Annotated in this window: 53 protein-coding genes and 1 riboswitch (1 of these 54 cut by a window edge); of the genes, 9 read left to right on the top strand and 44 right to left on the bottom strand. The window is 39.6% G+C overall.

Features of this window, described 5'->3' with window-relative positions; all coding sequences use genetic code 11:
• The 8 genes from KH286_RS03510 to KH286_RS03475 all read right to left on the bottom strand — a co-directional run.
• Positions 1-1463: the 5' portion of a catalase gene (locus tag KH286_RS03510; protein WP_278617615.1), read on the bottom strand. 1 nt of this gene lie to the left of the window's left edge; only the first 1463 of its 1464 coding nucleotides appear in the window; it begins with the start codon at positions 1461-1463; its stop codon straddles the left edge of the window (only 2 of its three bases are visible, at positions 1-2).
• A 317-nt stretch (positions 1464-1780) separates the two neighbouring features.
• Positions 1781-2065, bottom strand: coding sequence for a hypothetical protein (locus KH286_RS03505; RefSeq protein ID WP_004694573.1), 285 nt, complete (start codon positions 2063-2065; stop codon positions 1781-1783).
• An 88-nt stretch (positions 2066-2153) separates the two neighbouring features.
• Positions 2154-3626: a DNA polymerase IV gene (dinB, locus tag KH286_RS03500; protein ID WP_278617614.1), complete on the bottom strand. Its 1473-nt coding sequence runs from the start codon at positions 3624-3626 to the stop codon at positions 2154-2156.
• Positions 3627-3628: 2 nt separating this feature from the next.
• Complete coding sequence (locus KH286_RS03495) at positions 3629-3973, bottom strand: ArsR/SmtB family transcription factor (RefSeq protein ID WP_004694570.1); 345 nt, start codon at positions 3971-3973, stop codon at positions 3629-3631.
• 539 nt (positions 3974-4512) lie between these two features.
• A complete protein-coding gene (locus tag KH286_RS03490; RefSeq protein WP_278617613.1) occupies positions 4513-5796 on the bottom strand; it encodes an adenylosuccinate synthase in 1284 nt (427 codons plus the stop codon).
• A gap of 114 nt (positions 5797-5910) precedes the next feature.
• Positions 5911-7089, bottom strand: a complete 1179-nt coding sequence (locus KH286_RS03485; RefSeq protein ID WP_278617612.1) for an MFS transporter — start codon at positions 7087-7089, stop codon at positions 5911-5913.
• Between the two features lie 227 nt (positions 7090-7316).
• Positions 7317-8612: an adenylosuccinate lyase gene (purB, locus tag KH286_RS03480; protein WP_278617611.1), complete on the bottom strand. Its 1296-nt coding sequence runs from the start codon at positions 8610-8612 to the stop codon at positions 7317-7319.
• A gap of 146 nt (positions 8613-8758) precedes the next feature.
• A complete protein-coding gene (locus tag KH286_RS03475; protein WP_004698199.1) occupies positions 8759-9706 on the bottom strand; it encodes a zinc metalloprotease HtpX in 948 nt (315 codons plus the stop codon).
• A 180-nt stretch (positions 9707-9886) separates the two neighbouring features.
• Between KH286_RS03475 and KH286_RS03470 the strand changes: the two genes are divergently transcribed.
• The gene (locus KH286_RS03470) at positions 9887-10297 is read left to right on the top strand and encodes a hypothetical protein (RefSeq protein ID WP_004698294.1); all 411 of its coding nucleotides are present in this window, start codon (positions 9887-9889) and stop codon (positions 10295-10297) included.
• Between the two features lie 154 nt (positions 10298-10451).
• On the opposite strand, the gene KH286_RS03465 is transcribed toward KH286_RS03470, so the two are convergent.
• From KH286_RS03465 to KH286_RS03435, 7 genes are all read right to left on the bottom strand, one after another.
• Complete coding sequence (locus tag KH286_RS03465) at positions 10452-11282, bottom strand: hypothetical protein (RefSeq protein WP_058948289.1); 831 nt, start codon at positions 11280-11282, stop codon at positions 10452-10454.
• Between the two features lie 4 nt (positions 11283-11286).
• Positions 11287-11691 (bottom strand): ExbD/TolR family protein, encoded by a 405-nt coding sequence (locus KH286_RS03460; protein ID WP_004694558.1) that lies wholly within the window; start codon positions 11689-11691, stop codon positions 11287-11289.
• Positions 11688-12293, bottom strand: a complete 606-nt coding sequence (locus KH286_RS03455; RefSeq protein ID WP_038125655.1) for a MotA/TolQ/ExbB proton channel family protein — start codon at positions 12291-12293, stop codon at positions 11688-11690. The genes KH286_RS03460 and KH286_RS03455 overlap by 4 nt, the downstream gene beginning before the upstream one ends.
• Before the next feature lie 301 nt (positions 12294-12594).
• Positions 12595-12852: a hypothetical protein gene (locus tag KH286_RS03450; RefSeq protein WP_004698152.1), complete on the bottom strand. Its 258-nt coding sequence runs from the start codon at positions 12850-12852 to the stop codon at positions 12595-12597.
• Between the two features lie 360 nt (positions 12853-13212).
• Positions 13213-14466: a methylmalonyl Co-A mutase-associated GTPase MeaB gene (gene meaB, locus KH286_RS03445; protein WP_004694551.1), complete on the bottom strand. Its 1254-nt coding sequence runs from the start codon at positions 14464-14466 to the stop codon at positions 13213-13215.
• On the bottom strand, positions 14459-16648 hold the full coding sequence (gene scpA, locus KH286_RS03440; RefSeq protein ID WP_060919469.1) for a methylmalonyl-CoA mutase: 2190 nt from the start codon (positions 16646-16648) through the stop codon (positions 14459-14461). Before scpA ends, meaB begins: the two co-directional genes overlap by 8 nt.
• A gap of 4 nt (positions 16649-16652) precedes the next feature.
• Entirely contained in the window at positions 16653-18815 is a 2163-nt protein-coding gene (locus tag KH286_RS03435) for a methylmalonyl-CoA mutase family protein (protein ID WP_270279062.1), read from the bottom strand.
• 290 nt (positions 18816-19105) lie between these two features.
• A riboswitch (cobalamin riboswitch) is annotated at positions 19106-19281 on the bottom strand.
• 160 nt (positions 19282-19441) lie between these two features.
• Here KH286_RS03435 and rarD point away from each other — a divergent pair.
• Positions 19442-20338, top strand: coding sequence for an EamA family transporter RarD (gene rarD, locus KH286_RS03430; protein WP_270279063.1), 897 nt, complete (start codon positions 19442-19444; stop codon positions 20336-20338).
• 108 nt (positions 20339-20446) lie between these two features.
• Here the strand turns inward: rarD and KH286_RS03425 are convergent, their stop codons facing one another.
• On the bottom strand, positions 20447-21346 hold the full coding sequence (locus KH286_RS03425; protein WP_118091207.1) for a DUF3829 domain-containing protein: 900 nt from the start codon (positions 21344-21346) through the stop codon (positions 20447-20449).
• 247 nt (positions 21347-21593) lie between these two features.
• Here KH286_RS03425 and KH286_RS03420 point away from each other — a divergent pair, with 247 nt between their 5' ends.
• Together KH286_RS03420 and KH286_RS03415 are read left to right on the top strand one after the other, a co-directional pair.
• Positions 21594-21770, top strand: coding sequence for a type II toxin-antitoxin system HicA family toxin (locus KH286_RS03420; RefSeq protein WP_021148751.1), 177 nt, complete (start codon positions 21594-21596; stop codon positions 21768-21770).
• Positions 21771-21779: 9 nt separating this feature from the next.
• Complete coding sequence (locus KH286_RS03415) at positions 21780-22157, top strand: type II toxin-antitoxin system HicB family antitoxin (protein ID WP_008714666.1); 378 nt, start codon at positions 21780-21782, stop codon at positions 22155-22157.
• Between the two features lie 424 nt (positions 22158-22581).
• Here KH286_RS03415 and KH286_RS03410 read toward each other — a convergent pair whose 3' ends face one another.
• Entirely contained in the window at positions 22582-23223 is a 642-nt protein-coding gene (locus KH286_RS03410; RefSeq protein ID WP_278617610.1) for a tetratricopeptide repeat protein, read from the bottom strand.
• Positions 23224-23308: 85 nt separating this feature from the next.
• Between KH286_RS03410 and KH286_RS03405 the strand changes: the two genes are divergently transcribed.
• A complete protein-coding gene (locus tag KH286_RS03405) occupies positions 23309-23416 on the top strand; it encodes a type I toxin-antitoxin system Fst family toxin (RefSeq protein ID WP_227037232.1) in 108 nt (35 codons plus the stop codon).
• A gap of 261 nt (positions 23417-23677) precedes the next feature.
• Here the strand turns inward: KH286_RS03405 and KH286_RS03400 are convergent, their stop codons facing one another.
• From KH286_RS03400 to KH286_RS03350, 11 genes are all read right to left on the bottom strand, one after another.
• The gene (locus KH286_RS03400) at positions 23678-26500 is read right to left on the bottom strand and encodes an FAD-binding and (Fe-S)-binding domain-containing protein (RefSeq protein WP_278617609.1); all 2823 of its coding nucleotides are present in this window, start codon (positions 26498-26500) and stop codon (positions 23678-23680) included.
• A 498-nt stretch (positions 26501-26998) separates the two neighbouring features.
• Positions 26999-27793: a sulfite exporter TauE/SafE family protein gene (locus KH286_RS03395; RefSeq protein WP_042466843.1), complete on the bottom strand. Its 795-nt coding sequence runs from the start codon at positions 27791-27793 to the stop codon at positions 26999-27001.
• A 25-nt stretch (positions 27794-27818) separates the two neighbouring features.
• Entirely contained in the window at positions 27819-28268 is a 450-nt protein-coding gene (locus KH286_RS03390; RefSeq protein WP_012864970.1) for a GNAT family N-acetyltransferase, read from the bottom strand.
• Positions 28269-28320: 52 nt separating this feature from the next.
• Positions 28321-29865 carry a ClC family H(+)/Cl(-) exchange transporter gene (locus KH286_RS03385; RefSeq protein ID WP_278617608.1) on the bottom strand — a complete coding sequence of 515 codons (1545 nt, stop codon included), beginning with the start codon at positions 29863-29865 and terminating at the stop codon, positions 28321-28323.
• Positions 29866-30234: 369 nt separating this feature from the next.
• Entirely contained in the window at positions 30235-31386 is a 1152-nt protein-coding gene (gene fucO, locus KH286_RS03380) for a lactaldehyde reductase (protein ID WP_278617607.1), read from the bottom strand.
• A 142-nt stretch (positions 31387-31528) separates the two neighbouring features.
• On the bottom strand, positions 31529-32674 hold the full coding sequence (locus tag KH286_RS03375; protein ID WP_123138209.1) for a glycoside hydrolase family 3 N-terminal domain-containing protein: 1146 nt from the start codon (positions 32672-32674) through the stop codon (positions 31529-31531).
• 284 nt (positions 32675-32958) lie between these two features.
• Positions 32959-33192, bottom strand: coding sequence for a (2Fe-2S)-binding protein (locus KH286_RS03370; RefSeq protein WP_004694527.1), 234 nt, complete (start codon positions 33190-33192; stop codon positions 32959-32961).
• Between the two features lie 392 nt (positions 33193-33584).
• Positions 33585-34211, bottom strand: coding sequence for a site-2 protease family protein (locus KH286_RS03365; RefSeq protein ID WP_004698228.1), 627 nt, complete (start codon positions 34209-34211; stop codon positions 33585-33587).
• 9 nt (positions 34212-34220) lie between these two features.
• Positions 34221-34991, bottom strand: a complete 771-nt coding sequence (locus KH286_RS03360; protein ID WP_174892416.1) for a carboxymuconolactone decarboxylase family protein — start codon at positions 34989-34991, stop codon at positions 34221-34223.
• A gap of 89 nt (positions 34992-35080) precedes the next feature.
• A complete protein-coding gene (locus KH286_RS03355; RefSeq protein WP_278617606.1) occupies positions 35081-35479 on the bottom strand; it encodes a hypothetical protein in 399 nt (132 codons plus the stop codon).
• Positions 35480-35633: 154 nt separating this feature from the next.
• Positions 35634-36152, bottom strand: coding sequence for a MarR family winged helix-turn-helix transcriptional regulator (locus tag KH286_RS03350; RefSeq protein WP_004694519.1), 519 nt, complete (start codon positions 36150-36152; stop codon positions 35634-35636).
• Between the two features lie 380 nt (positions 36153-36532).
• Between KH286_RS03350 and KH286_RS03345 the strand changes: the two genes are divergently transcribed.
• The gene (locus KH286_RS03345) at positions 36533-37123 is read left to right on the top strand and encodes a nitroreductase (protein WP_024061572.1); all 591 of its coding nucleotides are present in this window, start codon (positions 36533-36535) and stop codon (positions 37121-37123) included.
• Positions 37124-37290: 167 nt separating this feature from the next.
• Here KH286_RS03345 and KH286_RS03340 read toward each other — a convergent pair whose 3' ends face one another.
• Positions 37291-37605: a hypothetical protein gene (locus tag KH286_RS03340; RefSeq protein ID WP_118091197.1), complete on the bottom strand. Its 315-nt coding sequence runs from the start codon at positions 37603-37605 to the stop codon at positions 37291-37293.
• Positions 37606-38119: 514 nt separating this feature from the next.
• Between KH286_RS03340 and pgtP the strand changes: the two genes are divergently transcribed.
• Entirely contained in the window at positions 38120-39442 is a 1323-nt protein-coding gene (gene pgtP, locus KH286_RS03335) for a phosphoglycerate transporter protein PgtP (RefSeq protein ID WP_118091196.1), read from the top strand.
• Between the two features lie 120 nt (positions 39443-39562).
• Here the strand turns inward: pgtP and KH286_RS03330 are convergent, their stop codons facing one another.
• From KH286_RS03330 to KH286_RS03300, 7 genes are all read right to left on the bottom strand, one after another.
• On the bottom strand, positions 39563-40336 hold the full coding sequence (locus tag KH286_RS03330; protein WP_118091195.1) for a hypothetical protein: 774 nt from the start codon (positions 40334-40336) through the stop codon (positions 39563-39565).
• Positions 40337-40760: 424 nt separating this feature from the next.
• Positions 40761-41114: a Spx/MgsR family RNA polymerase-binding regulatory protein gene (locus KH286_RS03325; protein WP_005384960.1), complete on the bottom strand. Its 354-nt coding sequence runs from the start codon at positions 41112-41114 to the stop codon at positions 40761-40763.
• A gap of 86 nt (positions 41115-41200) precedes the next feature.
• Positions 41201-41521 (bottom strand): HigA family addiction module antitoxin, encoded by a 321-nt coding sequence (locus KH286_RS03320; RefSeq protein ID WP_058948305.1) that lies wholly within the window; start codon positions 41519-41521, stop codon positions 41201-41203.
• A 402-nt stretch (positions 41522-41923) separates the two neighbouring features.
• Positions 41924-42640, bottom strand: coding sequence for a DUF554 domain-containing protein (locus tag KH286_RS03315; RefSeq protein ID WP_118091194.1), 717 nt, complete (start codon positions 42638-42640; stop codon positions 41924-41926).
• Between the two features lie 450 nt (positions 42641-43090).
• The gene (locus KH286_RS03310) at positions 43091-43690 is read right to left on the bottom strand and encodes a DNA-3-methyladenine glycosylase I (protein ID WP_118091193.1); all 600 of its coding nucleotides are present in this window, start codon (positions 43688-43690) and stop codon (positions 43091-43093) included.
• Positions 43690-44133, bottom strand: a complete 444-nt coding sequence (locus KH286_RS03305) for a hypothetical protein (RefSeq protein WP_278617605.1) — start codon at positions 44131-44133, stop codon at positions 43690-43692. Before KH286_RS03305 ends, KH286_RS03310 begins: the two co-directional genes overlap by 1 nt.
• A gap of 376 nt (positions 44134-44509) precedes the next feature.
• Positions 44510-45088: a TonB-dependent receptor gene (locus KH286_RS03300; protein WP_118091191.1), complete on the bottom strand. Its 579-nt coding sequence runs from the start codon at positions 45086-45088 to the stop codon at positions 44510-44512.
• Between the two features lie 257 nt (positions 45089-45345).
• Here KH286_RS03300 and KH286_RS03295 point away from each other — a divergent pair, with 257 nt between their 5' ends.
• A complete protein-coding gene (locus KH286_RS03295; RefSeq protein WP_118091190.1) occupies positions 45346-46677 on the top strand; it encodes a hypothetical protein in 1332 nt (443 codons plus the stop codon).
• 159 nt (positions 46678-46836) lie between these two features.
• Here KH286_RS03295 and KH286_RS03290 read toward each other — a convergent pair whose 3' ends face one another.
• The 7 genes from KH286_RS03290 to KH286_RS03260 form a co-directional block, all read right to left on the bottom strand.
• On the bottom strand, positions 46837-48078 hold the full coding sequence (locus KH286_RS03290) for a hypothetical protein (protein ID WP_180773332.1): 1242 nt from the start codon (positions 48076-48078) through the stop codon (positions 46837-46839).
• 35 nt (positions 48079-48113) lie between these two features.
• Positions 48114-48650 (bottom strand): flavin reductase, encoded by a 537-nt coding sequence (locus KH286_RS03285; RefSeq protein WP_118091189.1) that lies wholly within the window; start codon positions 48648-48650, stop codon positions 48114-48116.
• Between the two features lie 449 nt (positions 48651-49099).
• A complete protein-coding gene (locus tag KH286_RS03280) occupies positions 49100-49675 on the bottom strand; it encodes a TonB-dependent receptor (RefSeq protein ID WP_118091188.1) in 576 nt (191 codons plus the stop codon).
• A gap of 35 nt (positions 49676-49710) precedes the next feature.
• Positions 49711-50931, bottom strand: coding sequence for a hypothetical protein (locus tag KH286_RS03275; RefSeq protein WP_038125637.1), 1221 nt, complete (start codon positions 50929-50931; stop codon positions 49711-49713).
• Between the two features lie 471 nt (positions 50932-51402).
• The gene (locus KH286_RS03270) at positions 51403-51843 is read right to left on the bottom strand and encodes a hypothetical protein (protein WP_118091187.1); all 441 of its coding nucleotides are present in this window, start codon (positions 51841-51843) and stop codon (positions 51403-51405) included.
• 5 nt (positions 51844-51848) lie between these two features.
• Positions 51849-52418 (bottom strand): hypothetical protein, encoded by a 570-nt coding sequence (locus KH286_RS03265; RefSeq protein WP_004698206.1) that lies wholly within the window; start codon positions 52416-52418, stop codon positions 51849-51851.
• Positions 52419-52426: 8 nt separating this feature from the next.
• The gene (locus tag KH286_RS03260; RefSeq protein WP_118091186.1) at positions 52427-53008 is read right to left on the bottom strand and encodes a hypothetical protein; all 582 of its coding nucleotides are present in this window, start codon (positions 53006-53008) and stop codon (positions 52427-52429) included.
• A gap of 273 nt (positions 53009-53281) precedes the next feature.
• Here KH286_RS03260 and KH286_RS03255 point away from each other — a divergent pair, with 273 nt between their 5' ends.
• A complete protein-coding gene (locus KH286_RS03255) occupies positions 53282-54700 on the top strand; it encodes a sodium:solute symporter family protein (protein WP_278467413.1) in 1419 nt (472 codons plus the stop codon).
• 335 nt (positions 54701-55035) lie between these two features.
• Here the strand turns inward: KH286_RS03255 and KH286_RS03250 are convergent, their stop codons facing one another.
• The gene (locus tag KH286_RS03250) at positions 55036-57348 is read right to left on the bottom strand and encodes a hypothetical protein (protein ID WP_278467411.1); all 2313 of its coding nucleotides are present in this window, start codon (positions 57346-57348) and stop codon (positions 55036-55038) included.
• Positions 57349-57671: the final 323 nt, after the last annotated feature.

Genomic DNA, 57671 nt, shown 5'->3' with positions numbered 1-57671 from the left:
TATTTTACATCACTAAAGTCAATGTCCATACCTAATGCTTTAGCAACGCCTTCACCATAAGCTGGATCGCATTGGTAGCAATGTTTTGCATGACGTTCTTTGATAAAATCAGGTACGCCATTCATAGCTGCTGCGGTGTTATCAAATAAGACTTGTTGTTGTTCAGGGCTCATGAGGCGGAACAGTTTACCTGGTTGTGTAAAGAAGTCAGAGTCGTCTTCATAGAAGTCATATTGGTAGGCTGGGCCAGATACGTCGAGAGGAGGATTTTTAAATTCTGGTTGTTCAGCCCATTCACCAAAGCTATTTGGTGCGTAGCCAATTGTAGACCCATGGTTTCCATCTATACGTCCTTGACCATCACGATGATAGATATTTACAGGACATTTAGCGGCATTAACAGGGATTTGATAATAATTTGCCCCTAAACGATAGCGTTGCGCATCCGCATAGGAGAACAAACGACCTTGTAGCATTCTGTCAGGAGAGAAAGAGATACCAGGAACGATAGTTGTTGGTGCAAATGCAGCTTGTTCTACATCTTGGAAATAATTTTCTGGGTTGCGATTAAGTTCCATCACACCAACTTCAATCAATGGGAATTCGTCATGATACCATACTTTTGTTAAATCGAATGGATTGTATGGCATATTGTTAGCTTGTTCTTCCGTCATCACTTGGATGCATAATTTCCATTTCGGGAAATCGCCTTTTTCAATAGCTTCAAAGAGGTCACGTTGGTGACTTTCACGGTCACTAGCTACCACATTAGCCGCCTCAGCATCGGAAAGATTTTCAATCGGCTGTTGGCAAACCCAATGGAATTTAACCCATACGCGCTCATCGTTTTCGTTGATAAGACTGTATGTATGACTGCCGAAACCATGCATTGTGCGGTAGGATTTAGGAATACCACGGTCACTCATGACGATTGTTACTTGGTGGATCGCCTCTGGCAAGCTAGTCCAGAAATCCCAATTTGCTGTCGCATCGCGAAGATTTGTTTTCGGATTCCGTTTTACAGCGCGGTTCAAATCAGGGAATTGCAATGGATCGCGGATAAAGAATACCGGTGTATTGTTACCTACAAGGTCCCAGTTTCCTTCTTCCGTATAAAATTTTACGGCAAAGCCACGAATGTCGCGTTCTGCATCGGCCGCACCGCGTTCGCCTGCAACCGTAGAGAACCGCACGAATAACGGCGTTTGCTTGCCTACTTCAGAGAAAATTTTTGCTTTCGTATATTTTGTAATATCGTTAGTTACTGTGAAAGTACCAAATGCACCGGATCCTTTAGCATGCATGCGGCGTTCAGGAATCACTTCACGCTCAAAATGAGCTAATTTCTCCATGAGCCAAACATCTTGCATCAATACAGGACCACGTTTACCTGCTGTAGCAGAGTTGCGATTATCTGGTACGGGAGCGCCAAAGGCGGTTGTTAGTTTCTTTTCATTATTCATGTTACAAACTCCTACTTAGAGATCAAAATGAAAGTAATTTACTTTACATAATTTTTAAATCATATATCTCAATTACGATAAAAGTTATTAATGGATAATTATTATCCATTAATATGTAATTAGAATAGCACAAATTTTTTAACAAAACAACCCTAAACCTTTATAAATTTTGTATACACGATATCATTTATAATTTTAAAATGAGAATTTCAATGTTATATATTTAAATGCTGTTAAGATGTACCTATAAAAATACGCAAAACAAAAAAACACCTTGTTTCTACTAACTTGTAGATCACAAGGTGTTTTCATTCAATTTATGCCGGACGACTCCAATCAACTTGTACGTCGATCGCTTCCCACATACGTGTTAAAGCTAACTTAAGATTATCCAAAGATTCTAATGGTTTTACGGTCAATCGTTCATACGTATCAAGACCTGTAGCATGCTCAATAGCATGTTCATTATTCAAGTAAGCGATTACCTTATCAACCCACTCTTGTTCAGGTAAATCTACGGACACTGTTTTTGTTTCTGTATCATAGGACAAGAAACCATTGCTGTTTACGCCATAATGGATGGCCACACGAAATAAACTCATATCTATACCTCTCTTGCGGTAATTTATTAACACTACACCCATATTGTAACATGAACAATTATATTAGCGAAAGTATTCAATATAAACTTTATAAGTCCTTTTTGACGGTCTTTTTAGGTTCTTCAATAGATGCGTGTGTATCTGCAACTGTAGACCGATTAGCCTCTTTAGTCGAGCCTACATTAACTTTAGTAGATGCCCCATCCTCTTGACCAAGCTGTGCATCCACGGCCGCTTTCAACTCTGACCGTTTCCTACGTATTCCATTGTCTCCGTGAAAGCGCTGCCATAATGCACCACTCATAACAGCAGTCTCACCAAATTTAGACTCTAACGAATCTAACACGCTAGCAAGCTTATCCTCTGTTTCATCCTGTGAGGATTCAAAGAGACTATCCTGCATAGGAACCTCCTCATCGAGACCACTCACAGTAAGACCTAATAGTCGTATAGGGCCAGGCGGATCCATACAGGTAAGCCCTTTAGAACTACTACATTTAAAATTCGTAAACTTTACCTTTGTAGTGGCCCCTAAGGGTTCCGTATCTTTCTTAGCCTCTTTAGGCCGCTTACTCGTCTTATCCTGCATCAATTTATTCCACAGGATCAATGCTGTTTCGAAAAATACATGCTCCTGGTCTGATGGTGTATCTAGCCGCTTCTGCCGTGATACAGTAGTAAAATCATCATACCGAACCTTGATAGATACAGTATGTCCATGAAGGTTACGCCTCCAAAGCCGTTTCGATAGACGGTTCGCAAAGTACCTAAACTCTAATTCAATAGCACGGCCCTCTGTGAGGTCTTCTTCATAGGTTTCCTCCGCTCCAATTGATTGTATCTTGCGATCTGTTTCAACAGGTCTATCATCGATACCATTCGCCAGTTCCCATATGCGTTTTGCCTGATTCCCCACGAGAGGAATTAAACTGCTTTCATCAGGCAAAGACTGAATATGACGCATCAGGTGAAAGCCACCGGCTTTCAAAATTTTCTCTGTCCGAGGACCAACACCCCAAATACGTTTAATAGGCAAAGGAGCCAACACCTCTTTTTCACGACCGTATGGGATGACCACAAGACCATCGGGTTTATCTAAATCAGAAGCCAATTTAGCAAGAAATTTATTGGGTGCTAAGCCTGCAGAGATAATAAGTCCTGTTTTCTCGAATACACGATCTTTAATGGCTCGCCCTAGCGCTTTAGGGCCGCTATACATGGTGGACATGCCGCTCACTTCAAGAAAAGCTTCATCAATAGATAGAGGCTCAATGTAAGGGGTGAATTCTTTCATAACGGAAAAAATTTGGTTCGACACCTCTTTATAGCGATCCATTCGAGGATATACATAGATCCCATCAGGACAGAGTTTCTTAGCCCTCGAGATTGGCATCGCAGAATGAACACCAAATTTTCGGGCCTCATAGGAACAGGTAGCTACCACACCACGTGAAGAAAGACCACCCACGATTACGGGGTGGCCTTTATACTCTGGATGATCCAGTTGTTCTATGGACGCGAAGAATGCATCCATATCAACATGCATAATCCAACGTCTCATTGTTACGCTTCTTTTTCGTGCTCAGAAATGCGGCAGTATTTAATTTGCGCGCAAATGCACTCATCTTTAGTTTTGTATAATTGAGGGAGAATATCTAAAATATCCGCAAATGTAGCTTCATTAATGGAGTAACGCGTCCATAAACCATTACGTTGAGAGTTAACTACACCTGCATCAATTAAGATTTTCATGTGGTAACTCAACGTAGATTGAGACAAATTGAAGCTCGCTAAAATATCGGCTGCACATAATTCATTGCAAGACAACATATCGATGATGTGTAATCTTGTTTCATCGCTTAATGCCTTAAAAATCGTCGCTAAACGTTCGTAAGAAACTTCAACCATATCTTTAACTCCTCAGATCCTTATCAAAAAATATCAATCTACTTCTTGGTACTATTATATACTATTTCTTAATGTAAATCTATTTTTTTCTTTATATTTGTATCTTAATAATTTATTATGAATACAAAAAAATTATAGATAAGTAAATTTCGCCTAATTATAAACTAATTTAAGCACGTAGCTATTTGTATAAAATGAATATTTTAAACAATTTTTTATTTGATAGGTTTATTTGAATATACATTTTTCTGTATATATAACAATTACACTCTATTATTTGTTATATATTTCTCGATATACTCACACTCTAATAACTATAAAGCATACTTCGATATACCGCACTACTGTAGCAACCTAAAGGATTAGATATAGAGGATCCACGTTTGTATTCTGCATCCATTCAATACAAAAGACCCCTCTGTGAGGGGTCTAATCTGTATAATTCTATAAATCGATTGCATAGCGAGAAATGTTAAAATATATAACACTCTATCAATGCTACCAAATGCAAATTTTCTATTATATCAAATTAGTATAGCTTAGAATACATTTACTAAATCGATAGTTTGGCTACGGTTAGGACCAACAGATACAATGCCTAAAGGCACACCTGTTACTTCTGCAATACGTTCTACATATCTACGAGCATTTTCAGGCAATTTATCATATTCGCGAATACCGGAGATATCAGTTTCCCAACCTGGCAATGTTTCGTAAACTGCTTCACAAGCTTCAAGATCTTTTAAATTAGCTGGGAACCCTTCTACGTCTTTACCATTCAATTTATAACCTACGCAGATCTTCAATTCTTTAAAAGTATCAAGAATATCCAAGCGTGTAATAGCTAAGTAATCAAGGCTATTAAGACCTGCTGCGTATTTTACAACCATGAGGTCTAACCAACCACAACGACGAGGACGACCCGTTACAGTGCCGAACTCATGACCAAGTTCACGAAGGTTATCGCCAGTTTCATTAAGAAGCTCTGTAGGGAATGGACCTGCACCAACACGTGTAGCATACGCTTTTACAACACCAAAGATGTTTTTCAAGTAGTTAGGACCCACACCAGCTCCGGTGGAAGCGCCACCTGCGATTGGATGAGAGGATGTTACAAATGGATAAGTACCATGATCAAGGTCGAGCATAGTAGCTTGAGCACCTTCGAACAATACCTTTTTATCCTCTTTTACAGCTTTAAGAACAGCCGCATTAGTATCTGTTACATAAGGTTTCAAGGCTTCAGCGTATTTGATGTAATCCGCTAAGATTTCATCGTAGCTAACAGGTTCAGCATCGTATACCTTAGTAAGCATTTTATTTTTGAACTCTACATTGTACGCTAATTTTTGTTTAAATGTTTCCATATCATACAAATCGCAGATACGGATGCCGATACGATTAATTTTATCAGCGTAGCAAGGACCAATACCATTTTTAGTAGTACCGATTTTAGCATCCCCTTTAGATGCTTCTTCTGCAGTATCTAGAGCGATATGGTATGGCATGATTACATGTGCACGATTGGAAACTTGAAGGGATTTAGCAGATCTGCCTTGCTTTTCAAGGCCTTCAATTTCTTGTAGCAGAACTTTAGGGTCGATAACAACACCAGTACCCACGATATTTTGTTTGTTATCGTATAAGATACCACTTGGTAAAAGGCGAAGTGCAAACGCTTTATCATCAACTACAACAGTATGACCCGCGTTATTACCACCTTGACTGCGCACCACAACATCCGCACGTTCTGCGATCCAGTCAACAATTTTACCTTTCCCCTCGTCACCCCATTGAGTGCCGATAACCATACTAGTTGCCATATCTATATCCTCCATATGAAAGTCTAAATAATTCAATATCATTATACAACAATGTTCGGATTCTGTGAAAGTATTTATACAAATTCAATCTTTAGTTTCTTCCAAACGCATGGGCTATTTTGGTTCTTTTAACCAAAAACTCATCAATAGGCCTATAACACCTACCGGTATCAAGGTCATCAATGCCGTTTGTACGTCATAGATGTCTGCTAGATGGCCTACATATGGTGCTACAAGGCCACCTAAGGTAATGCCAAGACCTAGGGTAATACCGGACGCAAAGCCTGCATTTTTAGCAAGATATTTTTGACCTAGTACCGTAATCGGTCCGTATTGTGAGAATACACCAAAGGCCATTGGAATCATGGCACCGAAAAAGCCACAGATGTTAGGCACAAAGATAAATACTAAAACAGAAGGCAAGAAAATCAGATTACCTAAGCGCACAGTTTTAAGAAATCCCAGACGGTCAGATAAGGCCCCTCCCATATAGGTAAGGACTGCACCCATCGCAAAGTACGCAGTAAGGGCCAAACTAGATGCACTAGCTTCACCATTAATAACAGTAATATACAAAATAGGAATAAAGATAGCCAATACAGAGAAGAGTATAGATCGAGAAGCAATCACAAAAAATAACTTACCGAAGCTCACCCAATCATTTGTACCGGTACTAAGAACCTTAGCACGGCTTTCACGGTTACCAGTATCAGCAGCATCAGCAATATCAGTATCATCGGTATCAGCTTCACCCTCACCCATAAAGGCATAAAGATATAACAATACACCAAGTAGAGCGATAAGCGTAAATACCCAAAGGAATTGTCCCCCAAAGACGTAAACACCACCAGCAATAAAGGGTCCCAACGCAAAGCCCGCACTGCCGCCGACTGCAAAGCGGCCCATGGCGTTACCGATTTCATGAGATTGCGTACGATTTACAAGAAGAGCCGCCTCGGGATGGAATAACGCAGCACCTACCCCGGCCAAGAGCGACAAAGCAAGAATCATTTCGTAACTCGTAGCCAATGCCATAGCGCTAATCGACACAAGAGTCACCGTAAACCCAACGGGAATAAACCAGGGTACGCGCCACCGATCTGCCACATAGCCCAATACGGGCTGTGCGATGGAGGCCACCACGGTGTTACAGAAGATAATGGTCGCCGATTGATAGTAATTAAGGTCAAAGTTAGCGATAAAAAACGGAATGAGCGCCGCTAAGGAACCTTGACCAAAATCATTGATGCAATGAAAAATAGGCGGTCCGTACTTTCGTATCATACGTTTCATATAACCTCCTAAAACAAATAGATAATTTCTAATGTAAGACGAGTATATAAAAGCCTGCTAGGAAACTAATTTATAATTACCTGTTAAAATTATATACTTCTATCTAAAATGGTATATTGCTTTTAAACAAAAAGGGTAGATATAGCCAACACCTAATGCATGTGCCATAGTCTTGTCGGTCTATACCTACCCTAGTCTTTCATATGTTATGTGGGAAGTCCCTACAATTATAGGCCAAAGCGAGCCATGATTGTATCTACATGTCTTAGCAATTTATATGGGTCGAAGCATGCATCGATTTCCTCATCAGTCATGTATTTCTTAATATTTTCATCAGCTTTTAAACCTGTTGCAAAGTCTTTGCCTTCAAGCCAGCGTTCCATAGCATGTTTTTGAACCCAACGGTATGCTTCGTCACGTACCGCACCTTTATCTACAAGGTTTGTCAAAATTGTTTGGCTAAATACGAGTCCCCCTGTGAGGTTAAGATTTTTAAGCATGGTTTCAGGGTATACCAACAATTTATCAATGGTGCGAATTGTTAGGTGCAACATATAATTTAATGCGATTGTCGCATCCGGCAAGATCACGCGTTCTACAGAGCTATGAGAAATATCGCGTTCATGCCACAATGCTTGATCTTCGTAAGCAGATTGTGCATAGCCGCGAAGTAAGCGCGCCATACCGCAGATTCTTTCACAAGTAATAGGATTCCGTTTATGAGGCATCGCAGAGGAACCCTTTTGTTTAGGGCTGAAATATTCTTCTGCTTCGCGTACCTCTGTACGTTGTAAGTGACGGATTTCCAATGCGATTTTGTCTAATGTACCGCCTACAACAGCGATGGTAGACAACAACTCAGCATGGCGGTCACGTTGCACCACTTGCGTAGCAATTTTAACAGGTTCAAGGCCTAATTTTTCACACACATATTGTTCTACGAATGGATCGATATTGGAGTATGTACCAACAGCGCCGGACAATTTACCAACGGCAACGCTTTTACGCGCATGCTCCATGCGTTCAATATCACGTTCTACCTCTGCCATCCACAACGCCAATTTCAAACCGAATGTAGTTGGTTCGCCGTGGATGCCGTGGGTACGTCCAATCATAGGAGTATATTTGAACTCAGCTGCACGACGACGCAATACTTCGTGCAAACGCTTTAAGTCATCAATTAAGATATCGCAGGCTTGTTTCATCATGTACCCAAGCGCCGTATCTTTCACATCTGTAGAGGTAAGGCCCAGATGGATATATTTTGCCGCTTCAGGACCTACGTATTCGCCCACTGCTGTTACGAAGGAAATAATATCGTGGTTCGTTTCCTTTTCGATTTCATGAATGCGCTCAACGTCGAAATTGCCCTTTTCACGAATTGTTTTTGCCGCTTCTTTAGGAATAACGCCCAACTCAGCTTGTGCCTCGGATGCGAGGGTCTCCACCAATAACATTGTGTCGAATTCGTTGCGTTCGCTCCAAATATGGCCCATTTCTTCTCGTGTATAACGTGGTATCATGATGTCTCCTTTGCATGATAAAAGCTAGATTTATAGGATTATTGTACCATATGTGAAAGCTCCATTCAACGAACGGAACTAAATTTTCCGAATGATAATTATATTAATTTTACTTATTGTTCGTATTTATTAAATTAATTATCACTTTAACGATTTTCTTTAAGACTTTGCTTGAGATTATATACCTCTATCCCTTCATTGATACGTTGTATTCGCTTAATCATTTTTGGATGAGTAATAAACAAGCGACTGAAAAATCCTGTACTTTCACAATCATATAATTCACCATTCTCTAGAATACCAATTTGTTCAGTAGCAAGTCCTAATGAAACTAGACCATCACGCAGCTCCCGCCCCAAACCAATCGAAACGGCATAGGCATCAGCAGCATACTCTCGACGACGGCTATCAAAATAATAGGTAATCCACTTCGGTAATAGAAGTACATATTTCACGATTGCAATCATAACGATAAGAATTAATTGAATAATACGTACTACGATATTAACAATTGGTATAATAGCCAGTATATTTAAAGCAAAATTTAGATATATTACAAGATTTAAAATTAATTGCCCTAGTCGATCCATAGCATAGGTAATGGTTAAATAGATAGTATCACGATGCCGTAAATGGCCTAATTCATGGGCAAGAACACCTAATAAATGCCGTTTATCTAACGAATACAAGGCTCCTGTATAAATCGTAATGTGATTTAATCCAGATGCAAAGGCATTAATTTCCTCATCTGTACGCATGCGCAATATCAGTGAGTTACGTGCTACACCGCTAAATGCACATAATTCCTCAAACAGCGGTTCAATATATTCAGATTCTTCTGCATTTGGTTTTCTTTCACCTTGCAATACATGGACAATCCAACTAAAAGGTGGCAAAAATAATCCGATGGCCACAATAATAGGCAACGCAAAGGATATAATAATATATACATCGAGCTTATCCACTAAATGTAGCGGTTTTATAAGCCAGTCCCATGAAAACGGATACACATATTGAACTACAGATTCTAAAATAGGAAAAAATACAAATACAATAATAACATTAACAATATAGGTAAGAATAACTTGAATCATAATCTCTCACTTTGATTTCTCATATAGTTATATAGTAATAAATTAATTTATAATATATCATAGCTATACATTGTGATATATAATAAACATACAGACTAAATGTACTGCGAATAATTGCTCAATCTATACACGAGCTTTATACTAATAGTAACAAACATTTCTACTATGGGGGAGGCTTTCATGGCAACTTTAAATCGTAAGGAACGCCGCGCACAGCGCAACGAATCTAATACTATAGGTATTCTATTACGTCTATTCTTTGGGCTCAGCTTTATCGGCTTGGCGGTAGTCCTTTTTGGCGAGTTTGATTATAACTTTATCTTCTCCATCTTTACGGCAGACATCGTAGTATCTTTAATTTACGTAATGACGAATAAATCGCGTATTACTACATCCTTAGCAGTAAACACAAATGTACGCGTTATCATCGCATTTCTCATCATGTTGATTACCATGTTCTTCTATGCTTTTGCATTGTGGCGAGCTGATCAATTCAGCACTCCTATGCAAGTCACATTATTCATCGGCGGCGCCATCGTATATCTAGCCGTCTTCAACTCCACGAAAACAATACTTACCAATCAAAATTAATACAATACATATAATTAATCCTTGAAATATAACTCAACATGACTCAGATAGAACAAGTATTTCATAGTAATACATAGTATCAATCAATACAATCATTTTTTACAACCATAACAAAGAGGCATATCCCATACTAATGTATGTAAGATATGCCTCTTTATTGTCCTAATACAACAGGAACTGCTAGATATACAGGTTCCCCTCTTCGATTGATAATAGAACCACTGCTTTTAACGATGCGCATTGCTTCCTCTTTGACTGGTTGCGGTACATCCTCTGCGATGAGCGGTGTATGTTCTCCTACGATGACATGTCCATTAACGTCAAAGTTAACGCGCACTACAACCTTACCTGTTACAATTGACCCCTTCCCCTGTTCTTGTACAGTTCGTAAATATTCTTGGGGGTTGATATCCGACTTTTGTAAAAGCGCTTGTTGCCCTGGTGTTAGGAGCCCCCACGCAAGATCAGATAGGAAGGATAAATCACTAGCTTCGGCAAAGCCGTTTCCATTCGCATTCGGATCAGATGTTATATCCTTACCTATAGGAGCATTGTCAGGCTTAGAGGATTTCCCGTCTTTGGAATCATTTCCACCCGTAACTACAGCTTGTTCATTATTAGTCGTTTCCGATTCTATGGCCTTGGGAACGGCCCATTCACGACGAGCATTAGATGTAGTCTTATTGGCATTTAAATTGTGAGCACTTTCATCACCTGTATTTTCCGTTACAAGAGGATCTGCCTTAGGCGCAGGCCCTTCTGGAGTCGGAGGTTCAACCGGTGGCTTATCCTTAGGTATAGGCTCAATAGCGGTAGTTTTCGCATCACTTTCACTATCCTCAGGCAGATGAAAGCTAACCTCTGCGGCATCATAAGCCACACCGGTTCCAACGATACCACGCAAGGAAAGCCCCATGCCAGAGATAAGCATGATGGTAATGCCTAAAGATATAATAAAAGGTTTCAGATAATGTGATTCAAACATGGAATCACTTCCGTTCCGTAGCGACGCTAATATATTTAGCACCGTTCACCTTGAGCATGTCCAAAAGCTCGATAACATCGTTATAATATACATCTTTTGAAGCACGAATCACAAAGGCTTGTTGAGGTGCTTGTGTAACGATAGATTTGACCTCTTGCGCCAAGCGATCCGAAGAGATTTCCTGATTATCGATATACAGCGTGTGCGTTGTGGTCAAGGTAATGGTGATAGGTTCGATAGATTTCGCTGTAGACGTCGATGCAGATGGTAAATTAAGCGGAATTTGTTGCTCTGTATTCATGTACAGCGTGCCTACCATGAAAAATACTAATAAAAAGAATACGATATCAATCATGGGAATAATCATGATGGTAGGCTCTTTTTTAACCCCTAACGTGCGTCGTCTCATATATCATGTTCCTCGTTGTACGCATCAAGAATGTTGCCGCACTCATGTTCTAATGTCGCCACAGAATCATTGACCTTTGCCGCACAGTAACTGTGAAAGCCAAGGGCAATAATGGCCACGGTCAAACCTGTAGCCGTTGCCACTAAGGCTTCAGAAACACCACCTGTAATAATGGTCGGAGCCCCAATGTCGCCACCTACCACAGCAAACGCACGAATCATACCGAGGACCGTCCCTAGCAACCCCAATAACGGAGCCATTGTTACAATCATGCTGAGCCAACTAAGGCCGCGTTTTAAACGTTCATCAGCGTACGACACTACATCTTGAAGGCGGTTTTCCAAGCCATTATAATTCTTTGCATTGCGGATAGCACGGGCAAATAAAGAACCAAGTTCCTCTGTATCCCGTTCCAAAACACTTGGTAACATAATCCAAGATTGATTCTTCTCTAAGACCTTATTAAAACGGCGCAAATCCTTTGTAAACTTGCGATATAGAAAGATACGTTCAATGCCAATCATCAAGGTAAACAGTAAAAAAATCACCAGCGGATACATAACAAATCCACCAGCTACAAATAAATGCGCTATACTACTCATACTAACCTCCAAAAGCCACATACTTTTAGGCTCTATCCGGGTTAATTATACCACGTTTTATCCCACCGAAAACAGATATAGAGCGTAAAACCACAACATAAATAGATATAGGATGACTTGCAAGATAAATATAGACTAATTCGCTAGATAGACATAAGCTAGCTAAAGTCCACAGGATAAAATTAGGGTTATAGGGCAAAACCAACACGTTTTGTCCTATAACCCTAAAATTAAAATACAAAAAGGCTGCACTAGAAATGATATACATTCTAGTACAGCCTTTGATACGTTCCTAAATAGATTAGTCTTTTTTAATAAAGCCTACAATGAAGCCACCTACTGACAGTGCAATGCCTAAACCGCTACAGAACATACCAATAGAATACCACAATGTGTAAGATTGGTTATTCTCAGAAATCGCCTTTGCTGCCGCTTGAGCATTTGTAGCATTTCTCGCAATTTCCAAATTAGCCGCCCCTGGATCTGGATTTAATAATAGAATCGCAATACCAATAATTAGAACGACTACACCTACAGGTAATAATAATTTTTTGTTCATTTGAATGCCCCTCTCGTAACATTAAACGATTAATAAATAATATAACTTAATTATACACTGATTTTTGCATTTTAAAAAGATGAACTTATATATTAATCATCTTTTATTAGACAATTAATAGCAAATAATTAGTCGCAATTAGTTATTATGACATAGAAAAAGGCATAGTATGCAACTACTATTGGTCCAAATCCAACAGTGAACATTGATACTATGCCTTTTACAAATACATCTGTAGTTATATCGAAATGCATACGATTGCTAGTGGAGTGCGTATTAAGATAAGTTATGCCGGCTTATCTAATATATATTTAGCAATACGATTATATTTAATAATACAATATGTATTTACCGATCTACTTATTGTAAAGACTTATCGAAAACGCCAATAAGTTCTTCAACGGCTTGAGATTCGCTCATTTCACCGTCTAAGACAGCGGCTTCGACTTCGCCCATGCGACCTTGAATGACTACATTGTTAAAGAATAGGTTGTGCAAGTGTTCGTCAATCATATCGCGTACCCAACGGAGGGATTGTTCTTGACGACGTTTTAAGAAGACCCCATTTTCTTTGCCTTGTTCAGTAAACTCTTGGATAACATCCCACAATTCATCGAGGCCATCCTTTGTAACAGCTGAACATGTATAGGCTTGAGTCTTCCATTTTTCCGTAGCTGGACGGATATAATGTAACATCCGATCGTAATCACTACGAGCAATGAGTGCTCGTTTGAGATTATCTCCATCAGCCTTGTTGACCACAATAGCATCAGCAAGTTCCATAACGCCTTTTTTGATGCCTTGCAATTCATCGCCTGCCCCCGTTAAAACGATGAGCATAAAGAAGTCTACCATGGAACGCACGGTAACTTCGCTTTGCCCAACCCCAACGGTTTCAACGAGAATAATATCGTACCCAGCAGCCTCACAAAGTAGCATAGTTTCTCTACTTTTACGAGCCACACCGCCTAGTGTACCACCAGCTGGCGATGGACGAATATAAGCCTCTGGGTGTTTCGTCAACGTTTCCATCCGCGTTTTATCACCCAAGATACTGCCTTTTGTGACTTGGCTCGTAGGGTCTACAGCCAGTACGGCAACCTTGTAACCCGCTTCAATGAGCATGTTACCGAAGGCTTCAATAAACGTACTTTTACCAGCCCCAGGCACACCAGTAATACCGATGCGCAATGCCTTGCCCGTGCGAGGCAATACGGCTTGCAACACCTGTTGAGCTAGTTTGAAATGGTCCTTATTATTACTTTCTACTAATGTGATAGCCCGTGAAAGTATAACGCGGTCCCCCTGCTCGATACCGCGTACATAATCAGCGACAGTCAATTTCTTTCGCCGCTGTACGGGACGTACCGCTGGAGCCAGATGAGCTGAACTAGATAAGAGGCCGTCATGCATTTCCTTGACGCCTTTCATTACGTGACACGCGTAAGTATCATCTTTCTTCGCTTCTTCTGGCACCCAGTCGGGACGATAGGTACTACCCTCGGTGCTTGCGTTTTTTACACCTAATTCAGGGGCTTTGCCTTCACCAGTGGTGAAAGTTGCGTCCTGTGTATTGCGCAATTCATCCGGAGTAGGCCGTTTGTTATCAGTCATGAGACTCGTCTTGAACGTGACTAGTCAATGTTTCTAGTAATTTTTTCGCCGCTACTGGCAAAACTGTACCAGGGCCAAAGATAGCCACTGCGCCATGTTCGCGTAGGAATTCATAGTCCTGAGCAGGGATTACGCCGCCGATGGCAACTAAAATATCTCCACGGCCCCGCTTGTTGAGTTCCTCTACAAGTTGAGGCAATAATGTCTTATGCCCCGCCGCAAGAGAACTAAATCCGACAATATGAACGTCATTATCCACCGCATCTTGTGCTGTTTCTTCTGGAGTTTGGAACAAAGGTCCGATATCCACGTCAAAGCCCATATCCGCGAAGGATGTAGCGATAACTTTGGCACCACGGTCATGACCGTCTTGGCCCATCTTCGCAATCATGATACGAGGGCGACGACCTTCGAGTTCTTCAAAGTTATCTGCCATTTGGCGTACTTCTTTGATTACATCGTCATCTTCAAATTCGCTGGAGTATACACCGGAAATAGAGCGAATAACCGCTTTATGACGACCGCATACCTTTTCAACAGCAAAGGAAATTTCCCCCAAGGATGCACGAGCACGAGCCGCTTCAAGTGCAAGGGCAAGCAAGTTACCTTCGCCCGATTCTGTAGCCTTTGTGATCGCTTCAAGACAGGATTGAACCTTTTCTTCATCCCGGTTAGCACGCAATTGTTCGAGACGACGAATTTGGGCTTCCCGTACAGCCGTGTTATCTACGTCGAGGATATCCAATGGATCTTCTTTATCTAGACGATATTTATTGATACCGATGATCGCTTCACGACCAGAGTCGATACGAGCTTGGCGACGTGCGGCAGCTTCTTCGATACGCATCTTAGGAAGCCCTGTATCGATAGCTTTCGCCATACCGCCAAGGGACTCGATTTCTTGAATATGACCCCAAGCGCGACGAATCAATTCATCTGTCAACGCTTCTACATAGTAGGAACCGCCCCATGGGTCGATAACTTTACATACCTTAGTTTCATCTTGGATGTAAAGCTGAGTATTACGCGCAATACGTGCAGAGAAGTCCGTAGGCAACGCAATGGCTTCGTCAAGCGCATTCGTATGTAGAGATTGCGTATGACCTAACGCGGCACCCATCGCTTCCATACATGTACGAGCCACGTTGTTGAACGGATCTTGTTCTGTAAGAGACCAACCAGATGTTTGGCTGTGAGTACGAAGTGCCATGGATTTAGGATTTTCAGAGCCGAAGCTATTGATAATCTTAGCCCATAACATACGAGCCGCACGCATTTTTGCCACTTCCATGAAGTAGTTTTTACCGATTGCCCAGAAGAAGGACAACCGTGGTGCGAACTGGTCAACGTGAAGGCCTGCATTAACACCGGTACGGATATATTCAAGACCATCGGCCAATGTATACCCTAGTTCGATGTCCGCAGTAGCGCCCGCTTCTTGCATATGGTAGCCAGAAATGGAGATACTGTTGAACTTAGGCATGTACTGGGATGTGTACGCGAAGATATCGCCGATAATACGCATGGACGTAGCTGGAGGGTAAATATAGGTATTACGTACCATGAACTCTTTCAAAATATCATTTTGGATTGTACCAGCCATAACCTTTTTATCTACGCCTTGTTCTTCACCAGCCAAGATGTAGAACGCCATTACTGGCAATACGGCGCCGTTCATTGTCATGGATACGGACATTTGATCAAGAGGGATACCGGAGAATAGAATTTCCATGTCGAGAATGGAGTCTACCGCAACGCCCGCTTTACCAACGTCACCTACTACACGAGGATGATCGGAGTCATAACCACGGTGAGTAGCAAGGTCAAAGGCGATAGACAAACCTTTTTGGCCCGCTGCCAAGTTACGACGATAGAACGCATTGGATTCTTCCGCTGTGGAGAAACCCGCGTACTGACGTACTGTCCAAGGACGAGTAACATACATTGTGGAATAAGGTCCACGCAAGAATGGAGGTACACCAGCCATATAGTCAAGGTGTGTCATCCCTTCATAATCCATCTCTGTATAGAGAGGCTTTAGTTGGATTTGCTCCATTGTTGTATTATATAAATCTTCAAAGCTTTTTCCTGTTTCTTTTTGAAGTTCAGCAAGCCATGCATCGCGAGATGTTGCTTTCTGAGATTCCAAGCCAAGAGAGGAGAAGTCTGGATTTTTAAACATGAGCTCACATCCCTTTCTTATCTTGTAACGTATTCAAGATTTCGTAACAATTTGCACGAACAGAAATGAAGTCGTCCACGCCAGCTTCACGGTATACAGGTTCTAAGTCCTTAGGAGGTGCCCCTGCTAAAATAACCGTTACATGCGGCATAGTTTCTTTCAATTCTTTAGCGAGTGGTGGTACCAATTCTGGATAGGTATCATCTGTAGAACAGATAACAACTACATCAGCACCACTTTCACGAGCAGCTTTCGCCGCATCAGCCGTTGTTTCATGTCCATCATTTTTGATAACTTCAAAAGCCCCTACTTCGAAGAAGCCTGTGGAGAAGTCCGCACGAGGTTTATGTTGAGGGATTGGCCCCATGTTAGCCAAGAATACCTTCACATTATCTTTCGTACGTTGTTTATAATTCTCAGTGCGCATGCGAAGTGCTTCAAACTGTTCAGTCCAGCGATGAGCTGCAATGGATTCAATCGTTTCGGAAGCAATATCGCCAGCATCTAAAGCCTTGCGGATTTGACGTATTGTTAATTTTTGTAATGCACCGAGTTCAATAAGGCCAATCAAAGCGCCTGGCTCTGTCGTACCTGCTTCTAGGGTAGCCTGTGCTTTCACAACCGCATCTGGCTCCGCACTCGCCAAGTACTCTTCGATCTGAGCAACCCGTTTTTGACGCAATGTTTCTTGATTTTCTGGTTTTGAATCAAGCAATTCCTCAGTCATGTTCGCATACATGTTGTTACCTACAGCCACATCTTTGCGGAATGCAAGGTTTTTGAAGCGTTCATCAAGAACTGCTTTAACTTGAGCTTGTGGATAGCCTTCTTTCAAAGCTGCTATGATGCCACCTTTAGACTCAATAGTTTGGAACTCAGCCCAGATTTTTTCGCATAATTCAGCTGCCAATGTTTCCACATACCAAGAACCGCCTACAGGGTCCACCGGTTGACGCAACTCGAACTCAGTTTGCAACATAACTTGGATGTTACGGGCAATACGACGAGAGAAATCGTCAGCCTTGCGAATTGGTTGGTCGAATGGGGACACTTCAAGGCTATTCAAACCGCCTACAACGCCAGAGAATGCTTGTGTTGTATTGCGCAACAAGTTTACATATGGGTCGTATACAGTTTTTGTGAAAGCCGATGTTCTGCCGTGTACATGAACGGCACGGTCAGCTTCTTCTGCACCGAAGGCCTCCATAATGCGCGCCCAAAGCACACGTAATGCACGTAATTTAGCAATTTCCATGAAGAAGTTTGCACCTAAGGAGAATGTAAACATCATGCTGTTAGCAATAGTGTGAATATCGATGTTACGTTGTGCTAATTGACGAACATAACAAACTGCTGTTGCCAATGCATACGCAACCTCTTGCACATCATTAGCGCCACCATTAGCGTATACATCGCCAGATACGAGTACAGTTTTAAGTTCTGGAGCTTGTTCTTTAGCCCATACAACAGTATGTGCCATTTCATCAAAGGCTGTATCTAAAGACATATGCAATGTACCATCTTTAGCCCAAACACCAATAGGATCTGCACCAACGAGACCTTTCAAGTCAGAGGTTTGTTTTTTAGAGCCTTTCACCGTAGCGGCTAACATACCGAGCAAGATAGCTGCAGAAGCACCTGTTTCAATGTATAAAGGGTTTTCCTTCAAATTAAAACGCTCAATCAATTGGCTACAATCATCCATAGTAGACAGAGATGTACCGCCGATACCAACAGCTGCGCCTACTTGCACATCTTGATCATGGCGTGTTGCTTCATCAAGGCGAATATTGTGAATGGTGCCACCTTTTACAATTTCGTATAAACTTGCATGATTAGCATCCTTAGGAAAGGATTCGTCTACATATTGGGATACGCCCCAAGAGTCTTTAATATAACCACTTGCCTTTGTGCCACGTAGGAACTCACCTGCTCCAGGATATACACCCTTTGGAATTTTTTCTCCATGCAATGCAGGTGTGTAAATTGGTTGTAACGTAATTCCCTCATAGGTTTTAGTGAACATCTTCTTATGGAAGTCGCCACCTTTTAACGCTTTTTCAACCTCGGCCTGCCATTGTTCATACGTAGGTTTCTTAAACTCATCAAAGGATACAGGTGCTAATAAATCGCGTTCAGCATCCTTTGAAGTCTTTTTGTCAGACATATATGTGCCTCCTTTTCAACTCGAAACCATACCGAGAAACAGCGCACCGTACCTGCGAATTGTTAGATATATGAATCACTCGAGCTTTATCTTATTGGACCACATCAACCTCAAAATGTGTCCATCTGTTTAATATCTATAAAACCTGATTCCTATACTCAACATCCACTCTAAGGGCAATAAAAAACGTGCCACCTAAAGTGACACGTAAGGTTTCTTATTGAAAGGTACACTAAAAAATACTGTAGCCAGCATACCCCAATCCCCTTCCTATCGCTCGTAGGTACATAACGGTGATTATCAAATAGGCAGTTCTCCTGGCTCGGGATCATCACCTCGCTTTCGCCTTCCCAGATTACTCCAGTGACATGTATGAAAGCAGGCTCATCCTTACAGTGGCGGGACCGCATCGGCTTATACCGATTTCTCTATTAAGTCTTGCGACACCTATTCTCTATATTCGTTGTTCTAAGTCCAATATAGTGTAACAATATGCACAAAGTCAATGAACATAACATTTAATCATAAGTGCCAAAATCAAAGTTATAATTGAAAATCATATACAATAACTAAAACGCATGACTTGAGTATTAGTGATATAATAAGTACTATCACGAGGAGGCATTATGGAACATACAAGTAGAAAAGGGTTAATCACAGCCCTTAGTTGTTATATAATTTGGGGCTTACTCCCTCTATATTGGGCATTATTAAACCATGTTTCACCGTATAATATACTGGCACAGCGCATTATCTGGTCAGGTGTTTGCATGGCTATCGTTGTATTTGGCCTACACTTTAAACAATTCAAAAAGGACTTTCAATTACTAAAAGAACAACGTTCACAACTATTTCTACTTTTAGTGGCGGCAGTCATCATCAGTGTAAACTGGTTCACCTACATTTGGGCCATCGCCAATAATCAAGTTATGAACACGAGCCTTGGCTATTACATCAATCCACTCTTCAATGTAGTATTAGGTGTCATCCTATTTAAAGAGGTTCTATCTATACCGAAAAAGCTAAGTGTCCTCATCGCTACCATCGGTATTGCCTTGCTCACCTATCAAGTGGGATCCTTACCATTAGTATCGATGATCCTCGCCGTTTCCTTCGGTCTCTATGGAGCCGTAAAAAAGAAACTGCTCATCTCGCCCTTTACGAGCATCGCCTTTGAGGCTTGGCTATTAACACCGCTAGCTTTACTATATACGACCATGATCGATAATACCGTGTGGTCCTATTTCAGCACAGACTGGTATACGACCATGTTGCTCATAGCCTGCGGCCTAACTACATCTGTCCCATTGGTGCTATTCTCCTATGGGGCGCAGCTATTGCCGCTCAACCTACTAGGCTTCTTGCAATATGTATCCCCTACCATTGCCTTGTTGCTAGCCATCTTCTACTTTGGTGAAAGCTTTGGCACACCGCAGATGATTGCCTTCGGTTGTATCTGGATAGCCTTAGTATTATTCTCCTTATCAAGCCAAATTACAACGCGCATTAGCCTAAAAAAGTAAGGTATATCCTATATATCAACTAAAAAGCTGTATCAAATGATATCCTCATTTGATACAGCTTTCTTTTTTATAAACGTATTAATCTAACTTATTTTAATCTAATTTATTTTAATCTAGCTCATTCATATTGGTCGTATTCAGATTAGAAATGTAATGGTTATAGGCCTCAATCATACGATTATAATCGTTATCTTGTTTTGAACCCATATAGGTACGGATTGCACCAATCGTAGAGTTTACAGAGGTCTTAACAGAATCATACTTAGGACTAGTAATACCATTTGATACATCACCAATAGATTGTAATTCTTGATTGATAGCATTTACATCTAGTTGTTTTTCACTATCGATCTTTTCTAGGACCGCAGTAAGTCGCAAATGAACCTCTTGTGCTGCAGCGGCATTTTTCTTGCCTGCATCACGCAATTGTTGTAACCGTTGTTGCAAGCGGTCTGTATTGATTTTATGCATAACATTATCAAAGTCAGCATAAATAGGAACAAATTGTTCATACAATTGAACATATTTAGGACCTAATTGTTGCTCCTTAGCATAGTTATCTGTGGTATATCCTTTAGATTTATAATATGCATCGAGCTCTTCCGCTACCGGTGTAATTTCGTTCAATTTTGAAAGTAGCTTATCTAAAGGCTCCTTCATTTCATCATACGGAATCCCGGCTTGCTTAGCCTCTTCTAATTCTTTTTGTAACTGCTTAAAGTTCGGTGCATTAAATACAGTTAAATGCTGCCCAGCTTTCAACTCATTAAGAGTTGGCGTATTCGCATAATCAAACATGACAGCCATGCGATTGTATCGACTTACAGCTTTCACATATTGATTAAATAACTGCACCTGATCCTGCTCAGACCGCTGCGCAATTTCCTTGCGGCTCTGTTCAGTACCCTGCCATAGCTCTGACATACTACAACCACTCAACAATAATGGGGATGTCAATATAGCCGCACACAACACAGCCATTGCGCCCCTTTTACCAAATGGTTTCATGATGAATCCTCTCCTTTCATCAATACACAACCTAATTTATATATATTAATTATATACTAATATGATTTTTATGAATAGGATTAATATATAAAGGTCATGTATCAATTTTGTCAAGTGACTAATAGAATCAGGGGTGACCAATGGTCACCCCTATTTTCCTTTATATACTGTTAGACTATAAATAAGAATGTATAACTCCTAATAATTGTTTTGTACGTATACACGTGTTATTATAAAAGGAGAGAATATGAAGGATAAGGATTTACTTAAATTATTACTGCAAAATGGCTGGAAGGATGTACGGCAACGAGGTAGTCATCATCGTTTAAAAAAGGATAATCAAGTTGAAGTTATTGCCGTACATGGGAAAGATGTACCTATCGGTTTATTAAATGCCATCTTAAAACGTACGGGACTAAAATAAGGAGGACCTATGAAATTTATATACCCTGCTATAATCCATGATGATGCCGATGGTTTCTGGGCTGAATTTCCAGACCTAGAATACACTAGTAGCACCGGCTCAACACTAACAGAATTAATAACCAATGCACAAGAGGCTATGGAACTCTATATATTAGGCGCTTTAGAAGATGGACAAACTCTACCTACCCCCACATCTATTCGCAGCTTACCATGTACCGATACAACATATCCTACATTAGTTCAAACAGATATTGATTTAGCTAAAAATAGTAAGTCCGTAAAGAAAACCCTAACGATTCCTGCCTGGTTAAACGATAGAGCATTAGCTAAAGGAATTAACTTTTCTCAACTTTTACAAGAAGCATTAGTAGAGAAAACAATGTAATTTACATCATCAATTGCTCAGCAAAAAAGAGCTACTGTCCATAAAATAACTGGTAAAGTAAGGTACATGATGCAGAGCATCCACAGAATCGTTACGAAATAGAGTAATAATTTTAGTACATATAGCACATCAAATCATATACTATGACAATCCTCTAATTTTGCCATATATACGGAGAGATGCCTCACAAAAAATGGAGCTTTCACATTAGGATTTAGCTTCTTCCAGTACAGCATAATATACGGCGTTACAAAACAACCTATAAACACCAAATATGTAAGGAATAGGGGTGTTTCTATATTATGTTGGGACATAAACCCTGACCAGTCTACGACCATTAGACCGCCAAGGTATAGAAAAATAAGCCAATATATAAATCCTATCACCTTTATAATAAGGCGAATCATCTGTTTCACATCCATGTCTATAATTCTACCAACGTTTTAAATCGTCCGTTATTGTGAAAGCGTTCAAAATGGTCTTGTTCGGCTGCAACGGATTTTACAGAGGGATCAATTTTTATAGCCTTTTCTAACCAATCAAGGGCCTTAGTATCTTCCCCTTGGTCTGCATAAATGGTAGCAATACCATACACAGACCAGGTGTTACTAGGGTCCTTTTCCAATACCTTTTCAAACCATTGTTTAGAATCGTTTAACTGCCCTTGCAACTTATAGACCATGGCCATGTTATAGTAATTAGCCACATTGTTAGGGTCTAAATCATAAGCCTTTTTAGTATCTATCAAACCTTTAGCCGCATCACCGTTTAATGCTGTTGCAAAGCCACGTACAGAATAGGCTTCTGCATTATTAGCATTATTCTTAATGGACGCTGTAGCTTCCTCTATGGCTTTCGCATACTCACCAGCGGATAAGGCTTGCTTTGCTGTAATTAGATGTCCATCTTGCTTAGTAGTCGCTTGGCTGTTTCCCGCAGCAGATGTAGAGGAACCAGTAGCAGAACTAGTTGCATTTGATTCTGTTTTATTACTATTCGTATTTTGATTCAACCCACATCCCGTAAGGGCTATTATTAAAAGAAAGAAAAGCACAAATTTCTTCATTAAGAATTCTCCGATCATTAATTATATACAAGACTCCTTAGCATGATGATATAATATAAAATACCTCCCGAAAGGAGGTGGTATATTGCAGGAGCTGTTTTATGCACTCTGGGGTACCTTGCTTGCCCCTATTATTGTTGCCTTAGTTGTAACTACCTACAGCTACTGGCTTAACAATAAAAACAAAAAATAAGCAAGAAAAAGGACGAGCTGCCACTCGTCCTTTTTTTGGTTATATTGCAGGTAATTTCATACACTCTACTACCTACGTTTAGTATACCACATTTCTTAGAAAAATAAAGAATTAGCAATAAATCTCATAAAACCCCTAAAAAACTATTACTAGTTTTAACATAATTTGCGAGCAATATTAAAGCAACATTAATATAAACTACCAGTTACTTTAACATAAACTACTAGCAACGTTAAGTAAATAGCAATAGATATACAAGACTTATTTCTTAGCCTTAGAGCAACGGTCTAGTAGGAATGCAACACCAACGAATGGGATGCCACTGCTTTCGCCAAGACCGATTTCACAGGTAGAGCTAGAGCTTACGCCTAATGTTGCGCCGTATTCAGCGATTTCACTAGCGAGGTCTTTGGTAGCAGATTTATTGAGTTCTGGTGTGAAGAAGCCTTTTTGACCAGCAAAGCCATCGCATGCAAAAGATTTAATGTTAAATACATGATCTGTGCATAGACGAGCCAAATCTTCAATATATTGAGATTTATTCAAGGATTTAATCTTACATTGTTTGTGTACGATGACCCGTTCATCACATTTTTCAATATCGAGATGAGGCACAACGTATTTACACAAGAATTCAGAAATATCGTTGATTTCTAAGTCTGGCATGTGTTTGAAAGCATGGTTGAAACATGCACTATGATCGATCACGATTGGATATTTACCGTTTTGAGATGCTTGCATCAATGCATCGTGTAAGTCCTTAACAGCACGCTCATGAACGTCATCATAGTTTTCAAAACTCAAGCCACAGCAGAGGTTTTCGATATGTTGAGGGTAGATAATATCGATATGGGCCTTGTTGCAAAGGCTTTCCACTACTTGTTGCAAGCTGCGTTCATCATCGTAACCTTGATTAGGTTTGAAGGCGCGGTTCGCACAAGTACTAAAGTATACAACCTTTTCAAAATTAGTCGGTTTAATACGGCTTCTCAATCTGTAACGATTGGCCTTAGGTGTAGTCTTAGGAATGTACGGAGTAATACCTGTTACACCATGTAAGCCTTCTGTAATCTTGGAAATCGCTTTTTGTGTAACGATAGAACCTGCAATACCTTCGAGACTTACGCCGGCACGAGCCATTTGAAGTGTAGTAGGGAAATTATCGTAAATCTTCTTAGCTAATTCCGGTGCTGGAGGATCGATGCGGCGCATGGATAATGCAATTTGAGCAGTATCAATGCTGAGCGGGCAAAGACCTTTACACATGGAGCACGCAGCACAGGTATCTACACCAAAATATTCATAGCCTTTTTTAAGTTCCGCAGCCAATGTGAAATTGCCTTCGTTTTCAAGGCGTTTTGTTTCACGCAACAATGCAATACGTTGACGAGGAGTCAATGTTAAATTGCGGCTTGGACAATGTTTTTCACAGAAACCACATTCCATACAGATTGTAAAAGCATCATCGATAACGCATTGAGCTTTAAGATTTTTCTTATACACATCTGGGTCATCAGTAATGATAACATCAGGATTCAAGATACGTTCAGGATCAAAGATAGCTTTAATACGACGGTTGATCTCGTACGCTTTACGCCCCCATTCCATTTCAATAAACGGTGCCACCATACGGCCTGTACCATGTTCAGCTTTTAAAGAACCACCGAAGCCAGAGACGCGTTCAGACATTTCTTTTACCAAGTCACCGAAGTTCTTAGTATCTTTAGGATCGCTGAAGTCAGGTGTAATGTTAAAGTGAACATTACCAGATAACGCATGACCAAAGATCACGCCACCGTCTACGAAATCGTATTTATGGAATAATTCGGTAAGCATTTCGATGCCCTTAGTGAAGTCTTCGATTTGGAAACATACGTCTTCTGTAATAACAGTGGTGCCTTTTCTACGTTGACCACCAACGATTGGCAAAATGCCTTTACGGATAGCCCACCAAGAATCGTATTCTTTAGGATCTTGGGAGTAAAGACTTGGAATAGCTGTTGGAATATCTTTCAATTTATCTTTAATAAAAGCTAAGTTTTCATCGACAGTTTCTTTGGAGTAGCTTTCAGTTTGGAACAAAATAGCACTTGTACCTTCAGGAACTTCGCGAACGAAGTCAGGCACATTGTCTAGCGCTTGAACGGCCTTAAGGGATTGATAGTCCATCATTTCCGCAGCAACAACCTTGTCACGACCCATATTAGCCAAGGCTACAACAGCAAGAGATGCATCGTTCAATGTTTTAAAGAACATGAGACCGCAGCCTTTATACGGTACGTCCTCAACAGTGTTATATACGATTTCAGACACGAAACCTAATGTACCTTCAGAACCAATGAACAAGTGGTTGATGATATCGATAATATCTTCAAAATCAATAAGGGAGTTCAAGCCGTAACCTGTGGTATTTTTGATTTTGTACTTATGGTGAATCAAGTGTGTCAATTCTTCATCGGCCAAAATATCCTTACGCAATTGTAAGATATCCTCTACCATTTGAGGTTTTTCTTTAAGGAATTGATTAATACTCTTTTGGTCAGACGTATCAAGGATGGAGCCATCTAATAATACAACGCGAATGGACCGAATTGTTTTATAAGAGTTTTGCGCCGTACCACAGCACATACCAGAGGAGTTATTATTCAAAATACCACCTACTAATGCTGTGGCAAGCGTTGCAGGATCTGGACCAATTTTACGATTGTACGGTTTCAATAAATCATTCGCATCGGAACCGATAACACCGCATTCACATTTCAAGGCTTTCCCATCATCAATAACTTCCATTTTCTTGAAGCCATCATTACATACGATAAGCACATCTTCACTGGAGCATTGACCAGACAAGGAGGAGCCGGCCGCACGGAATGTAAATGGTGTCCCACATTGTTGACACAAACGAATAAGTCGTCTTACTTCTCGTTCATCTTCAGCTTTAACAACTACCTTTGGTAAATAGCTATAGCAAGACGCATCAACGCCATATGCATAACGACGTAAATGATCGGTGTATACGCGACCTTTACAAATCTCATTTGCCTCCTTGGCAAAACGTTCATAATCTCTAATAAGTGTACTCACTTCTATTTCCTCCTATCCTTTCTTAAGGAATCTATTACTTTTAGTATACGCCGTTCTCATTCTCCTCACTATAATTATGCATAATTTATATCTCTTCTAATAAAAATCGATATGCATTCCCCTTTTATTCCCTCAGTTGAAAGTACATCTCATTAGCATTATCATGTACCTATTTTTCCTCATATACAATCAAGAATCCTTATTTATTAAGCATGTATAGATATAGTCAGTAATTATATGCTAAAACCTCTCTAAATAACGATTCGTACCACCTATAATTCTATAGTAAATACATTACTAACATTATGCATAAAAATAGTATGATTTATATATTTTAAATTTTTCATTCTCATTTATAGTTCTCTATGACTTTTAGTTATAACCTTTTATAAAATGCTGAAAATACAGAAAGCTCTCTAATGATAAACGCTTACGAATCACCATTAGAGAGCTTTACTAAATTATGCTTATTAAAGATAGATTAATTATAAAACCATATTATCCCAAAATACCAGATTTAAGAATGAGGCGTACCGCCAATGCAAAGACAGCTATGCTCATGAGGGCGAGGATAGCTTTTGCTTTGAGACGTTTTGCAATACGAGCACCTACTTGAGCACCAAAGATAGCGCCAATACTAGTAGGAATAGCAATACTAAATATGATGTGGCTTTCAATTAAATGTGTAATAACCCCCACCGTTGTTGATACGGCGAGAATAGATTGACTTGTAGCCGTTGCCATATGGGTAGGAAAGCCCATGAGATAAATCAAAGCCGGCACATGGATGAGGCCACCACCGATACCAAAGATACTCGAAATAAAGCCAACAAAAAAGCTAATACTAATACCGATAGGTTTACTATAGCTCAACTGCTCAAGAGTAAGGCTTTCTTCCTTTCTTTCCCCTTTTCTAAAATTTTTAAAACCAATCAATACGGATGCACACAGCATAAAGCATCCAAAGGCAAACATAAAGCCTTTACCAGAGAACCATCCAGACATTTGGGCACCTAAAATAGCCCCCGGGAAGGTAGCAAGACTAAAGATGATAGCAGCGTTAATGTATACCTTTTTTTGCTTAAGATACGCTATAGATCCAGAAATGGCGTTACACATAACAGAAAAAAGCGATGTTCCTACGACCATAGATGGAGACCACTCTGGGAACCAGTACATAAAGAGAGGCACGAACACAAGTCCCCCACCGGCACCGATGATGGTACCAATCATAGCTGCTAAAAAGCCAACTATGGTAAAGAATATATAGAATACCACTATATTATCAATCACATTAAGACCTCCCATGCCATTTGAATTATTGTTTCTCCATATATACAAAAGATAATCCCGTTTCATCCTGTATTTCTCTAACGGCTTTATACCCCATTTTTGTATATAACTTTATATTGATCCAGCTTTTCGTACATGTATATAATACACGCCGGTCTTGACTGCATTGTTCATCTACGAAAACTAATAACTTACGAGCCAACCCTTGTTGCCGATAGTTTGGATGCACCATCAAGCGACCGACCTCTACCACGCCATCGTCATATTGATAGCGAATACCTCCGATGATTCTTCCCCCATCATCTACTAGTTTATAGGTATGCCATTGGGTGAAAGTAGCTTTAAACTCCTCTTCCGACTCCATCAATGCAGGAACCATTCGACTTCCAATCATCTCCGCTTCGCTTTCAAATGTAAGCAATTGCAAACGGTACAGATCCAATACATCTGACTCAGTAGCTTTCACAATTTTCATAAACTACTCCTAATATATACCACGAATCAACGATTAGCTTTAGATATAATGACTAATTTGATTGGAAAAATTCCTTAGCCGCCTTCAATCGGCCACGTTCACAGGAGACTTGTAATTCATCGCCTGGCTCGAGTTTTACATCGCCTAATGGCACAATGTAGGTACCATTACGGCGAATACTTACGATCAATGTACCATCTGGTAATGCCAAGTCTTGTAGCTGTACATCCGTATAATTTGCCACCACAGGCACCTTCGTTTGAAAGAAGGTTTGCACCGATTCTAGATTGCTTTGACCACTCATGGCTTGCAACAAGGAATCGTAAATCGGCGGTTCTTTTAAAAGCTCCGCCACAAGATAGGCCACGAGCGTAACGATACCGATAGCATAAATATTAGAGAAACTATCCGTCATTTCAAGAACGAGCAAAATCGCTAAAATTGGGGTCCGCATAGCGGCCGCTAACATGCCACCCATAGCACAGATAACAAATTGCGGTACAAAATCAGGAGAAATAAGTCCTAAGGTTGAAAGCAAGCTTTCACAAAAAGCACCTGTTGCAGCACCAATTACGAGCATGGGCAAAAATATGCCCCCTTGAGCACCACTGCCATAGCAGAAGGTGGTAAGCAAAATCTTGCCTAATACAATGCCCGCCAAGAGCAATACACCGTGAGATTGAAAGGCAAGCTGACCCACGAGGTCATTGCCTCCGCCCAAGAGGAGCTGCGAATCAAAGCCAATGGCCGCCACTGCCACAAAGGTAAGGGCTAATTTCAAGAATCGAGAACATTTGAGCCAATCAAAGAACCTCTTGAAAGCAAAAATCATACGGCAGAATAACACGCCACATAGCCCCATGATAACACCAACCATGAGCAGTATCGGGAAATATTCAAGAGGAACGCCTGAGGTCACCGTAAAGCCCAGCGCTGGTGTAAGTCCAAAGATACTAACTGTAATATAGTTAGAAATCAAAGTTGCCACGAAGGTTGGTACAACGAGATATGGATAAAAGCTTTTATGTACCTCTTCAAAGACGAACATCGCCCCCGATACGGGCGCACTAAAGGCAGCTGTTAAGCCTGCCCCAGCACCTGCGGATGTCAAAATACGCTGTTCTCGTAGCCCCGAATTCATCCAGTAGGACACGATTTTACCGGCAGAGCCGCCAATCTGTACGGCTGGCCCTTCACGACCTACGGAAAATCCTGCAAAGCCGGTCAGTACGCCACCAATCATTTTAGATACTAGTGTCCGATAGGGCTTCATATCAAAGAGTCCAAGCATTTCCCCTTCGATTTGAGGAATCCCTGAACCACCGGACAATGGGGCCCATGCTAGCAATCGATCTACAACAAACGCAAAAATGACCATTACCACAAGCCAACCTATGGCCCATTCCATGGTAATGCCTTCCATCAGATGCCACCTAATATGCTCTGATTCAAGTATCAAATAACGGTATGATGCCCCAAAAAAGCCGGCAATCACCCCAACAAGAGCACCCTTTGCAATGAGCTCCGTTAAGAGCACTCGATTCATGGACATATCTGCCAAGGTAGAACTACGCTTATTAAATTTCCATAATTTCATAAGATTCTCCTTAGCATTACTATCTAACACCTATCCAAACATCACATTTAACCATCTCAGCGATTTAACAGGTTAAACTAAGCACCTAGTCATTGAGTGCCATCTACCAAAATCGCTCAGCGCTCAGTCAAACTATCTATTCATATCCTTAGTATACTTATGTAAACCACCATTTTCAAGAAAGGATTATGTATAAAAATAGCTTTCTCACTAAACACGAGGTCAAAGGTCCGAGTCACAAAACAATAGATAGCGCTTTAAACACAAAGCTAGCCACCTCTAAAAAGAGATGGCTAGTTTTGTTAAACAAGTGTGTAAATGTATTTTCTTTACACATTCGGAGGCATTTGAAATATGTAAAGACGCTAATTAGAATATGGATTCATAGATAGCGATGATTTCTTCCTTAGATGCATCTCGTGGGTTGCCAGGTGTACATGCATCATTGAAAGCAGATTCGGCGAGGAATGGAATATCTTCCCGTTTTACACCTGCTTCGCTAAGGGATTTAGGAATGCCTACGTCATCAGCTAATTTTTGGATTACATCGATTGCAGCCTGACGATAGGTGCTTTCATCCATAGTATCTACATTCGGAACACCCATAACGCGCGCGATTTCACGATATTTTTCACCGGTAGCAGGAGCATTGAATTTCAATACTGCTGTTAACAGCATCGCACAAGCCTTGCCATGAGGAATATCGTACACAGCACTCAATGGATGCGCCATGGAGTGAACAATGCCAAGACCTACGTTGGAGAAGCCCATGCCCGCGATATATTGACCTAAAGACATGGCTTCACGGCCTGCATAATCGCCAGCCACAGCGCTGCGCAAGGAACGACCAATAATTTCGATAGCTTTCAAATGGAGCATATCAGTTAGCTCCCACGCACCTTTTGTGATATAACCTTCTACGGCGTGTACGAGGGCATCCATACCTGTGGCAGCGCAAAGACCTGTTGGCATAGACGCGGACATATCAGGATCCACGATGGCAACGATTGGAATGTCATGAGGATCAACACAAACGAATTTGCGGTTCTTTTCAACGTCTGTAATAACGTAGTTAATAGTAACCTCTGCAGCCGTACCAGAGGTAGTAGTAACAGCGATGATTGGCAAACAAGGGTTCTTGGTAGGCGCTAAACCTTCCAGGCTGCGTACATCGGCGAATTCGGGGTTCGTAATAATAGTAGCAATCGCCTTACTTGTATCGATTGGACTACCGCCACCTACGGCAACGATAACATCAGCACCAGCCGCCTTACAAGCCTCAACACCAGCCGTTACATTTTCGATGGTAGGATTTGGTTTGATACCGTCGTAAATTTCGTAAGCAATACCTGCCGCATCAAGTAAATCCGTTACTTTAGTAGCCACTTTAAATTCAAATAAATCTGGCGTAGATGTTACGAGGGCCTTTTTGAAATGGCGATTCTTAATTTCGTTCACAATCTCCTGAATCGCCCCTTGTCCAAAATAGGACGTGCCGTTCAACATTATTCTCCGAGCCATATACCTCACTCCTAACAAAACAAACTATACAATAAAAAATAAACCGACAGAGAATTACTTTACTAATTAATTCTCTATCGGTTTAATAAAATCCTTGATAGCTTGCTATGTATACACTATATATTTTTCTATTGTAATGATTCTAAATTTTGCTCATTTTCATAAGCAAAATCCGTTTCACCGATTCGTCGAGTCGTTCTTTTGAGATTCGACCGTCTTTCACGGCTTTCATAAGGCCATTGTAAGCCTCTTGCATGTGTTCGTATTCGTGACATACGAGCAAGATATCACTGCCGGCGAGGATGGATTGCACCGCCATATCGCCAAAAGTATAGTGATTTGCAAGGGCCCCCATGTCCATATCGTCCGTTACCACAACGCCATTATAGCCTATGTCCTTGCGCAACCAATCGGTAATGATTGCTTTCGATAAACTAGCAGGATGGTCTGGATCGATTTGTGGGTACATCGCATGAGACACCATGATTGTATAGGTATTTGGTTTAGACTGTTTGATGAGGTCTATAAATACCTTTGTGTCCTCTGAAAGCAATGTTTCTTTAGATACAGGAACGATGCTTGTATCCGCGTGCAAGTCTACATCGATCTTACCAATGCCCGGAAAGTGCTTATAGGAATACCACAAGCCCGCTTCATCGTAAGCCTTGCCAACGGCGCCTGCATAGCGAACGACCTCATCAGGGCTCGTACTATAAGAGCGACCATAGGTTAATCCTAAGTCCGCCACAGGAGCAAAGTTAATGTTAAAGCCCAAGTCTTTTAGTTCTGCACCAGACTGTTTTGCCAAGGATACAGCTTGCTCAACGGGCATTTTGCCTACCTCCTCAGCGGGAGGAACCTTGATGAGCTTATCATCCATGCGCGCTACTGCACCGCCCTCTTGGTCGATGCCGAGGAACAATGGCGTTAAACCGGCGCTTTTACCAGCCTTATTAATATCTGCAATGAGCGTTTTAACTTGATCCTTGGACTCCATATTTCGATCAAACAAAATGATGCCCCCCACGCGGTACTCGTTGAGCATGAATTTAGCATCATCATTCAACGTCTTGCCGTGAATGCCAATCATCAACAATTGGCCCACCTTGTCTGCATCGGACATATTAGCCACTAACTTGTCCACCTTTTGCTCTGGTGAAAGCTCGCTTTGTGCCACGGACTCATAGGTCACAGGCTCTGCCTTTGAAGTAAATGGATTATGTAAACCGCAACCCGTTGTGACTGCTAATGCACCAATCATAATGGCTGCTACGAAACGTCGAAACATGCATACCTCCCTTAAATCTCTAAAAAGTAATATGTATAGTATATCAAAAAATATAAACGAGCCCAACATAATCAATACACGACAAGCAGCAGTATAGTACATGCATCTTACAAAACAAAAAGATTGTTACTCGAAAACCCAACGGGTATATCCATTGAGAGAATCAAATAACAATCTTTATATGTTTCATTTTTGTTGTGTAAACATTATAGTTTACATTTTAGAGTATAAACTATGTATCTTACATTTTGGATGTGTAAAATGTGTATGTTACATTTTGCAAATTAAATTTTGCCTTGCTCTTTCATTTCCGCTAAGAGCTTTACGATACGAGGTCCACAGCCTTTGCCACCGCAAGCGCCCGTGCCAGCACGAGTTGCTTCTTTTACTTGTGGAAACGTGTGAGCACCATCTAAAATGGCTTCCTTAATCGTTTTGCGCGTAATGCTACGGCAAGTACACACCTTTGTAAGCTTGTCCAGAATCGCCTCTGGCACTTGATTTTCTTCAAAATTCATATGTAATTCCTCATTTATTCACTTGAATATCTATATACAGTATCAATTTAGTGTATCGATTTAATATATCGATTTACGTGTCAATTTAGTGTATTGATTTACATATCGATGTAGCAGATCAATTTACTCTATCGATAGTATCTAATAATACACTGTAATATTAATATATCGAAAATTTACGATCTTTGTATTTATTATAACACAATTGAGGAACTATATCGATAGTTTTTAATATAAAATCCAAAGAACAGTCAAAAGTAAAATTGTTACTATAAAAAACGAAAAAAATTTACAAATACATTATATGTAAAGATAAGCTAAATCTATCTATAAACTATAAAAAACTACCATAAAGATATTATCTTTATGGTAGAAACTTTCACAAAATATAATTATAGTATGAGCCCAATAATGGCAAAGTAGATTTTAAATATCGTTTGTTGTAATGGACGAATAACCATAGAAATAATGGGTGTGTTAATAAGGATGATAAAGAATAATAAATTAAGCATCCCTAATTGGTAATATCTCATCTGCCACTCTGTAGGCAACCACGGCAAGATAATATTAAAACCAGGCAATGGTGGGAACGGAATCAAACAGAAGATTGATAAGCCAATACTATATAAAATAATATATTGCATAACCATGGCAAGACCTTGGGACTCCATGAGGCCTAATTTTCCAAGGAGCATATATATAAAGGTGAATATAAAGCCTGCTATAAGACCTGCCACAGGACCTGCAAAGGCAAGCAAGCTTATATCACGTCGTGGATCTTTAAAGTAAGATGGATTAATTGACATAGGTTTTGCCCAACCAAAGCCAACAAGAATAATACAGATGGTACCAATTAGATCAAGGTGTGCCATTGGTGACAATGTGAGGCGTCCCGCCAGACGTGGCGTTGGATCACCAAACCAAGTTGCTACCTTTGCCTCTGCATATCCAAAGATAGAAAAAACGATCATAATAGCAGGAATACTTGCTAATATCTGAACCGGATTTAAATCAAACATAGAACTCCTTTATTGTTTAGCTTCCCATGCGGTGTAGCCTTCTTGAATACAACGAAGGGCATTTAAGGTACGAGGATAGCCGATATACGGCACGCATTGGGATGCGATATTAATCAAATATTGTTTGCTGTTTCCTACGTTCAAATTGCCTTGTACATGAGCCTTGAGTTGAGATTCACAGCCACCTTGAGCCGCAAGGAAGCAGAAGGTAATCATTTCACGATGAGCCACGCTAAGGCCTTTACGCGTATAGTAATCGCCGAACATATTGGCAAGCCATTTGTTGATATGACGAATATCTTCTGGCCCTTCTTGGTAAGAATTGCGCATAGACTCCCCAAAGATTTCCACTTGTTTTTCTACGCCCTTTTCTAGACGAGACTCACTAGTAATAGTGCTGCGAGAGGGATCAACAATAGCCTCTCCTCGATAGTCAAAAATCTTATTGGTCACCTTAAAGAATGGGCGCACACGTCCGATGCCAAGATAGGGCACCGCTTGATAAATGAGCTCTACCACTTCATCAGGAATAAGGCCAAAGTTTAATGCTGCCGGTAGCATTAATGCATATTCATCAACAGCTGAGGCGCCTACTAATGTAGCGAGAATGGCTAAGAAGCGATCCTTTGCCGGTACATTACGGCCTTCTTCGGTGATGACTTCATCAAAGGCAAAATTATCAAACAATACTTCAAACTCTGGATCAATATAACCTGCTGGGGCTGCAATATCAGGGAACATACGCTCCGTATAGGCTTGAGCAAATTCAGATTTAGACATAAAAAACCTCCATAAACAACACTGGTGAAAGCCCTAAAGGAGCTTTCACCAGCAATAGTTATGTAATTATTACGGCACGGGCCATCAGATTATAACGCTGGGAATTCGAAAGTTGTGCCGTATACTTCTTTCCAAGCAGCCATGAACATATTGAACTCATTTGTTCCATGTTGAATTTGGTAAACTTGACCATCTGGAGCGTAACGATATACAGTATGTAAGCTTGGATTAACAAGATATTTGAACAATGTAGCTTCCCCGTATTGGTTATTATGCATGTTAATCACATTAACACCAAATACGTTGTTACGGCTGCTATCGATACCTTTAAACTCAGATGCTTTATCAAAGAAATACGTTTCTGTACCATTTGCACTATTTGGAACCTCTGGGTAGTTAGCTAACCCATTCCAGTTTTCTGCGTTTGCAACACCACCTACTAATAATGTACCGGCTAATACAAATGCACCTAATAAATTTTTATTCATAATGATCTCCTTTGTGCCACGAGGGCAAATCACGAATCAGTCATACTCTCACATGACTTGAATACAATACGCTATATGTATAGTATATCACATTTTTAATAAAATTTTTAGATTTCCAAAGTTACAGAATATATGCATATGAGGTTGTATCAAATTAGCCCTTCATGTTCTCTGCTGTTTTTGCATTTGCGTTATCGATTGCTTCTAGCAATTTATTAAGCAACATACGCAATTGACGTGTCTCTTCTACGTCAAATATAGGACCTGACGATTCAGCCAAGCGGCGTGGTATATGAACCGCTACATCACGTAATGCTTTGCCCGTATCAGTAAGGGTTACCATAACTACGCGTTCATCTTGACGACTGCGTTTGCGTTTCAAGAATGCTTTGGCTTCTAATTTCTTTAAAAGCGGTGTTAATGTACCGGAATCAAGGCGCAATACTTGTCCCAATTCCTTAACGGATAAATCACCATATTGCCACAATGCCATCATTACGATGTATTGAGTATATGTCAAATTTAAAGGATCTAAGTGACTACGATATGCATTAACAATTTCCTTTGCCACTACATAGAGTGGAAAGCTCAATTGATTTTCCAATCTTAAATATTCTGAATCAGGAACATCTTCTTTATGTTTGTACCCTTCAAGTACACCAATTTCTGCCATATTCTACCTCCATATGCACACAATTATCTACTAATTAATTGTACACAATTTTACGGTAAACAGTCAACGCAAAAAGCCCACTTTGAACAGATATTTTTAAATTTGTCAATTAATTAATATTTATTTTCTTATTCGTTAAGAATTAGGCGCTTCTATAGAATTTATGGGTAAAAATCATACCATAAAGTTGTTACTTTATTTATAAATTAATTTGATATTAAATTAGAAAGTTATAACTTCTGTTTTCAATGAAATCTTCTTTCGTTGCAGGCCCGTCTCCTAATAAATGACTTAGTAAAAATACGCCCCCTACTAGGTCCTTCCTTGTAGTATAATAAAAGAAATTCTATATCAAAGCTAACTTATAATAGGAGGCCTATATGAACACCTTAGAGTGCATCAAAACTCGTCATAGTACACGTAAATTTAAAGCAGATCAAGTATCTCGAGAACTTATCAATCAAGTCCTCGATTCTGGGCGCCGCGCTCCATCTGGCGGTAATACACAATTAACACATTTCATGGTCATTACAAACCAAGATGTGCTTCAAGAACTAGTAACACTCATTCAAGAAGAATACGGCAAAATGCCGATTACAGAAAATACTTTACCTTACATGGTGAATATCATTAAGATGTCCGCCGAAGGCAAATTTGTATTCCACTATAATGCGCCTGTACTCATCGTATTGGCTAGTAAACCAAGCTATGCCAACAACTTTGCTGATGTATCTTGTGCTATGCAAAACATGATGCTTGCTTGCAATGAACTCGACCTTGGCAGTTGCTGGGTTAACCAAATCCGTCATCTTCAAGATAATGAACGCATCCAAGCCAAAATGCGTGAACTAGGTCTTAGCGAAGACGAAAAAGTCTACGCTAGCCTCGCTATCGGCTACCCAGATCTACCAAATGGCCTTAACCGCCGTGAAATCGAAGCAAAAGGCTATCCTGTAACATACATTGATTAATCAAGGCTAAGAATATATAAAACAAAAGCGCTATCTATCCTACAACTCTATTTGAGTTTCGTTAGGAATAGATAGCACTTTTTATTGACTATATTATTTTTTAACGCTTACCGATTTAGTAATCAAATCGATGCACACTCCATACTTATATGTATAATGAACTATCATTAAGCCTCAAACACGCGTTTACGAGCTGCTTTCACAAGAACGGAATGGTCATCATCTACTACGTGGTTAGATTTGTAAGCCCAACGCAACAATAGTGCAGAGTTTGCCACTACAAGGAGGCTACCGCCGTTGTGAACAAGGGCGCCCCACACGATAGGAAGGCCACACAATACTATTGTGAACCAAGCCCAGTCGAAGGGCAAGCCTAAACGAACACCTAATAAACTAAATACTACGCCGATACCGCCGGCTACTAATGTAATCTTTTCACGATTCAAATCGAACCATTCTGCTATTTTGCTCCACCGTTCCATAATTACCTCCTGTGAAAGCTTATATATAATGATATGTACACATTGATTGTGGTCTATATACATGCGTCCATGTATATAACACCTTAAGGGCAAACATGTTATGTATCGTTCTGTTTACCATTTTTATTGTTTTCATACCCATAGGGGTATGTCTTATGATTATGTTATACCCATATGGGTATATTTGTGTCAATAACAAAATATGTACAATCATTCATATATATTAAAAAACACAGATAGATACTGGATCTATTGAGGCTATATTATTCATGCATAGCCTCATTACACAAATGTATGAACAGTTGCTCATATATATATTCGCAAATTTAATGATTTTTACATAAAAGATATTCTGATGATTCTCAATCTATTCAATACTATTTCACCCTAATCAATACTATCCATAATGCAGTTTCCTAATAACTATTTATTATAATAGAAAATTAAGTATAGTCGACTACATACCCAACATGGTATTATTACAAATGACATGTTGTAGAAAGGATGTGTAACAATGTCGATTTTCTCTCCTGCTCCTCATATTGAACGTTTACCAGAGGCGCAAATCGATTCCACCTACAAACGTCTTCGTCGCGAAGTCTTTGCAGGTACATTTATTGGTTATGCTACATTCTATTTGATCCGCCAAAACTTTAGTTTGGCTGTTCCGTACATGATTGCTGAGTACGGCTACACTAAAGCGGATCTCGGTATAGTTATGACCATCTTATCCGTAGCTTACGGTGTAAGTAAATTTGTTATGGGTAATGCGTCTGACCGCTCTAACCCAAAATACTTCTCCACAGTAGGTCTATTGCTTAGTGCTTTAGTTATGTTATTATTCGGCACCTTACCAGGTGTTATGAGCAGTATTCCTATAATGTGCGTTCTTGCCTTATTAAACGGTTGGTTCCAAGGTATGGGCTACCCTCCATATGCAAAAAACATGGTAACTTGGTTCTCCCGTTCCGAACGCGGTGCTTGGTGGTCTTGGTGGAACGTTTCCCACAACCTAGGTGGCGGTATTATCGCTCCTCTTGCTACACTTGGCATCTACCTATTCGGTACATGGCATAGTATCTTCTTCTTCCCTGCTCTTATCTCTATCGTGTTAGCGATTATTACCTTTGTATTGTTGAAAGATACGCCTCAATCCTGTGGCTTACCTCCTATCGAAGAATACAAACACGAAGTAGTTCATACACATACAGAAAATGAAGAAAAAAGTACTTTCAAAGAAATCTTCTACAAATATATTTTGCATAATAAATACTTATGGTATCTTGCGATTGCAAATATCTTTGTATACTTCATCCGTTACGGCGTAGTTAGCTGGGCACCGACCTATTTAACCGCTGTGAAAGGCTTCACAAAAGAAGGTTCCCGTTGGGCTTACTTCTTATACGAATGGGCTGGTATTCCAGGCATGCTTGTAAGTGGTTACTTAAGTGACCGCGTATTCCGCGGCCGTCGTGCTCCAGCTACGATTTGTTTTATGTTATTCGTTATCTTAGCGATCCTTGTATACTGGTTTAATCCTGCAGGCAATATCCTCATCGATAACTTAGCACTCATTGCTATCGGCTTCCTCATCTACGGTCCTGTTATGATGATTGGCCTTCAAGCGGCGGACATGGTACCACGCGTAGCAACAGGTGGTGCTACTGGCCTTACAGGCCTTCTTGGTTACCTCATTGGTTCCGCTGGTGCTGGTGCTTTCATGGGGCTCATGGTTGACCTCTACGGTTGGGATGGTGGTTTCATTGCCCTCATTGGTGCATGTATCCTATCCATCGTCTTCCTACTCCTCACCCTTGGAGACAAAGGACAACAATAGAATATGTACTGTATAATACGTACTATATAATACGTAATGTAAAATACATACTGTACAACTCACTGTTGTATATACAAAACTCCCCTAGTAATCTAAGGATTACTAGGGGAGTTTAATTATTTATGCGACGCACAAGGAGCCGTTTAATACTTTCAGATTATACACGAGACCGAGTCGCGCCAAGCCGTGCAATGCAGCAGCGGTTACAGGATTGATAGATCCTAACACGCCAGCAGCGATGATCGCAACGTGGAATAAAATGGACACGATGAGTAGGCCCAAATGGCATTGTTTCGCCTCTTTTGAAAGCCCCGCCGTCGGAGAGTTTTCATCTACAAGAGACCCCATCATGAGTGCCACAAGAACGAGTTCCAAAGAGCATGGACAAAGAATAACTAGCAATGTAATGGTATGCATAAAGTTCTGTGTCAATGCATAGGAACCCATGGAAAGTAACATAACGGCCACAACGATGACGGATGAATAATTGTTGATGCCCTGACGCAAGGCTACAAGCTGTGTAGGCATGGTCGGCAACATGTCATCATCCAATGTATAATGCACATTGCCCGTAATAAGCTGCTCTAAGAAAAAGCCACCATGTACGATGAGACCTACATAAGCCGCCGTATGATAATCTCCAATCGCAATAAGCGCGACCATGGCTATCACGATAAGAAAATTAGCGTGAATCTCTAAATGATCCAAAATACTTTGCACGCTGTTGATGAGCAATGGCAAGCCACAAATGATGACCGTTACCCACGCCAAATCAATAGCTGGGTTCATAGGCTCCGTAAGCGCATCTAATATGATAAATAATAAGCCGAGTGCCAAAATAGCCCCCTGCGTGCGCAGAGACACCTGCGCTGATAAAGACTGTAAAAACTTCATATAGACCTCTCTATAAATGAGATACCGGCCTTACTTAATCCGGAAATACCTTTTACTTCTATAAATAATACTATTAACACTTATATTGCTAACGCCTAAAATACCCATAGGGGTATTGCTATGGTGTAATTATTATACAAAACATAAAAGAAATATACAAATCAAATTTTTTAATAAATGAAAACCCCTATCTTTAAAAATGGCTTAGCCGGTAAAAGGTCCTAGTTGTGAGCTCTAATTTCTTTATTAAAAACGTAGAAAGAACAAGTCCCTAAAAACGACTTAGCTCGCTATGGAGCTCATTTTAATAGGCACTAGTTGAAGATCCTAATTTCATATAAAAGGAAAAGCCCCTATCTCTAAAAATGACTTAGCTCGCTATGGAGGCTTTTAGAGATAGGGGCTTTGACACAAGGTTATGAAATTAGAGCTTCAACGCCTCAATCCATTCTGCTTCTTTAAATCCAACGAGTACTTTGTCTTCAAGAACCAAGATAGGACGTTTTACAAGCATGCCATTAGATGCTAATAAAGCTAGTTTTTCTTCTTCACTAAGGTTCGGCAATTTATCCTTTAATTGTTGTTCACGGTAAATCATACCAGAAGTATTAAAGAATGCTTTCAAATCCTTGCCAGATTGTGGATACCAAGCAGCAATTTCCTCTGCTGTAGGATTTTCGGACTTGATGTCACGATCTGTGTACTTAATGTTATGATCATCTAAGAATTTCTTTGCTTTTTTGCATGTTGTGCATTTAGGATATTCAACGAATAACATAGGTTCTCCTTATATCAATATTCAATGTTATAACAACTTACTAATTTAAGATAATTGTACCAAATACATCGAAAATTATCAATCTCTTATTGACAGTCTACGGGTTCTAATGAAGCACAATGTGCAATAGAGGATAATACTTCATCCATCCCCTCACTAAGTTTTGCTGTACGCAAATCAACATCCATCTGTAAACGCAAGAAATACCCTTCCGAAACATCAAAGTATTTCGCTAAACGCAACGATGTATCTGCTGAAATAGATCGTGTACCATTCAATATTTCTTGAATCCGTGAAACAGGCACATGTATATCCTTAGCCAATCGATATGCAGATAGTCCTAATGGATCCATAAACTCTTCTTTTAATATTTCACTAATGGTAGGTGTAGGAATAAACTTTTCCATATTAATTTCCTCTCTATTAATGATAATCTACAAATCCGATAATCATAGAATCTCTCTTTCAATTATACCTGTTAAACAGGTATAATTCAATAATATATACTTGATGAAAAACTATACATAGAATTAAAATTATTCTACAAATAATTTTAATAAAGAGATTCTATAAAACATCATCTAATTCCTACACTTGAGATGACTCTATTGTCCACCTATTTCGGAATGTAATCAATTTACCCTATCGTCATAATTGAATTAAAACTATCATTAATTCCCACTTCAACTAAATTAATTTTAAAAAGTAAAAAGACCTACATCCTCGACCGTATCATGTATAAAATACATATTAAAGGTTGAGAGAATATAGGTCTCTTATGAAAATCTATGTATTATTTATAATACTAGTTATAGCAAAAATGTAAGTCCCATTGCCACAAAGATGGTTGGCAAAAGGTTTGCAATACGTACTTTGCCAGGCCAGATGAGGTCGATACCAACGCAGAAAATTAGAATAGATCCGACATAGGATAAATTATCGATGGCATTAGATGTCATCAACGGCGCCGCAATATGTGCCATAGCCGTAATGAGCCATTGCGTAATACCTACTGGAATAAAGGAGAACAGCGCCCCTTTCCCCATAGAGGATACCATAACCATAACGATGATGCCGTCGAGGATGCCTTTTAAAAGTAATGTCTGATAATTTCCAGTAAGACCGTCTTGAATGGACCCCAATACCCCCATAGCACCTACGGTAAACGTCAAAGATGCCGTGATAAAGGCGTGCGTAAACTTTGGATCCCCAGCGTTGCCAGTGCGAGCTTTCACCCAGTCACCAAACACAGTAATCCAATGATTAAGGTCGATAATTTCGCCAATAACAGCGCCTACGACCATGCTAATAATCATCAACAGCGGGTCCGTTGTCTGTAGAGATCCATTGACAATGACGAGCATATACTGCATGGCCCCGCTCATACCGAGGAGGAGCACGATAATACCGCTCACAATCATGAGCATCTGCTTTAAATTTTCTTTCATAAAGCGACCAAACGCGAGGCCACATAGGCTGCCAGCTATGATAAGGCCAATGTTAATGGCCGTTCCCAAACCAATCATATATTTCCCTTCTTTAATTGTGAAAGTAACACTATCAATTTACTTCAGTATATCAATCATATCGAAATAAATCAATTTATATGGTATAAAATATATAGTTGAAATTGGATTAATTAAAGTTTTTTAGGACCATACATAGAGCCTGATTCATACTGCTATAGGTCTCCCTAATACAGCATTGCTCCTCTTATAGCATTATATACAGCAAAAAGCCTCTATCCAATAAAGATAGAGGCTCTGTATAGTTTATAGCGTTGAGAGAGAACTAATGATAGACCCGCTTAGGAGAGAGAGAGTATATGTGTTTATATATAAAGCGGGCCGACATGAGATGAGTCGCTATCGCCTCATCGACTTTAGTGTACACCCAATTCCACATAACAACAAATTCAATTATGTAAACACAAGTATGCATAAAAACTATTGTTAACTAATTTATACTTATCGCCCTTACGCTTCATCGTCTACAGGTAACCATACGATATCTGCTGTTTTATTAATCTCTTCAAAGCAAGGGCAGTCTTTACCGTGATCATTGATGAGGCCACTAGCTTGTAGATGCGAATAAATTGTAACAGGACCTACAAACTTAAAGCCCCTCTTCTTTAGATCTTTGCTTATCCGCGTAGATAGACCATTCTTTGTAGGAAAATGACCTTCGGGATGGTTTTCATAAATAATCGTTTTATGATTTGTGAAACCCCAAATATAGTTGCAAAACGAACCAAATTCAGATTGAATACGTTTAAAAGCAGTAGCATTACTTATCATAGCTTCAATTTTAGAGCGAGACTTAATCATGCCCTCTGTATTCATGATACGTTCGACATCGCTTTCACCATAAGCAGCCACCGTATCAATATCAAAATGATCAAAACATTCTCGAATGATGTCTCGTTTAATTAAAACCGTAAGCCAGCTGAGGCCACATTGAAAGCTTTCGAGACAAAGATGTTCAAATTGATGTTGGTCATCATGAATTGGTCGGCCCCACTCGTAATCGTGGTAATCCTGATATAAAGGCGTCGTCGGCCATTCACAAGTCGTCATCACACACCTCCATGCGCCCATACGAGGACGTCATACATGAGCGCTACTACGAGGCCCATTACGAGATGACCACCCACATAAAATGGCACTAGATAATAAATGAATAACAGCAAGGAATGCAAGGCTTTACGAAGCCATATAATCGGCGTAGATGTGTCGCCACCTACTTTACTATCAAGCCAATTATGGACGGTGTAAATAGGCGTTCCTAAACGGCGAATCCAGTCTGGAACACGTACCTCAGGATTCAAACCAGGGCAATAGAAGATCACCAAGGGCAACGCCACCACATCAATGACGAGCAATAGGGTTAACATAAAAGCAAACCAATCTAATTCGCCTTCCCACGTGAAGGGTTGTGCCATGAAACGGGCACCCCACAAATAGGCTTTGTATACGATATACGGTTCTAATAGCCATAATAAGGGCTTCACTACACTCATGGGACTACCTACACCAAACAAAAAATAATAAAAACTACGCATTTGCGTAGTCATTTCATATATACAACATTCCGATTATATCGACTGAATACCAAGAACATAGCGATTTTCTAGGCTAGAAAATCACTTTATATACACCATTTTTTAGTCCTTACATACATCGATTTTCATATTAATATTATATCAGATTTTGCAGTTCTTGTGGGATTATATTTTATAAAAATTTTATCAATTTACACTATTTATAGTACTGATTAACAAAAGAAGTCACTATATAAGCCATCCGCTCTATTTTATCACTCTAAAAAGCCCTTTATCCATTTTAATAGATAAAGGGCTGCATATATGTATTAAGACTTTCACTAATAAAAGCAGTTTAGTTGTCACTAATAATAATTTTCGTCACCTTGCTGCCATTGTGCTCGAAAAATATACCTACAATATTGTCACTGTTATAGCGTAGATATCCATAGAACCATCGATTATTAAAGTCTATAAAATCAGGACGCCCATAGATATCCATCACTTTTTTCAAGGAATCGCCAACAGCAATGCCACGGGCAGTCACGGCATCACGATTGCTGACAATCATATACCATACGATAGGACGACTATCTTGCATCAAAGAATGTCCAAATTTGATGCCCCCATAAGTGAGCTCATCACGTTTCTCACTCGTCGGCTGACCTAGACTAGCTTTTACCGCATCAAAGGACGTACCTAGTGAAACGCCGGCAATTCTCATATCTTCATCAGGCAAAGGGGCTCCAATAGCTTGCCCTGGCCGATAATGACGATATTGCTCCGCTTTGGGCCAAGTTGGTGAAAGCTTAGCATTACTCGCTTCCAACCGATCCATGGCTTTACTTAACCAACTAGCATCGGCAACTGAACTCACATTGCTAGCTAATAATAAAGCCACACCTAAACTAATTGCAATAAATTTTGTTTTCATGTTTCTCTCCTAACCTCTCAAACTACAAATAACCTATAGACCTAATATTAACATAATCACACTGAAATCAGAACCTAACGCTACAATACCTATAAAAAAAACACTCATGCCCCATAGGGAGTAGTAGCATGTAAACAAAACACGTTTCCATGTCACTTAAAAATATAGTCATTTAGTTATATAATTATACTTAATAACATAACCTACAGATTACTACAATACTAATAAATATAGAAATGTAAACGGGAGATACCACCATGACTAAACTACCACTATTAGCGTGTGCTTTCATCATGAGCACTATATTATCACCAATAGGAGCCATCGATGTTAATATTCCTGGTGCAGATTCTAAGTTTTCCAAGGATGCCTACATAAATTACCAAACCACGAACCCTGATATTGAAAAGGATGTAGCAAACTATGTGAAAACATTAAAGTTAACGGACAAGGCTAACGGTATTAATAAAAACGAAATTGAGTATACTAAAGCAGCCTCTATATATCGCGGTCAAAATTACCATAATACGGTCATTTCCGTTCATGATCAATACAACCAAATTCGCCTTTCATTCCCAGTAGCGGGCATAAAAAGTGATTATCATATAGGACGTTACCAAAATCCAAGTCGAACCATTGAGGACTATCGAGTTTTAACCAATAATGGAAGTCTCAATTTAGAAATTGACTACGCAGATTTTAAAGATTACGACTGGCGCAACACCAAAATAGCTTATGAAAAGCTAACAGACAAAGACGTCCGTAATTTCTTGCAAGACAATGCGAAACGAAAGTCCTCCAAACAGATTTCTGATATAAAGGGCACTGTATTTTCATATCCTACTGTTACCTACAGCACTTGGGATAGCATGAAGATGCCACACTTTAAAAACGGTAAAAAAACAACGCTCACCATCGACACGATCAATTTTAAATTTAAGGGCTATAACATGCGTCATCCCTTATATCACGCAGGGTTTGTCTATTATGATAACAACCCCGTTCTGAACAAGGTTCCTACAGATAAATTATTGGCTAATTATGTGCTTCCCTCTGTACAAAACCTAAATGAATTAAATCAATATTCACGCATAGAAAGCTTAAACGGTGTACAATACCGCGTACCAAAAGACGCCATATACGAAGGTGAAAGTAAGGCCTCTGAACACCAAGATGTTAGATACTACAAAAAAGGAGATATAACATTCTTTGTTTCTACTGACAATATTCCTAAAAACCCATATGCGCATGAACTTGTTATAAACGGTCATTACAACTTTAAAGCTGATTTAAATACGTTCTGGGATATTTACTATTACCACCCAACATCAGATTATATTAATTATGCCGTTATATGGAATAATAATATTCCTGGACTATCCACACATATCTATAAACCCCATAAAGATGATTATATCCTAACCTTTAGCTCCTATGATGGGATCTATAGCTTTACCTATACCATCTTTTATCCAAGTTTTTTACATGCTGAAGAAGTTCAAAAATTACGAAATATGATTGAGTTTTTTGACTCTACCAATAATCCTAGTTTTAAAATGCAAGAACATGTCCTATTTCCAGAAGCATAGGAAATCGATACATATTAAAACACTGTTCAAAAATAACCTAATACTATCAGATATGTAAATAAACAGCCAGTACTGAATCACAATACTGACTGTTTTATTTCTCTCTATTTCTTTTTATACCTAAGTGTATCTACATATAGACAAAATATTAGTTTAGCTTTAAGGCAGTTTAAAAACATCAGCTTCCCAAAGGTACTCCAACGCAGGAAACGCTTGCTTATGCGGATGATTGATCAATTTTGCCATTTCTACCATATTACGAATATCATGATAAGACGTCTTCACCATATTGGCTTTATAAGCAACTTCAATGCTGTACACATATTTATCATCACGGATTGTAAAATATGTATAATTAATACCATTATCAAATTTTACACTGCCACTAAATGCAGGCATACCATTACGCCAAATGGTCGCATTATCATTAACTGAATACGGGTATTTTCGGCTCATCGTATCCATCGTAGAAAAAGCACCTGAATAAAAATGTTTTTCATCATTTGAAAAAATCGGACGGCGCTTAATCAGCTGCACTATATCGCCCCCCTTATAAACGCGCGTTTCCTCACCATAGGAGGTAGGCTCATAATCGGCTTTTCTCGTACTATTCTTGAGCACACGATATTCAAAGTTTCCCCATTTCTCAACATTAGAATAGCGATCTATCACTTTTGTATCCTCTACCGATGGAATCACATAATTCGCTAAAGCCCCTTCTGCATACCTAATATGATCTGGATTGCCATTACCTCGATTTATGATGTTAACACGATACACATGGTTCGTATCACTAGGCAGGGAAAACTCAACACCCGTACTCGTACGCGGCTCAGCTTTCTCTTCTTTTCCAGAGATACGTGTCATAATCCCATACTTCTGCTGCCATTGACCATTTTTTACCGTTTTATATGTGAAGGCACGATCCGTATAGGTAGTCTTATCATCCACATCGACTACGATATCTGCATTCATACTTTTAATATAATATTGAGGGATACCATTTACGACATTAACAACGGAATTAGTGTTATCATTAATCGCCTTACTTTCAAGACTTGGATAAGGCATAGAAAAGCGAATATGCCGTGTACCATCGTCAAAGATGAACACCGTACTTTGATTAGCTTGGCGCTTTAAAAACTTGGCATTGCCATCCATATATGCCTTAGCTTGCTCTACCGTCCTACGCCCATTTTTCACAGTCTGTGCTACCACAGGGCCTGAGTGACGTCTAAACTGAGCCTCTACCAGATCCATATCAACACTATTATAAGAATAGCTTTCATAAGCAGTATCAGACACCATGGCATCTCCACCAGGAAGATCTATATTGGCAGCATGTGCCGTTACCATAAAGCCAAGTGAACAAAAACCTATTAAAAACACGCTCTTAATCATATCATTCTCTCAACATGAATAAATCTTATATAAAACTAGACTCCTATAGCCTCAACTACTTCTCCGATGTACATATAATGTGGTTCCCAGCAATCTTTACCAACTTGAGTATACATAGATGGATTCGCTGCATAATATTCCTTTACATTATCTGCTAAGTGGGCTTCATCAAATTGATGCTCATACAGTTTTTTACATACAAATGTTAGATCTGCTTCTTTGAAGGTCACCCCATCGCCTGCCACAACTGGTGTTAGGCCAGAATTTGCCACCTTATTTTCGTCGCGGCCAGAATGAGAACCTAAATAACCAAGAGCCTTGCGATAACTTTCAGAGAAAAAGCTAACTGTAAAGGTATCATATTTCGCCATAAACTCTTGAGTATAACGCGCTGGATGAATGTACACTGTCACCGTGGATATATCGCCACCATTAGGGCCCCATATGTTGCCCATACTGCCCCAACTAACCGTACATGTATTAAAATCATCAAGCATTCCAGCCGTAACAAGAGCCCAACGATTCTCAAACATGGTAAAAGCTTTATAATCCTTTGTTTCAAATGCTTTCATAAGAACCTCCAGTTTATCTCAATTTGACGATATAAATCTTTACCCCTATAATATAGGTAGATAGTCAGACGAGTCATACCGTCAGGCTCATCTCTGAAAACAAAAAAGCTTGAGAAATGGCCTTTCAGTTATCGAATCATCTAAGATAACGAAGGGCTATTTGTCTTTTGTGAGACAAATAAGCGCTATTAAAGCTCCAAAAGCAATAACCACAGTTATCACCTGTAATAAGAGCATGATTATTTCATAATCACTCATAGGCTTATCCCTCCCTTCGATGACGAAGAGAGGCCCAACCTCGTCTAACTATCCTATGCTTATTATATAGCGAACTAATATGCGATACAATAAGCATTATATTATACAAATATATGAATACAGTAATAAAAGCCGAGCTAATTCTATGAATTAAAAGCTCGGCTTTTTTCATAGATATGGTAAAAATATAATCATTTATAAATCATAATTTTACTTACTTTATCGCCTTTTTGTTCAAATTGTATGCCATGCATCATATCCGTACGATAGCGATATTTCCCATAAAACCATCGATTATTAGAGTCTACTAAATCAGGTCTACCGTATACATTAAGGACTTTTCGCATGGAGTCGCCTACGGCAATGCCTCTATGTGTTGTGGCATCACGATTCTCGATCATCATATAGGTAACAACTGACTCTACACCATCCATTTTAAAACTCCCAAAGGTAACACCACCATAGGTGAGTCCTCTACTAGTTTCTTTAGTAGGCTGCCCCAAACTTGCTTTCACACTATCAAAGGTATTACCTAATGAAACACCAAGAACCATCATATCCTCGTCTGGTAAGTTAGCACCTACAAGTTGTCCTCCCGCATAATGAGTATACTGCTCAGCTTTCGGCCAATCGTAAGACTGTTTCGCTGCATTTGTTTCAAGGCGATCCCACGTTTTGCTCAACCAACTTGCATCTGTCACATAACTATAACCACTTACCAATTGCAGGCCGATAACAAGCCCCGTAATCATGCATTTTCTTTTCATGTTCTCTCTCCTGAACGATCTTATAAACAACTGAATTACATTTTATCTTTACTTTGCATACGGATTACTTTATTCCGCAGTGTCTCAACATTTGCAAAATCAGAATATTCTACCGTATTACGCAGCTGAATATGAGAATATGGCGTAGCCCCATCAATATAAACTAAGCTCATTATATATACATTCTTGTCATCACGTAAGAATCGATGCATTAAAGACGTTTTTCCTGGTTGATAGTTATCTACTAAAAGACTAGGAACGCCATTATTCCAAACAGATGCTGATTGAATAGGTGCATCACCTATGATTTGACTTTCTGGCTTTATTTCCGAAATCTCGTCAATAAATGAATAGATATATTTATCATCTACTTTTACAGGTTTCTTAGCTACAATAAGTCGGATACCTGATCCACGATAGTCTCTCATTTCGGCAGAGTCCTTTAACGATTTCTGTGCTATTAGTTTGAGCCCTTTAGGAATACGATATGTGAAATTATCCCATTGAATACTTTCACTATAATGATCCATGTCATCTAACGATCGAATCGACGGAATTACATAATTACTCATAACGTGCTCGAGCTTGCCGGTAACAGGCTGATTTTTGTAGCTAAGACCTACCATATATTCTTGATTCGGTTGATTAAATAAACCAACTACAGCAACCATAGCAGGCGTATTCTCACCGAAAGACTCAGTTTCAATAGCCCATTTACCATGTGTGATACCCGGATATGTAAACTCCCCTTTTCGCTCTGATTTTAATTTGCCTAATGCATCATCATAATTCTGTTTTGTACCAATCGCAAAAAATATGGAATTCTCTCTTACAATAGATAAACGTTCACCATCACTGCGTTTTGGGTAATACTTACTTGCTAATAGTAGTCCAGGAACAGATGCCCGAATGTTATTACGCTCATCATGCAACAACACAACTGCAGACTCATTAACAAGTAAGTCCATCAACTTCTCCGAATCGCTTGCTATCTGATTGACTTCATCTCGTGTTAGTCCCCAGTCAGTTACATACATGTCCATGCGTTTTTTAGATTCAGAATGTAATTTTATAACATCACTAGCTCCTACATTGCTCAAGCTACCGGCCCGATAGTTTTCATAGGCATTGGCAGGGATATTCGCATCTGCCCCTGGTATAGGTGGCTGTCCTGCTGGCACTTCTATCTGTACAGCGCTTACATTCATGGTGAAAGCAGCTAGTACAGCCATGATAATCAAACTTTTACGTAACATAAAACCCTCTCTTTTTTCTCTCACATTACAACATAAATAAGCACAACCTTATTAGCATAAGTATACTATGTAAACAAGGCTGTGCCTATTATTAATAATTTTATAATTTAGTATATGTATGATATATCTATAATTGGTATATATAAGGTTTATCTCCATTTGACGATATATCCCTTTATCCCTATAATATAAGTAGATAGTCAGACGAGTAGTGACGTCAGGCTCATCTCACAAACAAATAACATGTAGAAATGGCCTTTTCGTTTTATCCAATTTCCGAAGAAACGAAGGGCTATTTTGCTATTTCTAGACAAATAAGCGCCACAAGTGCTCCACTAATAAAAACCAAGCTATTTTTAAATATGAATAGCTTGGCTTTTGCATTATGTAAATAAGTTAAGAATATATCAGAAATCCAATATGAGTGTTTAGGAGCTTTTAAGAGCTAATGAAGAATCAGTCCAGTAATGATCAGAACCGGAGCCAAGTAAGAGATACAAAAATAACAATAGCTAAAACAATAAGAGTGCCATACATTAATAGCCCTAGCTTTATAACAAAATCTATACTATAAAAGATAAATGTCCCCACTAAAGATTGGTCTTTCAAAGAAAAGTACCAAGCTTTCACTCTATAATAAATTTTTGGTTTATCAAACGCTGGATATAGTTTCTCATGCCACAAAATAAGCCACGGTAAAACCCAAATATTCCCAAAGGTAAATATCAATACTGGCAAATAATCCCTTAATGGATATGCTTCTAATACATATCGATCATAGAGCAATGTATAGAAAGCCCAAATAGAGATTCCCCAAATAAGTAAAAGTACAAGCTTTATTAGGAGTCCAAAAACAAGTTTTATCTTTAATCTATGTTTATTCACTGTTTTAACCACTCTAGTGCCATACATAAATATTACAACTCATCATCATAAGATAGTCCAAAGATCTTTTTATAGATCAAATTAGGCAATTTATATTTTTCATCACCAAATTCAGCAGGTAGAATCATAGCTTTTAGATTTTCTGCATATATACGTTGTTGGCGAATTTGTCCATTATTGTAATAGGTACCGCCATCATTAACGGTCCCTGTAATTCCTGAACTTCCTTGCTTTGCACGCCAAATAGAGATATATGGGGTCTTATCACCTTGTTTTAAACTTCTATCATGATCATTAATCAAATGGCGCAAAGAACGATCCATTTGGTAATCGTATTGTACTGAAAGTCCTTGAATCATATTCGCAGCAGGCATGGAAACATAAATGACGGCTTCAATACGACGATGGCCATTCGGCGCCGTTACAGACTTAACAGATGAAAGATCCAAATATTTTCCATCTCCTCTTCCAGAGTCAGCACTCGAATCGATGTGTTCAAATCGTTCTGCGTTTAATAAGTCAGCTTGTGATACGGCTTGGATTTGCATTGGCAACACGAGGCAGCTTAGTAACCATAGTGAAAGTAAATATATGCGTTTCATCATCCACCTCATTGGGCCACAATATCATCAAAATGCTGCTGATAGGCAGACATAAACATAGCATCTGCTAAATCATACATAATAATATTCTTGCGATTAAGCGGAAGATTCCTAGTACCTTCCGAAGATGGGTTCTTCTTAAGCGCACCATCCAGTGTATAAATTGCACGGTCTGAATCAGACATAAATAAGCCCGACTTACTTTCACTAGCCTCAATCAAAGCCAACATAGATGGACTCGGATTCATCGTATGAGATGATTTAATCAATGTGGCCAATGAATAGTTTGCATCATAATTTACAGTGAGCCTTTTTTCAATAATCTCAGCCTGATAGTGCGACGTATGTACCACATAATAAATAGCACTCAATGTATACTGTGGCGGCGCATACTTTTGGACCTCCACAGAATAGGTATTTAAATACACATACATACCACCATCATTAACAATTGCACTCGGTTTCTCATACTCATGCTGATGAACTAGCTTAAACTGTGGTGACGTCTTCAGCTCCTGAAATGTAATTGCCTCTGTAGGCATGGTGAAAGCCAGCAACACAAGAGCTAGCATCAAAATACGTTGAATCATAAAAACCTCTCTCAAAAAATGAATCTTGTCTCTCAATAAAATAAGCACAGTCTTATTAGCATAAGTATACTATGTAAATAAGGCTGTGCCTATGATTAATAATTTTATATTTTAGTTCCTAATATATATACATTCTCCAACGTTCCAAGAAACTCCTCTTTGTATTTTCCCCAGTTTTTATGGATAATTAAACTATACTTGATATATGCACCGCAAGTAGTAAGGGTGATTTAGTATGAATCTCTAGATAGTGTAAATTTTTGGAGGTGTCATATGGATTCTCTGACTATTATTTGGGTTATTGTTTGCGCCTATTTATTACTGAATTTATTAGTCGGCGTGTATTGTCATATTCGTGTAAAAGATAGTACTGACTATCTACTCGCAGGTCGTCGTATTGGGGTTCTTATGACGGCAGGCACATTAGCAGCTACAGAAATCGGTGGTGGGAGCACCGTAGGTGTAGCAGCGAAAGCGTATGGTTCTTGGGGTTTATCTGCAGGTTGGTACGTCGTATCTGCAGGGATTGGTGTTATTCTCGTTGCTTTCATCGCACCGCTCTTGCGGCGTGCCATGGCAACAACTGTACCGGAGATCATCGGCCGTCGTTTCGGCGCGTCTAGCCATCTCATTACTTCCATTCTGTCCATGCTGGCAACGATTACACTGGCAGGCGTACAGATTACAGCAACTGCAACCATTATTAGCGTTCTCACCGGACTTTCAACAGAGCTCGCCATCCTCATCTGCGGTGCGGTACTCGTAATTTACACCATGTCCGGCGGCATGTGGAGCGTAACGATGACGGACGTTATCCACTTCTTCGTTCTCGTTGGGGGCTTCTCCCTCGCGGTGCCGTTTGTGTTGCACAATGTAGGCGGCTGGGAATCAGTAGTGGCAAAATTGCCACCTGAACAGCTTGGCTTCACAAAGGTGGGTTGGAAAACCATCATCGGCCTTGTCATCATGTATTTCATGACCTTCTCCACTGGCCAAGAGTCAGTTCAGCGGTACTTTGCAGCGAAAAATGAAAGAACGGCCGTTCTCGGTTCTATCATTTGCGGGATTATCATGGCTCTATTCGCCTTTGTTCCTGCGATTTTAGGCCTCGTAGCATTGGCTGAATTCCCCAGAATTGAAGCCAACAATGCAGTGGCAACGGTAGCACTTAACCTCATGTCTCCAGTAATGGCGGGCTTCGTTATGGCCGCTGTCGTATCGGCCACACTTTCATCAGGCGCAGGCGACCTATTAGGCGCCGCAACTGTATTTACCAAGGATATTGTGGAACATCATTTTGGTAAAAGCCTCACCGATGCACAGCTCACTAGATATAGCCGTCTATGCGTGCTATTCCTCGGTATCATCGCCATTATCATCTCCCTCGTAAGCAAAGCCATCATTCCGATGCTCGTATTTGCTTTCACAATGAGATCCGCTGGCCCATTCGCCGCATTCCTACTTGGCCTTACTTGGAAAAATGCAACAGCTGGCGCTGGCATTTGGTCCATCGTGCTCGGCTCCATCGCAGGCGTGTACTGGGAATTTGTTGGCAACCCATATGGCATTATGTCCATCATCTTCGGTTCCATCGTCAGCCTCATCGCCTTTGTAGCTGTCGTATGCATTGAAAGAGCCATGGGTAAACCACCGGCTCCTCCGGCTATACCTGATGATGTAAAAGAAATATAATCAATTTATTATAATCTGTAACTTAATAATAGACTTAAAAGTGCTATACAATTACAATTATAAAACCAAAAACTCCTATCGGTGAAAGCCAATAGGAGTTTTTCTTATTTTACAATACCCTCATCAAACTGTATGCCATACACGTGTTCATCATAATTTGACGATATATAATAACCTTACTATAATATAAGAAGATAGTCAGACGAGTCGTAACGTCAGGCGCATCTCGAAATTGAAAAAAGATTAGGAAATGGCCTTTCAGTTATCTAGTTACACTAGGCAACGGAGGGCTATTTGCTTTTTGTAAGGCTTTTTTAGTTATCCTATACAACGATTTATCTATATAGATACATCATATGTGTATTGAAGTACTCTTTATATTCATCAATAGTGGAGAATTTCCCTTTATTCTCCTGTATAACAGCCTCAAAATCTGGCTTTATTTCAGTTACTGCAGATTTTGTTTCAGCTATTGCTGTTTTTCTTTCAACTACGGACAGTTGAGTTTCCTTCCAAAGGCTACTATATTTACTTTCATAATAAGCCCAGCTAGCTTGTGTATAGGCTTTTGTAACATAGGCTTTATCATAGTTATCTTGCGCTGAATCTAAATTACCAAGGGCTTCGTCGATTTGAGCCATCGTATAGAATGCAAAGGTAGACCATCCATAATCACTTGGTGCGGGCTCATGCCAATGTCTTGCCCTCTCAAAGCTTGTGTGTAAATTCTGCTTGATGTGTGCTGCCGCTTCTCTATCCCCCATATGTACAGCGAGCACAACCATATACTTAGCACATAAGCATTCTGCATAATAGTCTTGGAAATTTCGTTTACCATACATAGACCATAATTGGATCAACTCTTTCCATAAATTTTGGTCTAATTGATCTAGGTAGAAACGATGGATGGCTTTCAAGAGAACTAAAAAATATACAATATCATTACTATTGAGTTCAGTATCTAAGTCTAGCAAATCGTGTATTTGTCCATATGCCTTGAAAGGCATCTTGAAATATGGATGATCGATAGCCTGAACACGGTGCTCGTAGCTTTCACGATTATCTGTTTCAATATCATGATGCAACAATAAATACCGCAAACATTCCAAATTAAAGACATTGTCCTGACAGCTTACATCACAAACATAGTTATTAAAATAAGGCTCATGAACCAACGGTGCTTGCTCTTGTGCTGTAATGAGGTCTTGCAATAAATTCCAATAGATATTATTTCCTGTGAAAGCATTCCCTAACATGCGGTACCATTTAGATAATCGAGATACTCGCTGCACATACTCAGCCTGCCAAGAGTTAGGAGATTCGATATCTACCTCACCTATAGTTGCATCCAAAGTATCAACGATAGGCACAAGCGCTTCATAGTTCTGATATCGTCGAATAGCCTCATAACAAGCATCTAGAAGGCAATATATACGTTCCAATACCGTCAATTGAACTCCTTCATGAGGCAGTGATTCTACTCGAGACAATAGACCTCCACAGGTATTCCCATCATCAGTCATATCGTTCTGGCAGTCATCATCTTCTTTAACGCCTATCTTAATAAGCATGTTCTTCGCATGGCTAGTATAAGGCACCAAGAAATCAAAATACGCTCTAGCTTTATCAAAACTAGGATACAAATCAACGCGTAGCTTTTCCTGAGATAGTTCTCTAACAAGATCATCCGCCAAAGGACTTAGTATACGATATCTCACATAACCAAGTACACCTTCATTTTTTTCCTCCCAATAATCTAGCCCCTCACTGAATCTGTCATATAGATTATATATATAATCATGTAACAAACTATCAGCCCAGTCGTTACTTTCATCATATACAGAAATGATGGCATCATTGGTCAAATTCCTATAAAACCGATGAACAGGCTCACAAATTTTGCGGAAAAATGGATCTTTGGACAGTGTATCCAGCTGTTCAGATTCTGTCTGACCATGCATGGTCTGCACCATATAAGCCCCCAAGGCATCAGCAATCAGCAGAAACTCAGACCGGTTTGATTTATCCATAGAATAGGTATTATCTAGTGCTTGAACTGCAATCAACTCAGGTAAATAATATCTATCAATGCGATTTATTGCTTGATGAATGGTATAACACCGCAAAGGAGTGGTAATACGCTGTGCTCCTGCTGCCATTCCAAAAATTCCACTCCTACCATATAAAGACTCTATTAAATATCCCACCATATGGTCAGATAAGTAAAGCATCCCATTCGTATTTCCATAATTGCGTTGGAATAGTAAATCTCGTCCACGCGCGCTCTTATACAAGGCATGGACATTGTAACGCCCTCTTCTCTTTGCTGAAAGTAGCTCCTCACCTTTATAGGTACCATCTAGCATAAACTCAGGCAAAGCCTTTACGAACTCATCTCGTAATTCGTTATACGGTTTACCATGTTCTGCGCAAAGAGCGATTATAAAGGCTCGAATCCGTTCATGCTCTAGCTCAATCTCAGGTCCATTATCCGTAATATCATCGCCCTCTTCAAAAGGCAAAATATCATCTGTACTATACTCCAAAGCATTCATAAACGTAATCCCTTCCTTGCCCTCTACAAGAGGAAACAAAGAAGGACGAATCTCATTAAAAATGCCTGTCGTTGTAATTGTTACATTATACATACAACACCCTTTTATTATAAAACTATATACACACTAAGAACGATGCGTAATCTATACCTATTGTAACATTAAAACTTACTAGTAATATAGGAACTATAATATAAGAGCTATCATTCTCAACATTACCTAGTATGTATAATATGCATATTGAATATTCATTCTACGTATGTTTTAATGAAGATAAATACGATTCGTTTATGACAAATTAAATATCTATCCTTTATTAGAGAAATTCACTATATTTACGCTACATAATAGGTCTTTACTACCCATGCTTATATAAATCTTAAACACATCATGGTAGATTTTTTATTACGTAAAGG

The organism is Veillonella parvula (assembly GCF_018378075.1).
GTDB classification, from domain to species: domain Bacteria; phylum Bacillota; class Negativicutes; order Veillonellales; family Veillonellaceae; genus Veillonella; species Veillonella parvula_K.
The sequence above is the reverse complement of the archived record's forward strand: the minus strand, read 5'-3'. Positions and strand labels throughout refer to the sequence as shown.

Coding starts and splice junctions, on each gene's coding strand:
- pgtP (WP_118091196.1), top strand. CDS start 38,120: ATGTCGATTTTCTCTCCTGCTCCTCATATTGAACGTTTACCAGAGGCG.
- KH286_RS03375 (WP_123138209.1), bottom strand. CDS start 32,674: ATGTTTCGACGTTTCGTAGCAGCCATTATGATTGGTGCATTAGCAGTC.
- KH286_RS03360 (WP_174892416.1), bottom strand. CDS start 34,991: ATGTCTAAATCTGAATTTGCTCAAGCCTATACGGAGCGTATGTTCCCT.
- KH286_RS03275 (WP_038125637.1), bottom strand. CDS start 50,931: ATGTTACGTAAAAGTTTGATTATCATGGCTGTACTAGCTGCTTTCACC.
- meaB (WP_004694551.1), bottom strand. CDS start 14,466: ATGACTGATAACAAACGGCCTACTCCGGATGAATTGCGCAATACACAG.
- KH286_RS03365 (WP_004698228.1), bottom strand. CDS start 34,211: ATGTTTGATTTAAATCCGGTTCAGATATTAGCAAGTATTCCTGCTATT.
- KH286_RS03410 (WP_278617610.1), bottom strand. CDS start 23,223: ATGAAGAAATTTGTGCTTTTCTTTCTTTTAATAATAGCCCTTACGGGA.
- KH286_RS03265 (WP_004698206.1), bottom strand. CDS start 52,418: ATGAAACGCATATATTTACTTTCACTATGGTTACTAAGCTGCCTCGTG.
- KH286_RS03465 (WP_058948289.1), bottom strand. CDS start 11,282: ATGTTTGAATCACATTATCTGAAACCTTTTATTATATCTTTAGGCATT.
- KH286_RS03300 (WP_118091191.1), bottom strand. CDS start 45,088: ATGAAAACAAAATTTATTGCAATTAGTTTAGGTGTGGCTTTATTATTA.
- KH286_RS03455 (WP_038125655.1), bottom strand. CDS start 12,293: ATGAGTAGTATAGCGCATTTATTTGTAGCTGGTGGATTTGTTATGTAT.
- KH286_RS03460 (WP_004694558.1), bottom strand. CDS start 11,691: ATGAGACGACGCACGTTAGGGGTTAAAAAAGAGCCTACCATCATGATT.
- rarD (WP_270279063.1), top strand. CDS start 19,442: ATGGAACATACAAGTAGAAAAGGGTTAATCACAGCCCTTAGTTGTTAT.
- dinB (WP_278617614.1), bottom strand. CDS start 3,626: ATGAGACGTTGGATTATGCATGTTGATATGGATGCATTCTTCGCGTCC.
- KH286_RS03345 (WP_024061572.1), top strand. CDS start 36,533: ATGAACACCTTAGAGTGCATCAAAACTCGTCATAGTACACGTAAATTT.
- KH286_RS03425 (WP_118091207.1), bottom strand. CDS start 21,346: ATGAAACCATTTGGTAAAAGGGGCGCAATGGCTGTGTTGTGTGCGGCT.
- fucO (WP_278617607.1), bottom strand. CDS start 31,386: ATGGCTCGGAGAATAATGTTGAACGGCACGTCCTATTTTGGACAAGGG.
- KH286_RS03280 (WP_118091188.1), bottom strand. CDS start 49,675: ATGAAAAGAAAATGCATGATTACGGGGCTTGTTATCGGCCTGCAATTG.
- KH286_RS03370 (WP_004694527.1), bottom strand. CDS start 33,192: ATGAATTTTGAAGAAAATCAAGTGCCAGAGGCGATTCTGGACAAGCTT.
- KH286_RS03385 (WP_278617608.1), bottom strand. CDS start 29,865: ATGAAATTATGGAAATTTAATAAGCGTAGTTCTACCTTGGCAGATATG.
- KH286_RS03435 (WP_270279062.1), bottom strand. CDS start 18,815: ATGTCTGACAAAAAGACTTCAAAGGATGCTGAACGCGATTTATTAGCA.
- KH286_RS03505 (WP_004694573.1), bottom strand. CDS start 2,065: ATGAGTTTATTTCGTGTGGCCATCCATTATGGCGTAAACAGCAATGGT.
- KH286_RS03470 (WP_004698294.1), top strand. CDS start 9,887: ATGGCAACTTTAAATCGTAAGGAACGCCGCGCACAGCGCAACGAATCT.
- KH286_RS03420 (WP_021148751.1), top strand. CDS start 21,594: ATGAAGGATAAGGATTTACTTAAATTATTACTGCAAAATGGCTGGAAG.
- KH286_RS03320 (WP_058948305.1), bottom strand. CDS start 41,521: ATGGAAAAGTTTATTCCTACACCTACCATTAGTGAAATATTAAAAGAA.
- KH286_RS03270 (WP_118091187.1), bottom strand. CDS start 51,843: ATGTATGGCACTAGAGTGGTTAAAACAGTGAATAAACATAGATTAAAG.
- KH286_RS03315 (WP_118091194.1), bottom strand. CDS start 42,640: ATGATTGGTTTGGGAACGGCCATTAACATTGGCCTTATCATAGCTGGC.
- KH286_RS03305 (WP_278617605.1), bottom strand. CDS start 44,133: ATGAGTGTAGTGAAGCCCTTATTATGGCTATTAGAACCGTATATCGTA.
- KH286_RS03390 (WP_012864970.1), bottom strand. CDS start 28,268: ATGAAAATTGTGAAAGCTACTGAGTCAGATGTATTGGATCTGTACCGT.
- KH286_RS03450 (WP_004698152.1), bottom strand. CDS start 12,852: ATGAACAAAAAATTATTATTACCTGTAGGTGTAGTCGTTCTAATTATT.
- KH286_RS03485 (WP_278617612.1), bottom strand. CDS start 7,089: ATGAAACGTATGATACGAAAGTACGGACCGCCTATTTTTCATTGCATC.
- KH286_RS03260 (WP_118091186.1), bottom strand. CDS start 53,008: ATGATTCAACGTATTTTGATGCTAGCTCTTGTGTTGCTGGCTTTCACC.
- KH286_RS03415 (WP_008714666.1), top strand. CDS start 21,780: ATGAAATTTATATACCCTGCTATAATCCATGATGATGCCGATGGTTTC.
- purB (WP_278617611.1), bottom strand. CDS start 8,612: ATGATACCACGTTATACACGAGAAGAAATGGGCCATATTTGGAGCGAA.
- KH286_RS03330 (WP_118091195.1), bottom strand. CDS start 40,336: ATGAAGTTTTTACAGTCTTTATCAGCGCAGGTGTCTCTGCGCACGCAG.
- KH286_RS03350 (WP_004694519.1), bottom strand. CDS start 36,152: ATGGCAGAAATTGGTGTACTTGAAGGGTACAAACATAAAGAAGATGTT.
- KH286_RS03255 (WP_278467413.1), top strand. CDS start 53,282: ATGGATTCTCTGACTATTATTTGGGTTATTGTTTGCGCCTATTTATTA.
- KH286_RS03290 (WP_180773332.1), bottom strand. CDS start 48,078: ATGATTAAGAGCGTGTTTTTAATAGGTTTTTGTTCACTTGGCTTTATG.
- KH286_RS03295 (WP_118091190.1), top strand. CDS start 45,346: ATGACTAAACTACCACTATTAGCGTGTGCTTTCATCATGAGCACTATA.
- KH286_RS03495 (WP_004694570.1), bottom strand. CDS start 3,973: ATGGTTGAAGTTTCTTACGAACGTTTAGCGACGATTTTTAAGGCATTA.
- KH286_RS03340 (WP_118091197.1), bottom strand. CDS start 37,605: ATGGAACGGTGGAGCAAAATAGCAGAATGGTTCGATTTGAATCGTGAA.
- KH286_RS03475 (WP_004698199.1), bottom strand. CDS start 9,706: ATGATTCAAGTTATTCTTACCTATATTGTTAATGTTATTATTGTATTT.
- KH286_RS03250 (WP_278467411.1), bottom strand. CDS start 57,348: ATGTATAATGTAACAATTACAACGACAGGCATTTTTAATGAGATTCGT.
- scpA (WP_060919469.1), bottom strand. CDS start 16,648: ATGTTTAAAAATCCAGACTTCTCCTCTCTTGGCTTGGAATCTCAGAAA.
- KH286_RS03490 (WP_278617613.1), bottom strand. CDS start 5,796: ATGGCAACTAGTATGGTTATCGGCACTCAATGGGGTGACGAGGGGAAA.
- KH286_RS03325 (WP_005384960.1), bottom strand. CDS start 41,114: ATGTTATTCGTTGAATATCCTAAATGCACAACATGCAAAAAAGCAAAG.
- KH286_RS03310 (WP_118091193.1), bottom strand. CDS start 43,690: ATGACGACTTGTGAATGGCCGACGACGCCTTTATATCAGGATTACCAC.
- KH286_RS03285 (WP_118091189.1), bottom strand. CDS start 48,650: ATGAAAGCATTTGAAACAAAGGATTATAAAGCTTTTACCATGTTTGAG.
- KH286_RS03355 (WP_278617606.1), bottom strand. CDS start 35,479: ATGAATAAAAATTTATTAGGTGCATTTGTATTAGCCGGTACATTATTA.